Below are 56455 nucleotides of genomic sequence, written 5' to 3' on the forward strand. Positions count from 1 at the left end.
GCCAGCCCCTCCACCATCGACCGCACGAGATAGCGCGCCTGAACCCGCTCCTGGGCGGGGGTGAGGTCGGAGGGCGTCGTCAGGAAGGCTCCGCACTCGGTCATCCACAGGGGCGTGTCACCGGCCCCCTGTCGCCGGGCGAGCGCGTGCTGTTCCTCGGCGGCGCCGGGGAACTCGGGGTCGTCCTGGTCCGCCGGGTCCGGATAGCCGTGGAAGGCCCAGACGTCGGCGTACCGGACGACGTCGTTGGCGAGCATCAGGTCCTGGAACGGGCCCGACTGTGCGATCCCGGGCAGCACGACGAGCGGCGGTTCGGCGCGGGCATCCTTGATGCCGAGCGCGGTCGCCTTCACGAACGCGGCGTGGGCGTCGCCGGTGCTGCGGGTGGTGTCGACGTCGGGCTCGTTGGAGAGCTGGAGCGCCTCGGGGGCGGCCAGGGCGAGGCAGCGGGCGTAGCGGTAGGCGTGCCGCAGGTCCGCGGGCAGGGGCAGCGAGGCGTCGGTCATCGCCCACTCGGGCGCGGGCGAGAGCACGTCGAGGACGGCGAGACCGTGGGCACGCAGCGTGCGGATGACCCGGTCGTGGTGCGCGGTGTCGTACGCACCGGGCGCGGGCTCGGCGGCCGGCCAGGACTGTCCGTCACGGACCCACCCCGCCCCCATGTCCCGCAGGGCGGCGGCGAATTCGTCGAGCCGGGAGGGCGGTACGAGCGAGGACGCCCAGACGTTGACGCCGAAGGGGTTGTCGGCCGCGCCTGTGCGCGTGACGGCGCGGCGGACGGGAAGGCGGGCGAACGTGCTGGTCACGTCGTCGTCGGCGTGGATGCGGTAGTGGCCCGGCGGGAGGTCGGCCGGGAGCGTGACGGTGGTGGTCCTGCGGCCTGCGGGGACGGCCGCGCGGCCGGCGGCAACCCGTTGGCCGTGGTAGTCGGTGACGGCGTAGCGAACGGGGTGCGGGCGCGTGGCAGGGGCGTTGAGGGTCAGACGCAGGCGAGCGGGCTCGCCGGCGCGGTGACGGGGGACGGCGGCCGTGCGCAGAGCGGGGCCGCCGGGCAGGGGACGCAGGACCAGATGATCCAGCGACAGGACATACACGATTCTGTTGTCAAGGACCGTCGGTTCGACGACTCGTAAGCTGAACGCCCCGTCCCCCTCCCGAAGTTCCACCTCCCCCAGATTCATCTCGGAAAGATCGCCCCAAGCGGCCGGCGACCCGTACCAGTCCGGCTGCGAGCGGGCGACCTCGCGGAACGGACCGCCGTCCACCGAGAGCTGGAGGTAGGAGCCGACCGCCTCCGTGTGCGGGGTCTCCACCGGGGCGACGGCGACGGCGGTCAGCGCGTACACGCCCGACCGCGGGACGCGGACGCGGTACGTGGCGTACCAGCCCTTGCCCGACGGTGGCCGCTCCGCCGTCAGCAGGGCGAGGTAGCGGCCGCCGGAGGCACGGAGGTCCCGGGCCACGGGGATGTTCGTGCTGGTGGGCGACTCGCCGGGAATCGTGATCGTCGCGGGGCCGGCGGCGCGGACGGAAGCCGATCCGGCCCCCACCGCCGCGGTCGCCGCCGCGCCGAGTCCCGCCGCCATTGCCGTACGCCTGTTGAAGTCCATGACTCCAGCAGACGCGGCGGGTCTGCGGCCGGGCGTCCTGCGCGAGGGTGGGCGGTCCCGGAGAAAGGGAGACGGGGTCGGCCCTAGGGGGCGACGGCCGCATCCCCGGCCGGCGGCGCGGTGCCACCGGCCTTTCACTGCCCGAACGCGGCTGCGGAGACCTCTCGTTCCAGCTCCGCCCGGTGGAACTCGTACGTGCCGATGTCGGACACCTTGATCAGCAGGCAGAAGCGTTCCAGCGAGGACAGCCGCCCGGCCACGTTCGCGTACTCGCGTCGCAGGAAGTGGACCGCGGCGATGTTGCCCACCGACGTCTGCCCGGACACCAAGAACACGGGGCTGCCGGACTCCGCGGGCTGGAACTTCGCCACGAGGGCGTACTCCTGAGTGCCGCGGTCGCAGCGGAACTTCTCTCCGCCGACCTCTATGGCCATCGAGTCCGGAAGAGTCGCGTCGTAGGCGTGGATGGTGACGCCGGGGAGGTGCGCGGCGAGATGGCCGCCGGTACGGATGTTGGCGCCGCCGCTCGGGCCGCCCACACAGAACTCCGTACGGTCGCCGTTGCTGCCGCGGAAGTCCCCGGACTCCACGGCCACCTTGCAGCCCAACTCCCCCGCGAGCAGCGACAGCTCGACCACCGCACGGACGTCCCGGTAGTGCGCCGTGCCGGGCGCGTTGTACTTGTTGCCGAGCACGATCAGGCAGGTCTGCCCCGGGCGGACGCCGAAGAATGCCGCGCGCCGGTTCACTTCACGCGTGCGTTTGGTGCGGTCCCACAACCAGACGAAGACACCGCCGAGCAGGCTGGTGACCAGCCCGATCCCGATGTTCGCGACCACGGAAAGAATCGCGTCCCCCTCTCCCCGCCGGGCATCTTGTCATGCCGAGCCCTAACGGAGCGCGGTGACGAACTCCGTCCAGGCGGAGGCGGAGAAGACGATCGCCGGGCCGGTGGGGGTCTTGCTGTCGCGGACGGGGACGTGGACGCCGGCCGCGTCGGTGACTTCGAGGCAGTTGCCGCCGCTCTCGTCGCTGTAGCTCGACCTGCGCCAGCCAGTCACTATCGATGCGTCAGGGATGCTGCTCTCGCTGCGCTTCATGCTCGTAATCCTCCGCGACCGACCTGAGCAATGCCAGAGACTTTCGGTGCGACATCGCATCGCCCAGCGCATGATCGTAAACGTCCTCCAGCTCGCGGACTGTGCCCTGAAGTTCCCAGATCCGGCCTGACTTCAGGCCTTCGACGTATGCGACAGGGGGTAGTTCTTCGAACCACATGAGCTTGACCGCACCAGCCAGAAGGGCGTGCGAGCCCACCGCGAACGGGAGCACGTGCACACGGATGCGTCGGCTCTCGCTCAGCGCCAGGATGTGCCGAAGCTGATCGCACATCACCTGTGCGCCGCCGACCGCCTGACGGAGTACCGCTTCGCTGAGCAGCAGTGTCACCTTGGGCGAGTCGAAGTCGTCCAGGAGACGGGCTCGTTCGAGGCGAGTGGCCAGAAGGCTGTCACGCTTCTCGTCGCTCTTCGCCGGGTGCCCCGAGCTGAGCACATCGCGTGCGTACTCCGGAGTCTGGAGGAAGCCGGGCACCAGTGTGCTCGCGTACTCCTTGATGGCGACGGCCTGCCGTTCCAGTTCCGCGGCCTCCGCGAAATGCTCGGCCACCTTCTTGCCGTCCAACGTCGGCAGAAAGTTCTCGAAGAACCCGCCGCCCTCCAACACCTGATCGAGCCGCCGCGCGTCATCCGGATCCGGCCGTCGCCTCCCCGCCTCGATGTGCGCGATGTGCGTGCGCGACATCACCGCACGCTGGCTCAGCTGCTCCTGGGTGAGGCCCGCCGACTCCCGTCGCCGCTTCAGCTCCGCCCCGTACTGCTCCCGCGAACGCGGATTGTCCTCGATGGCCACCCCTGCAACTCCCCTCCGTGCGGACCCCGTTGTCACGCTGAGCCACCTTCCGAGCGTACCCAGAGTGACGTCACTGTGTGCATGCAACAGCACGGAAAGTGAAAGGCGTTGGCGTGGAGCAGGCTGAGCAGGAGAAAGACCCGTTCGACGAAGTGGCCGTACCCTTCCTCACCCTGCGGGTGTCCCGGGACAGCGGGCGGACCTGGGGACCCACAGTGACGTATCAGCCCTCCCGGAAGGACACGCCCTTCGACCTCGCGGGCCGGTTCCCGCCCTGTCAGTGCCCGAGATGCTCGCGCCTGTAGCGGATCCCCGGCCGGCCGCCGACGGTCGTCTCCCCCAAGGTGACGAACCCGTTCCGCTCCAGCACGGTCCGGGACCCCGCGTTGTCGAGCGTGGTCACCGCGACCAAGGACGTCAGCCCGTACGCCGTGGCGGCCATCCGGCACATCTCCGCGACCGCCGCCGTGGCGACGCCCTTGCCCGACGCGAGCTCGCCGACGCGGTAGCCGAGTTCGGCGGAACCGTCCTCGACATCCATCAGGTTGATACGGCCGACCAGGCGCCCCTCGACGTCCAGCACGACGTGGAAGTGGCAGATCCCGGCGTCCTGTTCGGCCAGCAGCGCCTGGTGCCTGGCCGCGAATCCCGCGGGGGTGAAGTACTGGTCCCCGCGGTCCGGCACCGTACGGGCGAAGTACTCACGGTTCTCGTGCTCGAAGGCCAGCAGGGCCTCCGCGTGGTTGGCGCGCAGGCGTTCCAGGGTCGGCATGGGGGACAGCGTAGGTGAGACGGTCAGGGGCCCGTCCGTCCGGGGAACGACCCCGGTACCGCCGTCCGGCACCCCTGGCCTACGACCGCCGGGCGACGCCATGCGAGGGGTTCGCGGCCTAGCGTCCTCGGCATGAACAGATCACCGAACAGCCTGCGCTTATCGGCGCTGGCGGCGTCCGTCGTGCTCGTGCTCGGACCCGCCCTGACCCTGCCGGCCGTCGCCGCGGAGGCGGCCCCCGTCGCCTCCGTGACGTCTGCGGCATCGGCCCAACTGCCCCGCCCCACCGGCCCGCACCCCGTCGGCCGCAGCACCCTCCATCTCGTCGACCGCGACCGGCCAGACCCCTGGGTGCCCTCCGCCGGGCCCCGGCAGCTGATGGTGTCCATGTACTACCCGGCGCGCCCCGGCACCGGCGGGCCGACCGCGCCCTACATGACGACCGAAGAGGCCCGCCACCTCATCGAGTTGCGGGCGCCCGACGTCATCGTCCCGCCGGAGGTGATCAGCGGCGTCCGTACCTGGGCGCACACCGACGCCCGCCCCGCGCGCGGCCGGTTCCCGCTCGTCGTGCTCTCGCCCGGGTTCACCTTCCCGCGCGCCACCCTCACCGGTCTCGCAGAGGACCTCGCCAGTCGCGGGTACGCCGTCGCGCTGGTCGACCATCCCTACGAGAACGCCGGCACGACCCTCCCCGACGGGCGGACCCTGCCCTGCGCGATCTGCGACGACTTCTCCACCATCGGCGGTGACGCCGTCGCCGAGAGCCGGGCCCGCGACGTCTCCTTCGTGCTGGACCGGCTGACCGGGCGCCATCCCGCGTGGCGGTACGCGCGCGTGATCGACGCCAGGCGCATCGGCATGGCCGGGCACTCCATAGGCGGCAACTCGGCCGCCGCGACGATGGCCGGCGACGCGCGCGTGCGGGCTGGCGTCAACATGGACGGCACCTTCTTCTCCAAGGTCCCCGAAGGCGGCCTCGACGGGCGGCCCTTCCTGATGTTCGGCGCCGAGGCCAGGCAGGGCGACGAGTCCTGGCACCGGACCTGGGCCGACCTGGACGGCTGGAAGCGCTGGATGACGGTGGCCGGAACCGACCACGGCTCCTTCACCGACGTACCGCTGCTCGCCGACCTGGTCGGCATCCCGGACACCGCCCAGGTGCCCTACGAGCGTTCACTGGCCCTCACGCGCGCGTACGTCGCCGCGTTCTTCGACCTGCATCTGAAGGGCGCCCCGCAGCCGCTGCTCGACGGGCCGTCGCCGGACAACCCCGAGGTCAGCGTCCGTCTTCCGTGACGGCGCCTTTGACGGCGTCGACGGCGACCTGATCCGGGGCCTCGTCACCGGGCTCCTTCAGGACCGGGAACCGCCTCGGCGCCAGCAGCAACAGCACCAGGAAGGCCAGCGCCGCCGCGCACGACGCCCCCAGGTACACGGCGTGCACCGCGTCGGCGATGGCCCTCCTGGTGGCCTCCGGGGCCGTACCGCCGGAGTCCAGCGCCCGGGTCACCGAGTCCAGGTCGTTCGCCCCGCCGAGCCGCGAGGCCAGTACGCCGTTCGCCACCGCGCCGAACAGCGCCGCGCCCACCGTCTGGCCGGTCTGCCGGCAGAACAGCACCGACGCCGTCGCCGTGCCCCGCTCCGACCAGCCGACCGTCGACTGCACGCCCACGATCAGCGGCAGTTGGAACAGCCCCAGCGCCGCCCCCAGCAGCAGCATCAGCAGCGTCGGCTGCCAGGCCGCCCCCGGATACGGCAGGAACAGGAAGGCCAGAAGGATCAGCGAGGCCGTTCCGATGCCCAGCATCGCCGTGTTGCGGAAGCCGATCCTGCGGTACACGTGCTGGCTCAGCGCCGCGGACACCGGCCAGCTCAACGTCCAGACCGACAGCACGAATCCGGCCGCCACCGGTGCCAGGCCGAGGACCGCCTGGGCGTACGTCGGCAGGAACACCGTCGGCGCCACCATCAGCAGACCCAGCGCGCCCAGCGCCAGGTTCACCGCTGCGATCGTCCGGCGCCGCCACACCCATCCGGGGATGATCGGCTCGGCCGCCCGCCGCTCCACCAGCACCACGACCGCCACGAGCGCGAGCCCCGCGGCGAACAGGGCCAGGGACGGGGCCGACAGCCACGGCCAGGCCACCCCGCCCTGCACCAGCGCCGTCAGCAGCACGCCGCCGCACGCGAACACCGCGAGCGCGCCCGCCCAGTCGACACGCGCGCGCGTGCCCGCCGTCGCGCGCTGCGGCTCGTGCAGATGGCGGACGATCAGCCACAACGCCACCGCCCCGATGGGCAGGTTGATGAGGAAGATCCAGCGCCAGTCCGCATACGCCGCCAGCACTCCGCCCAGACCCGGACCGGCCACCGCCGACAGCGCCCACACAGTGGACAACTTGGCCTGGATCTTCGGGCGTTCCTTGAGCGGGTACAGGTCGGCGGCCAGGGTCTGGACCGTGCCCTGAAGGGCCCCGCCGCCCAGTCCCTGCACGATCCGGAACGCGATCAGCGCCGCCATGTTCCAGGCCGCCGCGCACAGCAGCGACCCCAGCAGGAACACCGCCGCGCCCGCGATCAGCACCGGCTTGCGGCCGAAGGTGTCGGAGAGCTTGCCGTAGACGGGCAGGGTCACCGTCACCGCGAGCAGATAGCCCGAGAACAGCCAGGAGAAGACGGAGAAGCCGCCGAGGTCACCGACGATCTGAGGCACGGCAGTGGAGACGATGGTGGCGTCGAGCGCGGCCAGCGCCATCGCGAGCATCAGGGCCGCGACCACGGCCGCTCTCTTGTCGGTTGCGGCGCGCGGTGCGGTGTCGGGTATCGCGGGTCTCGAACTGCCCACCGGGTTCCTCTCCTGATGCTTTCCCCTTGCACCTATCTGCCGCCGAACAGCTTCCCACTTGACCCTCACGCCGCGGGAGGGTGGAGGCTCGATGAGCCGAAGGGTGGAGACAACCCCGACGCGCACTCCACCGAAGGGTGGACAGCCCCTAGGGGGACCTCCGTACCAGGTCTCGGGGAGGGTTGGTACCGCCGGAGGACGAGACGGTGCGGGTGCCGTCCTTAACCTGGCTTTACGCCGCTGGGGGGCGGCTTACCGAACCACCGGGGGTGGGGTTTTCCCCCGCACAAGAGGGGGCCGGGCACCAGCGCGCCGGACCCTCTCCCGCCACGAGACTGAACGTCGTAGCAGTTCTCGTGATTCACCAGCTGACCGACTTAGGAGACATACCGTGACATCGGCTGTGACCATTCCCAGGCACGGGGGTACTGGAGGGCGTACGGCCGTTGCCGCACGGGCGCGGCAGGTCGTCAAGGCGTACGGGTCGGGGGAGACCCGTGTTGTCGCTCTCGACCACGTCGACGTGGACATCGCGCGGGGCCAGTTCACCGCGATCATGGGTCCCTCCGGATCCGGCAAGTCCACGCTCATGCACTGCCTCGCCGGGCTCGACACCGTCACCAGCGGCCAGATCCACCTCGACGAGACCGAGATCACCGGGCTGAAGGACAAGAAGCTCACGCAGCTGCGCCGGGACCGGATCGGCTTCATCTTCCAGGCGTTCAACCTGCTGCCCACGCTGAACGCCCTGGAGAACATCACGCTGCCCATGGACATAGCGGGCCGCAAGCCCGACCCGGCCTGGCTCGGGCGCGTCGTCGACACCGTGGGGCTCTCCGACCGGCTCAAGCACCGGCCGACCCAGCTCTCCGGCGGTCAGCAGCAGCGCGTCGCCGTAGCCCGTGCGCTGGCCGCCCGCCCGGAGATCATCTTCGGTGACGAGCCGACCGGAAACCTCGACTCCCGCGCCGGCGCGGAGGTCCTCGGCTTCCTGCGCAGGTCCGTCGACGAGCTCGGGCAGACCATCGTGATGGTCACCCACGACCCGGTCGCCGCCTCGTACGCGGACCGCGTGCTGTACCTCGCCGACGGCCGCATCGTCGACGAGATGTACAAGCCCACCGCCGACGCCGTCCTGGACCGCATGAAGGACTTCGACGCCCGGGGGCGTACGTCATGACCGTCCTGAAGACCTCGATGCGCAACTTCTTCGCGCACAAGGGGCGGATGGCCCTGTCGGCCGTGGCCGTGCTGCTGTCCGTGGCGTTCGTCTCGGGGACCCTGGTGTTCACCGACACGATGAACACCACCTTCGACAAGCTCTTCGCCGTCACCTCCTCCGACGTCACCGTCAGCCCCAAGGAGGCGAAGGACGAGGACGACGGCGCCGGTACCGGCAAGCCCGCCTCCTTGCCCGCCTCGGCCGTCGAGCAGGTCGCCGCCGTCGACGGCGTCAAGAAGGCGGAGGGCTCGGTCGGCTCGATGAGCGTGACCGTCGTCAACTCCGAGAACAAGAACATGGGTTCCTCCACCGGCGCGCCCACCATCGCCGGCAACTGGACCGAGAACGACAAGAAGTCCATGGAGATCACCTCGGGGCACGCTCCGCGCGGGCCCACCGAGGTCATGGTCGACGCGGACACCGCCGACAAGCACGACCTGAAGCTCGGCGACGAACTGCGCACCATCGCCGCCACCGGCGACATCCGCGCGCGGATCGTCGGCATCGCCTCCTGGAAGGTGACCAACCCGGGCGCGGCCGTCGTCTACTTCGACACCGAGACCGCCCAGCGCGGCCTGCTCGGCGCCACCGGCCGCTTCACGCAGGTGTCCGTCACCGCGGCGGACGGCGTGAGCGACGCCAAGCTCAAGCAGGACGTCGTGCAGGCCCTGGACGGCTCGTACAAGGTCCAGACGGCCAAGGAGAGCGCGGACGAGAACCGCAAGGACGTCGGCGCGTTCATGGACGTCATCAAGTACGCCATGCTCGGCTTCGCCGGGATCGCGTTCCTGGTCGGCATCTTCCTGATCATCAACACCTTCTCGATGCTGGTCGCCCAGCGCACCCGTGAGATCGGCCTGATGCGGGCGATCGGCTCCTCGCGCCGGCAGGTCAACCGGTCCGTGCTGGTGGAGGCGCTGCTGCTCGGCTTCATCGGCTCCGTCCTGGGCGTGGCCGCCGGTGTCGGCATCGCGGTCGGCCTGATGAAGCTCATGTCGATGGCCGGCATGAACCTCTCCACCGACGACCTCACGGTGAAGGTGACGACCCCGGTCGTCGGCCTGATCCTCGGTGTCGTGGTGACGGTGCTGGCCGCCTACCTGCCGGCCCGCCGCGCGGGCAAGGTCTCCCCGATGGCCGCCCTGCGCGACGCCGGTACGCCGGCCGACGGCAAGGCCGGCTGGGTGCGCGCCCTGATCGGGCTGGTGCTGACCGGCGCGGGCGCCTTCGCCCTGTACGCCGCCGCCACCGCCGACAAGGCGAGCGACGGCGCGCTGATGCTGGGCGGCGGTGTGGTGCTGTCCCTGATCGGCTTCGTCGTCATCGGCCCGCTCCTCGCGGGTGCGGTGGTCCGGGTGATCAGCGCGGTCCTGCTGCGCGCCTTCGGGCCCGTCGGCCGCATGGCCGAGCGCAACGCCCTGCGCAACCCGCGCCGTACCGGTGCCACGGGCGCCGCCCTGATGATCGGCCTCGCGCTGGTGGCCTGCCTCTCGGTCGTCGGCTCCTCGATGGTCGCCTCGGCGACGAGCGAGCTGGACAAGTCGGTGGGCGCGGACTTCATCATCATGAGCCAGCAGCAGCCGATCGTGCCGCAGGCCGAGAAGGCCATGCAGCAGACCCCGGGCCTCGCCCACGTCACCCGCTACAAGGACGTCGACGCCACCGTGACCTCGCCGGACGGCAAGACCGACGACACCGGGATCACTGCCGCCGACCCGACGTACGCCGAGGACCTGCGCCGTACGACCACGCAGGGCACCCTGTCCGCGGCCTACGGCAAGGACGCCATGTCGGTCGGCTCCGACTACGCCAAGAAGCACGGCGTGCGTGTCGGCGACACCATCTCCGTCGCCTTCAAGGGCGGCGAGACGGCGAAGCTGAAGGTCGCGGCCATCACGGACGACGACACCTCCATCGACCAGGGCGCCCGCTACACGAGCATCGAGACCCTGTCGAAGTACCTGCCCGCCGACCGGACGCCGCAGAGCGTGATGATGTTCGGCAAGGCGAAGGAAGGCCAGGAGGAAGCGGCGTACGCCGCCCTGAAGAAGTCCCTCGACTCCTACCCGCAGTACCAGGTCCGCGACCAGACCGACTACAAGGAGGAGCTGAAGGACCAGGTCGGCCAGCTCCTGAACATGGTCTACGGCCTGCTGGCCCTCGCGATCATCGTGGCGGTCCTGGGCGTGGTGAACACCCTGGCCCTGTCGGTGGTCGAGCGGACCAGGGAGATCGGCCTGCTGCGCGCGATCGGCCTCTCCCGCCGCCAGCTGCGCCGCATGATCCGCATGGAGTCGGTGGTCATCGCCCTCTTCGGTGCCCTGCTGGGCCTGGGGCTGGGCATGGGCTGGGGCGCGACGGCGCAGAAGCTGCTGGCTCTGGAGGGCCTGAACGTCCTCGACATCCCATGGCCGACGATCATCGCGGTCTTCATCGGCTCGGCCTTCGTGGGCCTGTTCGCGGCCCTGGTGCCGGCGTTCAGGGCGGGCCGGATGAACGTACTGAACGCGATCGCGACCGAGTAGCCGGCCGACAGGCCACTTAATAGCCACCGCACACGGGGGTTGCGGGGGACGGGCCCGGTCCGGAAGGCACTGCCACCTTCCGGACCGGGCCCGGCTGTATTCGGGGCCGCCTTCGCGGTCAGCCCGCGGTCTGGCGCTCCAGGAGTACGACTCCGAAGGCGGTGCCCGTCACGGCGTACCGGGCGTCGGGGTGCAGGGTGCGGGCGTACGACTCGACGTCGCGGTAGCGCTTGCGGGAGTTGTCGAGGGCGATGAAGTCGGGTTCGACGCCATGGGTGTTGCTGACCCAGAAGACCCGGCAGCGCGAGGTGAGCCGGCTGATCGGCGCGATGTTCGCCTCGACGGAGGCGCCGTCGGGAACCTCGGCCAGGAGGCGCTCTATCGCGCTCACGCGCGCGGGCTTGCGGTAGATCTCGCCCTCCGTCAGATCGGCCAGCGGCAGCGAGGTCGTCAGCGCGAGCGAGGCGGCCGCGACGGCGGCGGGCAGGTGCTGGACGTACGAACGCAGCCACGCGCGCGTGCTGTTCCGGTGGATCACGAGGGCGTCGACGAGCGCGAAGGTGACGACCGGCATGAGGACGGCGCTGTAGTGCCAGTCCGTGCCCCAGTACTGCGGGTAGGCGGAGACGAAGCGCCAGCCGATCGTGGGCAGGGCGGCCAGCAGGATGGGGGATCGCAGGGCGAGCAGCCCGGTGGTCGGTATCAGGAGCCAGGCGAGCGTACGCAGCTTCGTGTCGAGGCCGTCGAAGGGGCCACCGCCGCCCGACTCGTCGACCTTGTTCCAGTAGTCGTAGGTGCCCGCCGAGTTGAAGCTCGGTATGACCACGAGCAGCGTCAGCGCGAGGGCCACCACGCCGAACACGGCGACGCCGAGCCCCCACCGGGCCGCGCGCGGCGACTCCTGCCGGGCCCGCCAGGCCACCACCAGCGCGAGTGCCGTGAGCGTGAGACCCAGGTCCTCCTTCACCAGGACCAGCGGAAGCGCCCAGAGCAGAGCGGCCCGCCACCGCCGAGCGAGGAGCGCTTCGAGGCTGAAGGCGATCAGCGGTACGGCGAAGCAGATCTCGTGGAAGTCGAAGTCGACCGCCTGCTGGAGCCCCCACGACAGCCCGTACGCGACACCGATCGCCAGGCCGCTGCGCCGCCCGAGCAGCCGGGCCGCGGCCCGTGTGACGGGGACCGCGGAGAGCGCGAACAGCGCCGCCTGCGCCACCAGCAGGGTGATCGACGAGGGGAAGATCCGGTACACCGGCGCCAGCAGCACGGTCACCGGGCTGAAGTGATCCCCCAGGATGTTGAACCCCGGTCCCTTCAGGTCGGCGATCGGCGCCTGGAGATGCGCGTAGGACCGTATGACCTGCTCGAATATCCCGAGGTCCCACGACTTCTGCCCAAGATGCCGGTAACGGCCCACGGAGACGATCGCGTACCCGACGAACAGCGCGGCGGCCAGCAGCCACGGGTCACGCCGGCCCGGTTCGGGGCGGCCCGCCCCGGGGTCGTGCGGGGTCCTCGGGGCCGGTATGTGAGGGTCCGGGGACGCGTCAGGGGTGGTGGAGGCGGCGGGGGTGGGCATGGAGGGACCTTACGCGGTGCGGACTTTTCGCCGCCGTTCAGGTGCTTTCGGCCCGTCCCGCGTTCGACTGCTCTCGGCCCGTCCCGCGTTCGACGCGGTCGACGACATGGTGCCGTCGAGGCCGGTCCTCGCGGCAGCGCCGAACACGGGAGAACGGACGTTATCCACAGGCCCCGGCGTCCGCCCGCGCCGCGACGTACGCTGGAACACCCGGCCCGTCTCGCGTGTCGGGCCCTTCGTGTTGCCCACCCCCTCGGACGGAAGCGCCCTCCATGAGTCTGCACGGTCTGCTCGACGCCGTAGTCAAGGACACCGCCCTCGCGGAAGCGATCACGGCGGCCGCAGACGGCAACCGCATGCACGTCGACCTGGTCGGACCCCCCGCGGCGCGCCCGTTCGCGATCGCCGCCCTCGCCCGCGAGACCGACCGTCCGCTGCTCGCGGTGACGGCGACGGGCCGCGAGGCGGAGGACCTGGCCGCGGCCCTGCGCTCCCTCCTCCCGTCGGAGGGCGTGGTGGAGTACCCGTCCTGGGAGACCCTGCCGCACGAGCGCCTCAGCCCCCGCAGCGACACCGTGGGCCGCCGGCTCGCGGTGCTCCGCCGCCTCGCCCACCCCAGCTCCGACGACCCCGAGACCGGCCCGGTCTCCGTCGTCGTCGCCCCCGTGCGCTCCGTCCTCCAGCCCCAGGTCAAGGGCCTCGGCGACCTGGAGCCGGTGGCCCTGCGCACCGGCCGGACCGCCGACCTGAACGCCGTCGTGGACGCCCTCGCGGCCGCCGCGTACGCCCGCGTGGAGCTCGTCGAGAAGCGCGGCGAGTTCGCCGTCCGAGGCGGCATCCTCGACGTCTTCCCGCCCACCGAGGAACACCCCCTGCGCGTCGAGTTCTGGGGCGACGACATCGAGGAGATCCGCTACTTCAAGGTCGCCGACCAGCGCTCCCTCGAAGTCGCCGAGCACGGCCTGTGGGCCCCGCCCTGCCGGGAACTCCTCCTCACCGACGACGTACGCGCACGCGCGCGTGCCCTCGCCGAGGAGCACCCCGAGCTCGGCGAACTGCTCGGCAAGATCGCCGAGGGCATCGCGGTCGAGGGCATGGAGTCCCTCGCCCCCGTCCTCGTCGACGACATGGAGCTGCTGCTCGACGTCCTGCCCAAGGGCGCCATGGCCGTCGTGTGCGATCCCGAGCGGGTACGCACGCGTGCCGCCGACCTCGTGGCGACGAGCCAGGAGTTCCTGCAGGCGTCCTGGGCCGCCACGGCCGGCGGCGGCGAGGCGCCCATCGACGTCGGCGCGGCCTCCCTGTGGTCCATCGCGGACGTCCGCGACCGCGCCCGCGAGCTGGACATGATGTGGTGGTCGGTCTCGCCGTTCGCCGCCGACGACGAACTGGACGCGGACACCCTCAAGCTCGGCATGCACGCCCCCGAGTCGTACCGCGGCGACACCGCGAAGGCTCTCGCCGACACCAAGGGCTGGCTCGCCGACGGCTGGCGCACGGTCTTCGTGACCGAGGCCCACGGCCCGGCCGCCCGCACGGTCGAGGTGCTCGGCGGCGAGGGCGTCGCGGCCCGCCTGGAGGCCGACCTGGGGGAGATCTCCCCCTCCGTCGTCCATGTCGCCTGCGGTTCGATCGACTACGGCTTCGTGGACCCCGCCCTCAGACTGGCCGTCCTCACCGAGACCGACCTGTCCGGGCAGAAGGCGGCCGGCAAGGACGGCGCGCGGATGCCGGCCCGCCGCCGCAAGACCATCGACCCGCTCAGCCTGGAGACGGGCGACTACATCGTCCACGAACAGCACGGCGTCGGCCGCTACATCGAGATGGTGCAGCGCACCGTGCAGGGCGCCACGCGCGAGTACCTCGTCGTCGAGTACGCCCCCGCCAAGCGCGGCCAGCCCGGCGACCGGCTCTACATCCCCACCGACCAGCTGGAGCAGATCACCAAGTACGTCGGCGGCGAGGCACCCACGCTGCACCGTCTGGGCGGCGCCGACTGGACGAAGACCAAGGCGCGGGCCAAGAAGGCCGTCAAGGAGATCGCCGCCGACCTGATCAAGCTCTACAGCGCGCGCATGGCGGCACCCGGGCACGCCTTCGGCTCGGACACCCCCTGGCAGCGCGAGCTGGAGGACGCCTTCCCCTACGCCGAGACCCCGGACCAGCTGACGACCATCGCCGAGGTCAAGGAGGACATGGAGAAGTCGGTCCCGATGGACCGCCTGATCTGCGGCGACGTCGGCTACGGCAAGACGGAGATTGCGGTGCGGGCCGCCTTCAAGGCGGTGCAGGACGGCAAGCAGGTCGCGGTCCTGGTGCCGACGACGCTGCTGGTGCAGCAGCACTTCGGGACGTTCTCCGAGCGCTACTCGCAGTTCCCGGTCAACACCCGGGCGCTGTCCCGCTTCCAGACCGACACCGAGGCGAAGGCTGTCCTGGAGGGCCTAAAGGACGGCGCGGTGGACATCGTCATCGGCACGCACCGGCTGTTCGCGTCGGAGACCAAGTTCAAGGATTTGGGCCTGGTCATCGTCGACGAGGAGCAGCGCTTCGGCGTCGAGCACAAGGAACAGCTGAAGAAGCTGCGCGCCAACGTCGACGTCCTGACGATGTCCGCGACCCCGATCCCCAGAACCCTGGAGATGGCGGTCACCGGCATCCGCGAGATGTCGACGATCACCACCCCGCCGGAGGAGCGGCACCCGGTCCTGACCTTCGTCGGCCCGTACGAGGAGAAGCAGATCGGCGCCGCGATCCGCCGTGAACTGCTGCGCGAGGGCCAGGTCTTCTACATCCACAACCGGGTCGAGTCGATCGACCGCGCGGCCGCCCGGCTGCGCGAGATCGTCCCCGAGGCGCGGATCGCGACGGCGCACGGCCAGATGTCCGAGTCGGCCCTGGAGCAGGTCGTCGTCGACTTCTGGGAGAAGAAGTTCGACGTGCTCGTCTCGACGACGATCGTCGAGTCCGGCATCGACATCTCCAACGCCAACACCCTGATCGTCGAGCGCGGCGACAACTTCGGCCTGTCCCAGCTGCACCAGCTGCGCGGCCGGGTGGGCCGAGGCCGGGAACGCGGTTACGCGTACTTCCTGTACCCGCCGGAGAAGCCGCTGACGGAGACCGCCCACGAGCGTCTCGCCACCATCGCCCAGCACACCGAGATGGGCGCGGGCATGTACGTGGCCATGAAGGACCTGGAGATCCGCGGCGCGGGCAATCTGCTGGGCGGCGAGCAGTCCGGCCACATCGCCGGCGTCGGCTTCGACCTGTACGTCCGTATGGTCGGCGAGGCGGTCGCGGACTACCGCGCGTCCCTGGAGGGTGGTGTCGAGGAGGAGCCGCCGCTGGAGGTCAAGATCGAGCTCCCGGTCGACGCGCACGTCCCGCACGACTACGCCCCCGGGGAGCGGCTCAGGCTGCAGGCGTACCGCGCCATCGCCTCCGCCAACACGGAGGAGGACGTCACCTCCGTGCGGGAGGAACTCGTCGACCGCTACGGCAAGTTGCCCGAGCCCGTCGAGAACTTGCTGCTGGTGGCGGGCCTGCGCATGCTGGCCCGCGCGTGCGGCGTCGGCGAGATCGTCCTCCAGGGCAACAACATCCGCTTCGCGCCGGTGGAGTTGCGGGAGTCCCAGGAGCTGCGGGTCAAGCGGCTGTACCCGGGCACCGTCATCAAGCCTGCCGTGCACCAGCTGCTGGTGCCCCGCCCGAAGACCGCGAAGGTGGGCGGGAAGCCGCTGGTCGGGCGGGAGTTGCTCGGGTGGGTCGGGGAGTTCCTGGCTTCGATTCTGGGGTCGTGACCTCGCGGGCAGGGCGGGTATGGCGCGCGTAGCGGGGAGGGCACGGCAGGCCGGGTTGCGGGCGGCGGTTGGTCAGATGTCGGTGCTTCAGTCGGCGCGGACCTCGGTGTTCTGGCAGGCGTGCAGCAGCCACCTGCCGTCGTCCTGCCTGGTCATGACGTACAGCGGGGCGCCTTCCGTGTCGCCGGCCGGTGAGTGGTAGACCTGCCGGACCTTGACGGCCGCCACGTCCGGCCGCAGGAACTGCGTGTGCACGGTCTCGTACGTGACGTCGCCGTCCCAGGTCGCCGCGGGCAGTACGGCCCGGGTGAACTCGGCGATGGCGTCGAAGCCGATGAGGACCTTGCCGTGGGCGGTGGTCCACAGCGCGTCGGGGTGGAAGAGGGCGAGGAAGCCTTCGGGGTCCTTGGCGCGCTGGGTGCGTTCCACGGTGGCCACGACTTCGGCTATGGCTCGGAGGTCGGCGTCGGCGTCGGCGTCGGCAGCGGCCTTGGCGGAGGCTGTTTCGGTGGTCATGCCGATCACTGTGGGACCTCAAGTGGAGTTGAGGTCAAGCGTCGGTTGCGGGCTTCGCGGTGGGGCGTGTTCAGGTGGCGCCGCGGAACAGCATCGACGCCAGGGTCCGGAAGACCTCCTCGGGGTCCTGGTCGCCGAGCGGGCCGTCGAGGTTGTGGCTGAGGAGCAGCGTGGCGAAGCCGTGCGCCAGGGACCAGGCGGCGACGGAGGCCATGCGGGGCTCGATGCCGAGCTCCTCGGGGCGTACGACGGCGACGGCGCCGCGCAGGGCATCACCGGCGAGGGCGCGGGCCGTGGTCAGTTCCAGGTCGTCGTTGCGCAGCAGATCGGGCGAGAACATCACCTGGAAGTGCGCGGGGTGTTCGCGGGCGAAGCGCACGTAGCGCACGCCCGCGTCCTTCAGGTCCGCCGCCTCGATGAGCGCGGTCGACAGCAGTCCGAACCCTTCGGCGGCGATCGCCGTGAGCAGCCCGGTGCGGTCCCTGAAGTGATGGGCCGGCGCGGCGTGCGAGACACCGGCGCGGCGGGCCAGGTCACGCAGGCTGAGCGCGGACGGACCGTCGGTGGCGATGACGTCGAGCGCGGTCGTGAGGATGGCTCGCCGCAGGTCGCCGTGGTGGTACGGGCGGCGAGAAGAGGTCTGCTGCGTCATGGCAGCAGCGTACGCGCAATCTAGGCGCCGACAAGTTTTTCCCATCTAGGCGTTGACAAGTTCTGAGGAGCCGGGCAATCTTGTCAGTGTCAAGTTGTGGAGAGGGGCTGGGGGCACGCCATGGCGAAGCAGGACAGCGGGATCGATTCGGGTCGGGTACGACAGCTCTGGCATCTGCTGGAGCCGCTGCACGCGGTGCTGTATTACGCGCCGGAGGCCTTCGAGGAGGCCGCCGAGCTCGGGTACGCCACCGAGGAGCGCTGGCCGAGCTACTTCCCTTACCGGGCGGCGCCGTTGGGAGCGGCCGGCGCGGAGAGTGTCGCGTCCGCGTTCTACAGCTTCAGCCCGCGCATCGTGGCCGAACACATCGACCCCGCCTGGAAGATCGCGGGCCCCGAGGCCGTGCTGCGGGCACGGGTGCGCGGGATCGACCGGGCCTACCGCGCGATATTCGGCGACCGGGTGAACAGTGTCGAACTGGCCGAGCTCGCGGCCCTCGTCCGTCGCGCGGCCGAGGCCGCGAACACCGCGGGCCGCCCGCTCGCCGCGGCCAACGCCGCCCTGGACTGGCCGGAGGCCCCGCACCTCCAGCTCTGGCACGCGGCGACGATCCTGCGTGAACATCGCGGCGACGGTCACATAGCCGCCCTGATGGTGGCCGGCCTGGACCCCGTCGAGGCACTGGTGTCCTTCGCCGCGATAGGCGCCGCGTCCGTCGAGCGTTTCGAGAGTCGTGGCTGGAGCGCCGGGGAATGGGAGTCGGCTCGTGACCGCCTGGCCGCCCGAGGTCTGGTCGACGCCGACGGCGCGGCCACGGACGCCGGCCGCGAACTGCGCGGCACCGTGGAGGGATACACCGACCAACTCGCCGCCGCACCATGGCAATCGCTCACCGGGGCGGAGATCGACCGCCTCGTGGAACTGCTCGGTGAGTTCTGGGTTGCGGTGCTGTCCTCCGGGCTACTGCCTTCGGAGACGACGCTGGGGATCGGGAAGGTCTGACGAGGTTCAGTGGCCGCCGAGGCTCACGGCGGTCACGCACGGGAGACGCCGGCCGCGCGAAGCCGTCCGCGTGGAGGTGGGGCTCTCTGCGCGGACGGCCCCTGTGCCCAAGGCGGTTCGTGTCTTTGGGCGTTCCGTGGGCCTCGGGCCCTCAGTTGGGTCCCCGGCCCTCCGCGGCTGCCGGTCCTACGGCTGATCGGGCTTGTCGCGGTCCATGCCGAGTTCGCGCTCCATCCTCTGCTGCGCTTCGTCGACCTGGCCCTCGTACTTGTTGCCCGTCCTCTCGTTGACCTTGCGCTCCGCGGTGTCGGACGCTTGCTTCGCCTTGTCCTGTGCCTGGCGGTTCTTGAACCTGTCGAAGATGCCCATCCAGAGCTCCTTCCCGAGGTGATTCACCACCGACGATACGCCCGAGTTGCGAAGTATGCGCGATTGGGTCGGGCCTCCTGAATGCCGCCGTGCGCCGGGTCGCTACCGTGTGCGCGACGGAGTACCGGGGAAAACCGCCTGTGCGGGGCGGATCGCGCGGCAGGGGAGGGGCGCATCGTGACGCGTCTGAAGGGCGGGGCGGCGAGCGCCGCTGCGATGCTCGGCATGGTGCTGGTCCTGGGGGGATGCGAGAACGTCGATCTACCCGTGGACGACGGGGCCTCCGGCGCGGCCCCGGCCCCCGGGTCCGGCCGCGCGGTGAGCCCGCTGGACAACCCCGACGGCACGAAACCGGGCCTTGCGCCGCTCACCTCGGACGCCGACCGGTCCAAGGCCCGGGAGCTGATCGAGAAGGTGGCGACCAAGGGCCGCGGCCCCAAGACGGGCTACGACCGGGACGAGTTCGGCTACGCGTGGATGGACTCGGCGCCGGGCGGCGTCCCGTTCTCCCGCAACGGCTGCGACACCCGCAACGACCTGCTCAAGCGCGACGGCGAGGACGTCCGCAACCGCTCCGGCTCCGACTGTGTCGTGGCCTCGATGACGCTGCACGACCCGTACACGGGCCGGACGATCGAGTGGACCAAGTCCCGGGCCACGACCGTGCAGATCGACCACGTCATGCCGCTGTCGTACGACTGGCAGATGGGCGCCTCCCGCTGGCCGGAGGGCAAGCGCCAGGACATCGCCAACGACCCCCTCAACCTCATACCGGTCGACGGCCCGACCAACAGCTCCAAGGGCGACTCCGGCCCCGCGTCCTGGCTGCCCCCGAACAAGGGCATCCGCTGCTCCTACGCGGTGCGCTTCGCCCAGGTGTCACTGAAGTACGAACTCCCCGTGACCGGCGCCGACAAGGAAACAATGCTGCGTCAGTGCGGTGGCTGAAAACGGGTTTCCGGCGCGGACACCACGCGCCTACGGTTCCGGCATGGAACTGAAGGTGTGGAGCCTGGCGGAACGGCCCGAGATGCTCCAGCGGGTCCTGGCGATGCCGGACACATGGCCGGAGTTCGTCGTCCAGGACCCCGTGGGCAACGCGCACTACGCCCGGATCCCCCGGGAGTTCCCGGAGTACGCGCTGTTCGCGGAGGACGAGCGGGGAGCGGTGGTCGCCCATGCGTTCAGCGTTCCGTTCGCCCTCGATGCCGAGGGCCGCGGCCGGCTGCCCGCCCGGGGCTGGGACGAGGTGCTGGTGTGGGCCTTCGCGGACCTGCGCGGCGGCGTCCGCCCCGACACCGTCAGCGCCATCTCCGTCGTCATCGCCCCGCACGCGCTCGGCGGGGGCCTGTCCGCGCGGATGCTCGGCGCGATGCGGGCCAATGCCCGCGCCCAGGGCTTCGACGAGGTCGTCGCGCCGGTCCGCCCCAACGCCAAGCACCTCGAACCGCGCACCCCCATCGAGGAGTACGCCCGCCGGGTACGCCCCGACGGCCTGCCCCACGACCCGTGGCTGCGCGTCCACGTCCGCGCCGGAGCCACGATCGACTCCATCGCCCCGGCCTCCATGACCGTCGCCGGATCGCTGGAGCAGTGGCGCCGCTGGACCGGGCTGCCCTTCGACGTCCCGGGCGACGTCGAGGTGCCCGGCGCGCTGGTGCCGGTGCGGTGCGAGCCGGAGCGGGGCTACGCGGTGTACGTCGAGCCCAATGTGTGGATGCGGCACCCACTCTGAGCCGCCCGGGGGCGCGCGGAGCCGGAAGCCGAGGCTCCGCGCGACCTGCGCCGTCGCGGGAAGTGATCAGCACGACAACGGTTCGGTACAACCAGTGACCCCATGTCGGTGTCGACCTATACGCTCGAAGCGACAATCACACGACCGAGGTTGTCCCGTACCGGGCAGGGTCGGTCGACCCCGCGCGCCCACCTCAGGCATCAGGAGCAGTCATGCAAGGCCACGGCTATCCGCAGCCGGTGAACCAGCCGCCGCCCACCGGTTGGCTGGTCTTCCTGCGCGTGGTCTTCGTCGTGATGTCGGTGCTGAGCTTCGGCCTGCTGATGTGGGTGATGATGCTGCGCCTGGCGATCGTGACCCGCAGGGCGCTCGACTGGGTCCTGTTCGCGGCTTCGATCGTGGTGGAGTTCCTCGGCCTGTACCTGATGGGCTCCGAGCCGGGCGACGAGATCCACACCGTCGGCGGCTGGACGGGCCTCGCCCTCGTCCTGGGCGGCATGGTGGCCGCGATCGCCTACTACCTCTCCGCGGACATACGCCACTTCCACCAGCTCCGCTTCTCCGGCTACGCCGGGCAGCGGCAGGCGTCCCCCGCCTACGGCTACCCGCAGGCCCAGTCGCCGTACACCGCCACCACGGTGCCGCAGTCGCCGCCGATACCCCAGCGGCCCCTGCCCGGCACCCCGATGTCGCAGACGCCGATGCCGCGCACGCCCGCGCCGCCGCCCACGCCCCCGCAGCGCCCCGCGCCCGCGCGCATCGACCAGGTGCGCGCCGAGCTCGACGAGCTCAGTGACTACCTGCGCAAGCACGACACCCGCCCGGACGGCGACGAGGGCGGACGGTGACCGTGACGACAGGACGTGTCGTCGCCGGCCGTTACGCCCTGTCCGCGCTCATCGGACAGGGCGGCATGGGCCAGGTCTGGACGGCGTACGACCAACGGCTCGACCGGCGCGTGGCGGTGAAGCTGCTGCGCCCCGACAAGGTGGCCGGGCAGGAGGCGGACGAGCTGCGCCGCCGGTTCGTGCGCGAGTGCCGGGTGACCGCGCAGGTCGACCACCCCGGGCTGGTGACGGTGCACGACGCGGGCAGCGAGGGCGAGGAGCTGTTCCTCGTCATGCAGTACGTCGACGGTGCGGACCTCGCCGCGCATCTCGCCGAGCACGACCCGTACCCCTGGCAGTGGGCGGTCGCGATCGCCGCGCAACTGTGCGCCGTACTGAGTGCCGTGCACGCGGTGCCGATCGTCCACCGCGACCTCAAGCCGCGCAACCTGATGGTGAAGCAGGACGGCACGGTCACCGTCCTCGACCTCGGTGTCGCCTCCGTCATGGACGCCGACACCACCCGCCTCACCCACACCGGCACCCCCATCGGCTCGCCGGCCTACATGGCCCCCGAGCAGGCGATGGGGGGCGCGGTCGGCCCCTACACCGACCTGTACGCACTCGGTGTGGTCCTGCACGAACTCCTCAGCGGAGACGTGCCGTTCTCCGGCTCGACGGCGCTCGGCGTACTGCACCGGCACCTGTACGAGCCGCCGCAGCCCGTGCGCCGGACCCGCCCCGAGGTCCCCGAGGCACTCGAAGCCCTGGTCCTGCGCCTGCTCGCGAAGGACCCGCAGCACCGCCCCGCCTCCGCGCAGGAGGTGTACGAGGACCTGGCGCCGCTGCTGCCCGCGCGCGGCGTCCACACCGGAGCGCCGCTCGACCCCACCCGCCCCTTCCTGCGCCCGCACGCCCCCTGGCCGGACCGTGCCAGGACCCCCGCGCCCCAGCCCGCGCCGGCCACCCCCGTCACACCCGCCGACGGGAAGCCGGATGTCGCGCGTGCCGTCGACGAGGTCAAGCGCCTGCTCGGCGAGGGCAGCATCACCCAGGCCGTCGACATCCTCGGCGCGATCCTGCCCACCGCGGCCGAACAGCACGGCGAGCACTCCCCGGTCGTGCGCACCCTGCGCAAGCAGTACGCGGCCACCCTCATGGACGACGGCCAGTACCGGCGCGCGCTGCCCGAACTGCGCCGCCTCGCCGACGAGCGCGCCGCCGAGGCCGGCCAGGCCGACCCGCAGGCCCTGCGCTTCCGCTACGACGTCGCCCAGTGCCTGGAACAGCTCGGCCAGCCGGCCGCCGCGCTCACCGAGTACCGGGCGCTGCTGCCGTACTACGAGAACCAGTACGTCTCCGGCGACCCCGAGCTCGCCCACGACGTCCGCCGCCGCATCGGCCACCTCCTGCTAGCCGTGGGCGACCGCCCCGCCGCCCACGACACCCTGGCCCGCCTGCTGATGGACGTGGAGCGCCTGCACGGACCCGGCCACCCGGTCGCGACGGAGGTACGGCGCACCTTGCAGTGGCTGGGGCAGGTGCGCGGCTAGTCCGGCACCGTATGGCCGGGTCCTCGCACGGGCCGATGCCCGCTCGGCGCGGTGCGGCGGTGCCCGAAGTCCTGGTGAATCGTTGGTCCAATGGGTTGGCCAGAGCTTGCCCACTGCCTACCATCGATCACCGCAAGACTTTGTGCACCGTCGCACAAGCTCTCCTCGGGAGGTCTCCTTGCACCGCCGCCGTCGCACCGCGCTTCTCCTCTCCGCCGCGATCGTCGCGGCACCTCTGCTCACCGCCTGCGGTAACGACGCGCACCCCGGTGCGGCGGCCGTGGTCGGCGGCCAGCGGATCACCGTGTCGCAGCTGGAGAACAGGGTGAGCGAGGTCCGCACGGCGCAGCGTGACGCCGTACCGGACGAGGCCGCCTACGCGCAGGTCATCGCCAAGTCGGGCACCCTCCCGCGCGACGTCCTGCACAACATGGTTCTCGACGAGGTGCTGCACAAGGCCGCCGAGGACGCCGACGTGAGCGTCACCCGCAAGGAGATCCAGCAGATGCGCGCCGACCTGGAGGGCCAGGCCGGCGGCGCCAAGGCGCTGGAGACCGCCTGGCTCCAGCAGTACGGCATCCCGCCGCAGCGCCTCGACGAGAACCTCCGCCTCCAGCTGGAGGCCCAGAAGCTCGCCACCGTCCTCGGCACCGACACCGGCAAGCCGGCCTTCTGGAACGCCCTGGCCGCGGCTTCCAAGGACCTCGACATCGACGTGAACCCGCGCTACGGCACCTGGGACGTCCAGAAGAGCAGCCGCGCGGACGCGAAGACACCGTGGGTGCGCGAGGTGACGGCGGCGGGGGCTCAGCCCGCGATGTGACGACGGCCGCGGCGGCCACCGGAGGGGCGGGGCGTCTCGGCTCCGCCCCCTGTGGACAACTCCGGAACCGTCGCCCGGCCTGTGGATAACCCGGGGTCTTGTGGGTCCCTTGGGTTACGTTCGGATCGTGAACGCAACCAGTCCCGAAACCGCCGCCGCCGGCCGCATCGTCCTGCTCACCACCAGCCACCGCGTCGCCCCCGGCCTGCTGTCCTGGCCCGCGTGGCAGGCGCTGCGCTCCGCCGACCGCGTGCTGTGCGCGGACGGCGCCCATCCGCAGCTGCCGTATCTGCGCGAGGCCGGGATACCGGTCGACGAGGCCGCCCCGACCGCCCAGGAACTGATCGACACGTGCGCCGGCGGCCGCAGCGTCGTGGTCGTGGCGACCGGCGAGGGCGAGCCCGCGCTCACCGACGGCCTCGCCCGCCTGGCCGGCACGGGCCGCGTGACGATGCCGGAACTGGAACTGCTCCCCGCCTCCTACGACCTCCCCGGTGCCCGCCTCCTCGACCTCGTCCAGGTCATGGACCGCATCCGCGTCGAGTGCCCGTGGTCCTCCCAGCAGACCCACAAGGGCCTGGCGAAGTACGGCATTGAGGAGGCCTACGAGCTGGTCGAGGCGATCGAGGACGGCGACCGCGACGAACTCCGCGAGGAACTGGGCGACGTCCTCCTCCAGGTCGTCTTCCACTCCCGGATCGCCGAGGAGGACCCGGAGGCCCCCTTCTCCATCGACGACGTCGCCGGCGGCATCGTCACCAAGCTCATCCACCGCCACCCCCATGTCTTCGGCGACGAGACGGCGACGACCCCCGAGGAGGTCAAGGAGCACTGGCTGCGCACGAAGGCCGAGGAGAAGCGCCGGGAGTCGGTGACGGAGGGCATCCCCCTCGGCCAGCCGGGCCTCGCCCTCGCCGCGAAGCTGGCGTCCAGAGTCCGCACGGCCGGCCTGGACGTACCGCTGCCGACCGGTGACGGCATCGGCTACGAGCTGCTCGCGATGGCCGTCCGCGCGGAGGCGGCCGGAGTGGACCCGGAAGCGGCCCTGCGGGTCGCGGCCCGCGCGTACCGGGACGCGGTACGGGCGGCGGAGGGGGCGCCCTCGTAGCACCGCCGGTGACGTCAGGGCCGAAGCCGACTGCCGCGGGCCGCACCCGTCCCCGCCACCACCCGGCCGCCCCCCTCTCCCCTCCGGATACCGTCAAGGAGTGACCAACCAGCCCCACCCCCGACCCCCCACCCCGAGGCCCCCGAACTCTTCACCTGGGAGTTCGCGACGGACCCCTACCCCGCCTACGCCTGGCTCCGGGAGAACGCCCCCGTGCACCGGACGCGGCTCCCCAGCGGGGTGGAGGCCTGGCTGGTCACCCGGTACGCCGACGCCAAGCAGACGCTCGCCGACAACCGGCTCTCCAAGAACCCGGCCCACCACGACGAGCCCGCGCACGCCAAGGGCAAGACGGGTATCCCGGGGGAGCGCAAGGCCGACCTGATGACGCATCTGCTCAACATCGATCCGCCGGACCACACCAGGCTCCGGCGGCTCGTCTCCAAGGCGTTCACGCCGCGCAGGGTCGCCGAGTTCGAGCCACGGGTGCAGGAGCTCACCGATCAGCTCATCGACCGGTTCGCGGACCGGGGGAGTGCCGACCTCATCCACGACTTCGCCTTCCCCCTCCCCATCTACGCGATCTGCGACCTGCTGGGCGTCCCGCGCGAGGACCAGGACGACTTCCGGGACTGGGCGGGCATGATGATCCGGCACCAGGGCGGCCCGAGGGGCGGGGTCGCGCGGTCCGTGAAGAAGATGCGCGGCTATCTGGCCGATCTGATCCACCGCAAGCGCGAGGCACTTCCGGCCACCCCCGACCCCGGCGAGGACCTCATCTCCGGTCTCATCCGCGCCTCCGACCACGGTGAGCACCTCACCGAGAACGAGGCCGCGGCCATGGCCTTCATCCTGCTGTTCGCCGGCTTCGAGACGACCGTCAACCTCATCGGCAACGGCACCTTCGCCCTGCTCACCCACCCCGAGCAGCGCGCCCGCCTCCAGACCTCCCTGGCCGCCCACGAGACCGCCCTCCTGGAGACCGGCGTCGAGGAACTCCTGCGCTACGACGGCCCGGTCGAGCTCGCCACCTGGCGCTTCGCCACCGAGCCGCTCACCATCGGCGGGCAGGACATCGCGGCCGGCGACCCCGTGCTGGTCGTGCTGGCCGCCGCCGACCGGGACCCGGAGCGGTTCGCCGACCCCGACGTCCTGGACCTCGGCCGCCGCGACAACCAGCACCTCGGCTACGGCCACGGCATCCACTACTGCCTCGGTGCCCCGCTCGCCCGTCTGGAGGGCCAGACCGCGCTCGCCACGCTCCTCACCCGCCTCCCGGATCTCCGACTCGCCGTGGATCCCGAGGAGTTGAGGTGGCGGGGCGGACTCATCATGCGCGGACTGCGTATGCTTCCGGTGGAGTTCACCCCCGTTGGGTGAGTACGTCCCCCTCGGCAAACGTGACACGCACTCATGTCTGTGATCTTCACGTGATCTACGCGGCATTAACTTGTGACAAGTGATCGTCTGCCTATACGTTCACGGATCAACAAGGCGTCCAGGTTTTACGCGCCGTGTTCAGTGCTGCCTCGCGAAAGGTCCCCGCATGCTCTCCGGGAACGGTCGTCACCGTCGCCCCCGTCAGGCTCCGGCTCTCCTCGTCGCGGCCGGAGTCACCGGATCCGCGATCGCCATCCCGCTCCTCGGCGCCACCGGCGCGAGCGCGGCCGACGGAACCGTCTGGGACAAGGTGGCCGAGTGCGAGAGCGGCGGCTCGTGGAGCGCCGACGAAGGCAACGGGCAGTACGGCGGTCTCCAGTTGACCCAGGACGACTGGGAGGCGTACGGCGGCCTCGACTACGCCACCAGCCCCGACCTGGCCAGCCGCTCGCAGCAGATCGCCGTGGCGCAGAAGATCCTCGCGGACCAGGGGACCAAGCCGTGGGGCACGTGCGCGGTGCTCAACGGGCTCACCAAGAAGTCCGGATCGGTCGACCTCGACACCGGGGTGGAGGGCGACTCGCCCTCCGAGGTGTCCGGATCCTCCGGATTGCTCGATTCGTCCAACTCGTCCGGCTCGTCGAATTCATCTGATTCGTCAGAGGGTTCCGACTCCGACGGTTCCTCGGAGGCGTCCACGCCGTCCGGTGATCCCTCGCAGTCGGCGAGCGGCACTCCGGATGATTCGTCCGAATCGCCCGGGAAGTCCTCTTCTTCTCCGTCTTCATCGTCGAAGTCCGACAAGTCCTCGAAGTCCGATGCGTCGCCCGAGGCGACGGCGTCTCAGTCGCCGGAGGGCTCGCCCGCCGAGGCGCCTGAGGCGGACAATCAGGACAACTGGTCACAGGATGCCGGTTCCTGGAGCCTCGTCGACACCGGTTCGGTCGACGGCGAGGCCAAGGGTGCGGTCGAAGAGGTGACGAGCGGCACCGGAAAGCACCGCGGCCCCAGCGCCGAAGAGAGCGGCGCCGGCGAGGCGAGCACCAAGTCCGCCGGGCGCCACGCCTCGTACAAGGTCCGCGAGGGCGACACGCTCGCCTCCATCGCCGACTCCCTTGACCTCGACGGCGGATGGCGCGCGCTGTACCGGGCGAACGAGCAGGCCATCGGTGCCGAAGCTGACCACATCGCTCCCGGTCAGACGCTGGACGTCCCCGTCGAATAACGGGCGAACAGGGCGAAAAACAACGGCAGTTCACGTCACGTTTCGCGTTGAATGTCCGTTTTGAAAGTAGTGAGAGATAGATCTCAGAAGCCCTGATCGTCTTTGTAATTCCGCGAATCGCGTGTCTACGGTCGTGACCGCTCGCCACCAGAGCGGGCCCCTACAGCCGTCACGCCGAATCCTGCCGGCGGCCGTACGGGAACAGTCGTCGCGTCAAGCGCCGTAGGCAGGAGCGGGGGACCCAAGGTTTGCGCCGGGTCCGGCAGTTGAGGTCCTTCGGGGCCGCGCCGCCGGAACCGGCTCGGGGTGAAGTCGCGCAGCGGGAGCCGAAAGGTGCACCTGCGCGGCCGGGCAACTCAACCGGCCCGAACCCGACAGCTCACCTCGTAGGCGTCGGTGAGGGGATCCAACCATGCTGTTTTCCAGCAAGGGCAAGCACCGTCGTCCGTCCAAGGCCGCTCGCGCCATCGCCGTCGTCGGCGTCACCGGTGCCGCCGCCGTCGCCGCCCCGCTGATGGCCGCGGGCAGCGCCTCCGCCGCCACCGCCTCCGAGTGGGACGCCGTCGCCCAGTGCGAGGCCGGCGGCAACTGGTCGATCAACACCGGCAACGGCTACTACGGCGGTCTGCAGTTCTCCGCCTCCACCTGGGCCGCGTACGGCGGCACCCAGTACGCCGCCACCGCCGACCAGGCCACCAAGGCCCAGCAGATCGCGATAGGCGAGAAGGTCCTCGCGGGCCAGGGCAAGGGTGCCTGGCCGAACTGCGGCACCGGCCTGTCGAGCGCCGCGTACAACGGCTCCTCCGCCGGCTCCTCGCAGAGCACCGAGTCCACCACGCGCTCCTCCGAGCAGCAGTCGGCCTCCCGCTCCGCCGACCGCCCGGCCGCCAAGAAGAGCACCAAGACCGTCACCACCCCGACCGGCAAGAAGGTCAAGAAGGGCGACGGCGAGTACAAGGTCGCCAAGGGTGACACCCTCAGCTCGATCGCGGCCGAGCACGACGTCAAGGGCGGCTGGGAGAAGCTCTTCAAGCTGAACAAGGACATCGTCGAGGACGCCAACCTGATCTACCCCGGTCAGCAGCTGCACCTGAAGTAACAGACGGGCGACAGCTGAACCACGGCGCCTTCACATACGTGGACCTCATAGTGAGGGCGTCGTGAGGGTCACCCCCGTCCCCATGCTCCCCGCCTCGGTGCGTCTTCCCCCGTACGCACCGGGGCGGGGTTTTTTGTACCGTGTCTTTGTTCCGTTCGGAAACAATTTACTCTCGGTTCTGTCCACGGGGCGGTCGACCGCTGGTCTGATGCCCGGAGCCGGTTAGGCTCGTCTCGCAGTACCCACCGCGGACTGCGTACCCGCGTCACATCCCATGAAGGAGATGCTCGTGCCGTCCATCGACGTCGTCGTAGCCCGGGAAATCCTGGACTCCCGAGGCAATCCCACGGTCGAGGTCGAGGTCGGCCTCGACGACGGCAGCACGGGTCGTGCCGCCGTTCCGTCCGGCGCCTCGACGGGTGCCTTCGAAGCCATCGAGCTCCGCGACGGTGACCCGAACCGCTACCAGGGCAAGGGTGTCGAGAAGGCCGTCCTCGCCGTCATCGAGCAGATCGGCCCGGAGCTGGTCGGCTACGACGCCACCGAGCAGCGCCTGATCGACCAGGCCATGTTCGACCTGGACGCCACCGACAACAAGGGCTCCCTCGGCGCCAACGCCATCCTCGGCGTCTCCCTCGCCGTGGCCCACGCCGCCTCCGAGGCGTCCGACCTGCCGCTGTTCCGCTACCTCGGTGGCCCGAACGCGCACCTGCTGCCCGTCCCGATGATGAACATCCTCAACGGTGGATCCCACGCGGACTCCAACGTCGACATCCAGGAGTTCATGATCGCCCCGATCGGCGCGGAGTCCTTCTCCGAGGCCCTGCGCTGGGGCACCGAGGTCTACCACACCCTCAAGAAGGTGCTGAAGGGCCGCGGCCTGTCCACCGGCCTCGGCGACGAGGGCGGCTTCGCCCCGAACCTCGGCTCCAACCGCGAGGCCCTCGACCTCATCCTCGAGGCCATCAAGGAAGCCGGCTACGCCCCCGGCGAGCAGATCGCCCTCGCGCTCGACGTCGCCGCCTCCGAGTTCTACAAGGACGGCAAGTACCTCTTCGAGGGCAAGGAGCGCTCCGCCGCCGAGATGACGGAGTACTACGAGGAGCTCGTGGCGGCCTACCCGCTCGTCTCCATCGAGGACCCGCTGTTCGAGGACGACTGGGCGGGCTGGAAGGTCCTCACCGACAAGCTCGGCGACAAGGTCCAGATCGTCGGCGACGACCTGTTCGTCACCAACCCGGAGCGCCTGGCCCGCGGCATCGAGGACGGCGCCGCCAACGCGCTGCTCGTGAAGGTCAACCAGATCGGCTCGCTCACCGAGACCCTGGACGCCGTCGAGCTGGCCCAGCGCAGCGGCTTCAAGTGCATGATGTCGCACCGCTCCGGCGAGACCGAGGACGTCACCATCGCCGACCTGGCCGTCGCCACCAACTGCGGCCAGATCAAGACCGGCGCCCCGGCCCGCTCCGAGCGCGTCGCCAAGTACAACCAGCTGCTGCGCATCGAGGAGATCCTCGACGACGCCGCGGTGTACGCCGGCCGCAGCGCCTTCCCGCGCTTCAAGGGCTGACCCCACCTGGGTAAGGCTTAGCCAGTCGTACGTACGTCCCCGTACTCGGTCCCGTACCGTGTGCGGGGACGTATGCACGTGAAAGGGGAGGCGAGAGCCGATGGCCGTCAAGGACCGGGACCGTTTCTCCACCGCGACCAGGATCCGGTTGCTCGGCGAGCAGACGGCGGCCCGCGTCTACCGCTCCCAGACAAAGCGGCAGGCCCGGCGTTCCCGGCTCACCGGACGGGCCGCGCTGCTCGCGCTGGTGGTCTGCTCCCTGGTCGTGGCGCTGGCCTACCCCATAAGGCAGTACGTCTCCCAGCGTGCCGAGATCGCCGACCTCCAGCGCGAGAAGGAGGAGGCCGCACAGCGCGTCGAGGACCTGCGTGACATCAAGGCACGCTGGCAGGACGACGCGTACGCCGAGCAGCAGATCCGGCAGCGGCTGCACTATGTGATGCCCGGGGAGACCGGCTACATCGTGGTCGACCCGGACGCGGCCAGGAAGTCGCGGACCGACCAGAGCGCGGCCGACCGACCCTGGTACGCGAACATCTGGGACGGTGTCGACAAGGCCGACGCCGCCCGGTGAGATCCGAACCGATAGAAAGACAGGCATGGAAACGCCCCCGCCGCCCACCCCGCGCACCGAGCCCACCGACGCGGATGTCGAGGCCTTCAAGCAGCAGCTCGGCCGTCCTCCGCGCGGGCTGCGCGCGATCGCGCACCGGTGCCCGTGCGGCCAGCCGGACGTGGTCGAGACGGCCCCTCGCCTGCCCGACGGCACGCCCTTCCCGACGCTGTACTACCTGACGTGCCCGAAGGCCTCCTCGGCGATCGGCACGCTGGAGGCGAACGGGGTGATGAAGGAGATGTCGGCGCGGCTGGAGAGCGATCCGGAGCTGGCCGCCGCGTATCGCTCCGCGCACGAGGACTACATCCGGCGGCGGGACGAGATCGAGGAGCTGACCGGGTTCCCGAGCGCGGGCGGGATGCCGGACCGGGTGAAGTGCCTGCACGTGCTGGTCGCGCACTCGCTGGCGGCCGGCCCGGGCGTGAACCCGCTCGGCGACGAGGCGATCGCGATGCTGCCGGAGTGGTGGATGAAGGGACCGTGCGTGGTCGCGGCGGAGTGATCTCGCCCCCCGCCGCCCCTGCCCGTCCCGTCCCGGGGGCTGCGCCCCCGGACCCCCGCATCGGCCTGAACGGCCTCGACCTCAAACGCCGGACAGGCTGAAAGAGCCTCCGTACCTGAAAGGTCCCCTATGACCCGCGTCGCCGCCATCGACTGCGGTACGAACTCCATCCGGCTCCTTGTCGCCGACGTCGATCCGGCCACCGGTGAACTCGTCGATCTGGACCGCCGGATGACCATCGTGCGCCTCGGCCAGGGGGTCGACCGTACGGGGCGGCTGGCGCCGGAGGCGCTGGAGCGCACCTTCGCCGCCTGCCGCGACTACGCGGCGATCATCAAGGAGCACGGCGCCGAGCGGCTGCGCTTCGTCGCCACGTCCGCCTCGCGGGACGCCGAGAACCGGGACGAGTTCGTGCGCGGCGTCATGGACATCCTGGGCGTCGAGCCCGAGGTCGTCACCGGGGACCAGGAGGCGGAGTTCTCCTTCACCGGCGCGACCAGGGAGCTGACCGGGCGGACGGATCTGCACCGGCCCTATCTGGTCGTCGACATCGGCGGCGGCTCGACCGAGTTCGTCGTCGGCGAGGAACACGTCCGCGCGGCGCGCTCCGTGGACGTCGGCTGTGTGCGGATGACCGAGCGGCACCTGGTGCGCGACGGCGCGGTCTCCGACCCGCCCTCCGCCGAACAGGTCGCCGCGATACGGGCCGACATCGAGGCTGCCCTCGACCTCGCCGAGGAGACGGTGCCGCTGCGCGAGGCGAAGACGCTGGTGGGACTGGCCGGTTCGGTCACCACGGTGTCGGCGATCGCGCAGGACCTGCCCGAGTACGACTCCGCGCGCATCCACCACTCCCGGGTCACCCTCGACCGGGTCCGTGAGATCACCGACCGGCTGGTGCGCTCCACCCACGCCGAGCGCGCGGCCGTGCCCTCCATGCACCCGGGCCGGGTCGACGTCATCGCGGCCGGCGCGCTGGTGCTGCTGGCGATCATGGAGCGGACCGGCGCCGAGGAGGTCGTCGTCAGCGAGCACGACATCCTCGACGGCATCGCCTTCAAGGTCGCGGAAGAGGCCGCCGGCAACGGCCACTGATCCGCGCCGCGACACCGAACGGCCCCGGTGCCCTTCCTGCGGGAGGGAACCGGGGCCGTCGTGCGAGCCCGAGCGGGCCGACGTCAGTTGCAGAGGATGACGATGAGGCCGCTGCACCCGTCGTCGTCTCCGCCGTAACCGTGACTCGCCTGTGCGAGGGTGGCCTTGGAGGAATGGACGGGCGTCATGGCCGAGGCGGACGCCGCCGTGAGGGCGCCCGTCGCCATGGCGATGCCGAGGGCAACGCCGACCGAGACTATTCGCTTGCCGGCCCGCTTGGGGGCCTTCCGTGAAGTGATCATGGCTGCACGCTATGTGCCCTTCTGATCATTTTCGCGCGGAGAGTGGCTGGACGGGTGACGGTGCCTCAGATCGCAGGTACGGGGTGGTTCGTGTCTCGTTTTGCTACCTGCCGGTAGCCATCGAGTGAGCGGTACGGCTAGCGTGTGAGCGCTTTCGAGGGGGCTTCCGAGCCCCTTGGAGCCCTCCCGGAGCGGCCCGCCCGAGAATGTTCGTGAAGTTCTTCACAAGGAATTCGGCCCTGTCGGAGCATGTCCAGGTGCCGGTTGACCCTTCCGAGGGGTGAACAGGCCCTTGAACATGTTCAGATGCCTCGTGTAAGGAGGCTTCGGGGGTCCTTCGGCGGAGGCTGCCAGGTGCCCCTCACAGAGGGCCCGTTGCGACAGAGAGGCAGCTCACGCGGCATTGACAACGGGTCGTACCGCACGCCGGTTCCCGCAAGTGACCATGACCTGTGTCACGCGGGCCGGGGATAGTAGCACAGGGTGTGGAAGAGCTTGTGAAGGGGCGCACGAGCGACCCCCCTGAGGCGGGTGGATACTCGATGGCATGAGCACCACGGAGCGTCCCAGGATCCTCGTAGTAGGCGGTGGGTACGTAGGCCTGTACGCAGCTCGGCGCATCCTCAAGAAGATGCGCTACGGAGAGGCGACCGTCACGGTCGTCGACCCCCGGTCGTACATGACCTACCAGCCCTTCCTCCCCGAAACCGCCGCCGGCAGCATCTCCCCGCGCCACGTCGTCGTCCCGCTGCGACGCGTGCTGCCCAAGGCGGAGGTCCTCACCGGCCGGGTCACCACCATCGATCAGGACCGCAAGGTCGCCACGATCGCCCCGCTGGTCGGCGAGGCGTACGAGCTGCCCTTCGACTACCTGGTCATCGCGATGGGCGCGGTCTCCCGCACCTTCCCGATCCCCGGCCTCGCCGAGCAGGGCATCGGCATGAAGGGCATCGAGGAGGCCATCGGCCTGCGCAACCACGTCCTCGAGCAGCTGGACAAGGCCGACTCCACCACCGACGAGGAGATCCGCCGCAAGGCGCTCACCTTCGTCTTCATCGGCGGCGGCTTCGCCGGCGCCGAGACCATCGGTGAGGTCGAGGACATGGCCCGCGACGCGGCCAAGTACTACACCAGCGTCTCCCGCGAGGACATGCGGTTCGTCCTCGTCGACGCCGCCGACAAGATCCTTCCCGAGGTCGGTCCCAAGCTCGGCCAGTACGGCAAGGAGCACCTGGAGGCCCGTGGCGTCGAGGTCTACCTCTCGACCTCCATGGACTCCTGCGTCGACGGCCACGTCGTGCTGAAGAACGGCCTCGAGGTCGACTCCAACACCATCGTGTGGACGGCCGGCGTCAAGCCGAACCCGGCGCTCTCCCGCTTCGGCCTGCCCCTCGGCCCGCGCGGTCACGTCGACTGCGAGCCGACCCTCCAGGTCGCGGGCACCGACTACATCTGGGCCGCCGGCGACAACGCCCAGGTCCCGGACCTCGTCGGCCGCAAGGCCGGCAACCCCAACGCCTGGTGCCCGCCGAACGCCCAGCACGCGCTGCGTCAGGCCAAGGTCCTCGGCGACAACGTGATCTCCGGCATGCGGGGCTTCCCGCAGAAGGACTACTCGCACGCCAACAAGGGCGCGGTGGCGGGCCTCGGCCTCCACAAGGGCGTGGCGATGATCGTCATGGGCAAGATGAAGATCAAGCTCAAGGGCCGTCTCGCCTGGTACATGCACCGTGGCTACCACGGCATGGCGATGCCGACCTTCAACCGCAAGATCCGCGTCTTCGCCGACTGGACCCTCGGCATGTTCCTCAAGCGCGAGGTCGTCGCCCTCGGTGCCCTGGAGACTCCCCGCGAGGAGTTCTACGAGGCCGCCAAGCCGGCGCCGGTCGCCGCCGCGAGCGCTGCCGACAAGGGCGAGAAGGCCAAGGCCTCCTGAACCCCTCCGGCTGACCTCCCGAGGTGGCCGAACCGACCGAAGGACCTCCCGCCATCCGTGGTGCGGGAGGTCCTTCGGCGTTCCCGGGCACGACCGCCGCGCGGGCCGACCGGGTGGCTCCTGCACCTGTTTTGCCCAGCCGTAACGCGCGTGGGGGACTGTCAACGGGCCCCTCAGGTGTTTACGTGGTGTCGGGTATTCCGGGATCCGTTATCACGGAGGTGTGTGCCATGGCAGACGCCGCGGTGCGGCTGAAGAGTCTTCTCGAACAGTTGCTGGGGGTTCCGCTCCCGGTGCGCATCCGCGCCTGGGACGGTTCGCAGGCGGGTCCGCCGGGCGCGCCGACCCTCGTCGTACGCAACCGCCGTGCCGTGCGGCGGCTGTTGTTCAAGCCGGGTGAGCTGGGGCTCGCCCGGGCCTGGGTCGCCGGGGACCTGGAGATCGAGGGGGATCTGTACGCCGCCCTCGACCTGCTCGCGGGGCTCGTGTGGGAGCGGGGCGAGGACGCCCGGAGCCTGGCTCAGGCGCTTCGGGACCCCGAGGTGCGCGCCGCGGTCCGCGGGCTCGTCCGGCTCGGCGGAGTACCGCTGCCGCCCGCGCCGCCGCCCGAGGAGGTGCGCCGGCCGGGCCATCTGCACACCAAGCGCACCGACAAGCGCGCCATCAGCCACCACTACGACGTCGGCAACGACTTCTACGAGATCGTCCTCGGCCCGTCCATGGTGTACTCCTGCGCCTACTGGCCCGCCCCGGACAGCACCCTGGAGACAGCCCAGCGCGACAAGCTCGACCTCGTCTGCCGCAAGCTCGGCCTGAAGCCCGGCATGCGGCTGCTCGACGTCGGCTGCGGCTGGGGCTCCATGGCGATGCACGCCGCCCGCGAGTACGGCGTGAGCGTCGTCGGCATCACCCTCTCCCAGGAGCAGGCCGCCTACGCCCGCAAGCGCGTCGCCGACGAGGGGCTCACCGACCGGGTGGAGATCCGCGTCCAGGACTACCGGGAGGTCGGCGACGGGCCCTACGACGCCATCTCCTCCATCGGCATGGCCGAGCACGTCGGCGCCGAGCGGTACCTGGAGTACGCCGATGTGCTGCACCGGCTGCTCAAGCCCGGCGGGCGGCTGCTCAACCACCAGATCGCCCGGCGCCCGCAGCGCGACGAATCGTCGTACGAGGTCGACGATTTCATCGACGCCTATGTGTTCCCCGACGGCGAGCTCCAGCCCGTCGGAGTCACCGTCGCCCAGTTGGAGCGCGCCGGTTTCGAGGTGCGCGACGTCGAGTCGATCCGGGAGCACTACGCCCTGACGCTGCGCCGCTGGGTGGCCAACCTGGAGGCCGACTGGGCGCGCGCGGTCAGGCTCAGCGGCTTCGGGCGCGCCCGCGTGTGGCGGCTGTACATGGCCGCCTCGGCGCTGGCCTTCGAGCGCAACCGCATCGGCGTCAACCAGGTGCTGGCGGTGCGAACCCCCGAATCCGGCGACTCCGGGATGGCGCTGCGCGCCCGCGAGTGGGGCGAATCCGAGGGCCGTTGAGCCGGACGCAAGCCGAAGGGCCGGGCCCCCGTGGGGAAGCCCGGCCCTTCGGTGCGTCGAGGCGCTACTCGGCCTTGATCGCGTTCAGCATGTTGAGCTTCGCGGCGTTGCGGGCCGGCCACATCGCGGCCAGGACGCCCACCAGACCGGCCAGCACCAGGAAGATCCCGATCCGGTCCCAGGGCAGGACCAGCGCGTAGCCCGGGATCTGGTCGGCGAAGGTCTCGCCGATCGCCCAGCCGAGGAACGAGCCGAGACCGATGCCGACCACCGCGCCGAACACCGAGATGACCACGGCCTCCAGCCGGACCATCCGCTTCACCCGGCGCCGGTCGAGACCGATCGCCCGCAGCATGCCGATCTCCTGCTGCCGCTCGAACACCGACATCGCGAGGGTGTTGACGACACCCAGCACCGCGATGATCAGGGCCATCGCCAGCAGGCCGTACATGATGTTCAGCAGGGTGTTGATGGCCCCGCCGAACTCGTTGCGGATGTCCTGCCGGTCCATGACGGTGATCGCGGGGTTGTCGCCCAGCGCGTCGATGAGGACCTTCTCGTTCGCCGAGGACTGGCCGCCGTCGACCTTCACGAAGATCTGCCGGATGTACGGCTTCGCCTCGTGCTCGTTCACCACCTCGGTGTCGATGAGGACGGGCGAGAGGAACTCGCTGTCCTTGTAGACCGCGCCGACCGTCAGCGTGGCCTTCTTCTCGTCGGCGAAGGTGAAGGAGACGCTGTCGCCGGGCTTCCAGCCCTTGCTCTTCGCCGTCTTCTCGGCGACCGCGATCTGCCCCTTCGCGAGCGAGTCGACGTTGCCGCTGACGACGTCGACGTTCAGGACCCGCTGGATGTCGCCCGGGGTGACCGCGGAGGCGGACACGTAGTCGTCGCCGGCCTGGAGGTAGGCGTCCTGCTGCGGGGAGACCGCGGAGACGCCCTTGGCCTTCTCCAGCGCCGTAAGGGCGGACTGGTCGAGGTCCCCGCCGTTCGCCATCGAGACCATGTAGTCGGCCTTGATGTTGTCCGTGGTCATCTTGTCGATGGCCGTGCCGACCGTGATGCCGAGCACCGACAGACCGGTCACCAGCGTCAGTCCGATCGCCAGCGCCGAGGCGGTGGCTCCGGTACGGCGCGGGTTGCGGACCGCGTTCTGGCCGGCCAGCTTGCCGGCCACTCCGAAGGGGCCGACGAGCAGCGGGCGGACGAGCGCGATCACGGGCCGCGACAGCAGCGGGATCAGGATGATCACGCCGATCAGCGAGAAGAACGCCCCCGCCCCGATGTACATCCGGCCGTCGTCGCCGCCGGTCGAGGCGCCCAGCACGATCCCGGCCGCGCCGAGGGCGGTGATGGCCGCGCCGATGGAGTTGCGCAGCACCAGCGACTTGGTGGTGGCCACCGCGTGCAGGCTGTTCATGGCGGCGACCGGCGGGATCTTCGCGGCCCGGCGGCCGGGCAGCCAGGCGGCGAACATCGTGATCAGCACGCCGACCGCGATCGCGGCGATCACCGGCGTGGCGGACAGGACCAGCGGGCCGTCCGGGATCTTCATCTCGAACGCGGCCATGCCGGAGCGCAGACCGACCGCGAGGCCGATGCCGAGGACGAAGCCGATCACCGAGGCGACCAGGCCGACCACCGCGGCCTCGGCGAGCACCGAGCGGGTGATCTGCTTGCGCGACGCACCGACGGCGCGCATCAGGGCGATCTCCTTCGTGCGCTGGGCGACCAGCATCGTGAAGGTGTTGGAGATCAGGAAGACGCCGACGAACAGCGCGATGCCGGCGAATCCGAGCAGGACCTGCTTGAGGTTGCCCATGCCCTGTTCGATCTGCTCGGCCTGCTCGTCCGCGAGCGCCTTGCCGGTCTGGGCATCGGCGGTGTCGGGCAGCAGCGGCTTGACCGCGGCCAGGATCTTCGCGTCGTCGGCGCCGGGGGCGGCGGTGACGGTGACGCTCTCGAAGTAGCCCGGCTTGAGGTACTGCTTCTGGGCGACCGCGGTGTCGAAGAGGACGAGGCTGCCGCCGGCGTTCACGGCGCCGTCCTCGGTGGTGAAGACACCGCTGAGGGTGTACTCCTTCACCGGGCCGTTGGTGGCGACGCGCACCCGGTCGCCGACCTGGTACTCGCCCTTGGTCGCGGAGTCCTTGTCCAGGGCGATCTGATCGTCCTTCACCGGGCCGGAGCCGTCGGTGAAGGTGTAGGCGCTGTCCTTGCCGTCCTTGCCGGGGGCGAAGTTGGAGCCCTTGTTGGACCAGCCGACGCCGATCAGCTTCCCGTCGGGGTCGGCGACCCCGGCGAAGCCCTCGACGCGGCCGTACGCGCCGGCGACGCCGTCGACGGCGGTGATCTTGTCGAGGGTCCTGCCGGAGAGGCCGGGCTCTTCCTTGGGGTTGTCCGGGTCGGCGTGCGAGGTGACGGAGACGGCGACGTCGTCGTAGCTCTTCGCCGACTGGTTGCGGAAGGCGTTGGAGAGGGTGTCGGCGAAGACCAGGGTGCCGGAGACGAACGCGACGCCGAGCATCACGGCGAGCACGGTCATCAGGAGCCGGGCCTTGTGCGCGAGAACGTTGCGCAGGGCGGTGCGGAACATCAGCTGGTGCGGCCCTTCGCGTCGAACTGCTTCATGAAGTCGAGCACGTTGTCCGCGGTCGGCCGGTACATCTCGTCGACGATGCGTCCGTCGGCCAGGAACACCACGCGGTCCGCGTACGCGGCGGCCACCGGGTCATGGGTCACCATCACGACCGTCTGCCCCAACTCGCGTACAGAGTTGCGAAGGAAGCCCAGCACCTCGGCGCCGGAGCGCGAGTCGAGGTTTCCGGTCGGCTCGTCGCCGAAGATGATCTCGGGGCGGGAGGCGAGGGCGCGGGCCACCGCGACGCGCTGCTGCTGGCCGCCGGAGAGCTGGGCGGGGCGGTGCTTGAGCCGGTCGGAGAGACCGATCATCCGGATCACCGAGTCCACCCACTGCTGGTCCGGCTTGCGGCCCGCGATGTCCATCGGGAGGGTGATGTTCTCCAGCGCGGTCAGCGTCGGCAGCAGGTTGAACGCCTGGAAGATGAAACCGATCTTGTCCCGGCGCAACTTGGTGAGCTGCTTGTCCTTCAGGGTGCCGAGTTCGGTGTCGCCGATGCGCACGGAACCGGAGGAGAAGGTGTCCAGACCGGCGACGCAGTGCATCAGCGTGGACTTGCCGGAGCCGGACGGGCCCATGATCGCGGTGAACTCGGCCTGCCGGAAGTCGACGGAGACCCGGTCCAGGGCGACCACCTGGGTCTCGCCCTGTCCGTAGATCTTCGACAGATCCGTGGCCCGCGCGGCCACGGTCGTGGCCCGGTCGGCGATGGGTGCGGTGGTCACGAGAAGGACGCTCCTATGGGGACGGCGGTGTGTTCGACGTACGTATCCATCGTCCCGGCCGTCCGGCGCCGTGTAGTCCGTCCCTGTTCCGGTTCCGAAGGCAGACTGCGGATGGACCGGAGGCGGCCGCGTCATACCTGAGGATGACGGCGACCCCTGACACCTGTTCGCATCGGGAACAGGTGGAGCGTCCTTGTTCGGGCGGTGAAATTCCGTCATTCCGCATGCGCCGCCGGCGGCCGCACGGAAGGCTATTGGCAAGTGCGGATGGCGTGTTCCGCGGGCTGATGCACCCTCAGACGTCAATAAAATAAGACAACATCGGTCCGCCCGTCCGCTGTTCGGGGGATGTATCCCGATAGGCTCGGGACCTCGATGCGGAGCCCATGGCCTGCCCAGATGGTGGAATGCAGACACGGCGAGCTTAAACCTCGCTGCCCCTTCGCGGGCGTGCCGGTTCAAGTCCGGCTCTGGGCACTTCCGACACCCCTCCCTTCCTTCAAGAGTTGACCCCGGTTCAACAGTTCCCGCACAACCGTTGACAGCGGATGCGCCCGGACGGAGACTCGCACGAAGATGGTGAATAAAACTTCACCATACGAACAGTGTGAAGGGAAGCGACCGATGCGCACCACCGTCGGCATCATCGGAGCGGGCCCCGCCGGCCTCCTCCTCGCGCGCCTGCTCCACAACGCCGGCATCGACTCGGTCGTCCTGGAGAGCCGCGACCGGGCCTACGTCGAGCACCGCCAGCGCGCCGGAATCCTGGAGCAGGGCACGGTGGACGTGCTGCGCGCGGCCGGCGCCGGGGAGCGGATGGACCGCGAGGGCCTGCCGCACGACGGCATAGAGCTGCGCTACGACCGCAAGCGCCACCGCGTCGACTTCACCGCCCTCACCGGCGGCCGCTCGGTGATGGTGTACGCCCAGACCGAGGTCTGCAAGGACCTCATCGCCCTCCAGTCGAAGGAGGGCGGCCCGCTGCTGTTCGAGGCGGAGGCGCTGGCCGTCGAGGGCGCGGACACCGCCGCCCCGCGCGTGCGCTTCCGGCGGGACGGCGTCGAGGACGTCCTCGAATGCGACTACGTCGTCGGCTGCGACGGCTTCTGGGGCGTGGCCCGCAGGGCGATCCCCGAGGAGCTGGTCCGGGTCTTCGAGCGGACGTACCCCTTCGGCTGGCTCGGCATCCTCGCCGACGTCGCCCCCTCCCACGACGAGCTGGTCTACGCCCGCCACGACCGCGGCTTCGCCCTGCTGTCCATGCGCTCCCCGTCGGTCTCCCGCCTCTACCTCCAGGTGCCCGAGGGCACGGAGGCGGACTCGTGGAGCGACGACGAGATCTGGGCCGAGCTGGAGCGCCGCTTCGAGACCGCGGACGACTGGCGCCTCGAACGCGGCCCCATCACCCAGAAGTCCGTCACGCCCATGCGCTCCTACGTCCACGAACCCATGCGGCACGGCCGGCTCTTCCTGGCCGGTGACGCGGCCCACATCGTGCCGCCCACGGGCGCCAAGGGACTGAATCTCGCCATCGGCGATGTCGTCACCTTCGCGCGGGCGCTGACGCACGAGAGGCGGACGGGCTCGCCCGCACTCCTCGACGCCTACTCGGCGACCTGTCTGCGCCGCGTCTGGCAGGCCGAGCGGTTCTCCTACGACATGACGACACTGCTGCACCGTGCCCCGGGCGCCACGCCGTTCGAGGACCGGCTCCAGCTCGCGCGCCTGGAGCGGATCGCGGCGTCGAGGGCGGCGGAGACGGATCTCGCCGAGGCGTACACCGGGTTTCCGTTCGGGTGACGAGGGGTGAAGGCCGGGGGAGTGATCTCCGACAGGTTCCGGCCACGTCGCAGGTTGGTCATGAATGGGCCCGGCCGTGGCTGGGAATCACCCGGCCGCGTAGCGTGTTGGCCAGCACGACGAGGGAAAGATCCTCCCCAAGCACTAGGGTCAATCCTTTGCCTACCTATTACTCTTGAGCCAAGGCCGCGCACGGCGGCCATGGAGGAGTGAAATGAGGAGCAGCAACCCGGTCTTCTCGCGACGGGGGTTCAGCCGCGACAACGGCTACGCGGGCTTCAACACCGCGCCGCAGGCCGGGGGCGCCGCTGTCGGCACGCAGGGCAACCCTTACGCCCAGCCGCAGGCCGGCAACCCGTACGCGCAGAACCCGTACGCCCAGCAGGCCCCGTACGGCGCACCGCCGCAGGCCCCGGCCACCACCGGTCGCATGACGATGGACGACGTCCTCATGCGCACCGGCACCACGCTCGGCATCCTGATCGTCACCGCCGCGCTCGCCTGGGCGCTGCTGCCGGTCGACGACGCCAACATCAGCCGGTCCTACGGCATCGCGATCGTCGCCGGTCTGGTCGGCATGGTCCTGGCGCTCGTCCAGTCCTTCAAGCGCAAGGCGTCGCCCGCGCTGATCCTGTCGTACGCCGCGCTCGAGGGTGTGTTCCTCGGTGTGGTCTCCAGCGTCGTCGACAACCGCATCGCCAGCGGTGCGGCCATGCAGGCCGTGCTCGGCACGCTCGCGGTCTTCGCCGCGGTGCTGGTGGCCTACAAGGCGGGCTGGATCCGCGTCAACCGACGGTTCGTCGGCTTCGTGATGGCGGCCGCGCTCGGCTTCATCGCCCTGATGGCGATCAACCTGCTGTTCGCGGTCTTCGGCGGCGGTGACGGCCTCGGCTTCCGCAGCGGCCCGCTCGGCATCCTGTTCGGCGTCATCGGCATCCTGCTCGGCGCCTGCTTCCTCGCCCTGGACTTCAAGCAGGTCGAGGACGGCATCGCCTACGGCGCGCCGCGCGAAGAGGCCTGGATGGCGGCCTTCGGCCTCACCATGACGCTGGTGTGGATCTACATGGAGTTCCTGAGGCTCATCTCGATCCTCAACAGCAGCGACTGACACTCCTTCGGGCACGGCACCGCCGTGAGCGAGACATGACCAAGGGCCCCGGGTTCTCCCGGGGCCCTTCGTCGTCCCGGTGCGCGCTCAGAGCAGTTTGCGCGCGGCCCTCCTCAGGTCGTACTCGTGGATGAGCGCCTTCGCGTGGCCGTACGCGAGGTTGTGCTCGTGGCGGAGCCAGCTGACCTTCTCCTCGAAGTTGAAGAGAGCGGGGCCTTCTTCGACTGCGCGCAACCAGTCGGCGACTTCACGACCGGTGCAGTGGGGGATGCGGGCGAGCATGTTGCGGTGGGTCTCCTCGGAGAGGACGTGGGACATCGGCGCCTCCGGACGCAAAGGGGATGTAAGCCGGTCCTTCAGGTCACCGTGCCTGAGCGTTCGCCCGTTGGCAACAGTCGCGTACGCTCACGGCGTGGTTGATACGACGCGTCTGACCCGAGCCGTAGATCACTTCGCCGACCGGTTGCGGGCGGCACCGCAGAGCCGGCTGCAGAGAAGCGCCGCCGCGGAGGCGCTGGCGCTGGCCAGGGAGTTCGCCCGGCGGGCGCAGCTTCTGGAGGCACCGGGGTCGGAGCCCCGGGAGATGCCCGACGCCGGGATGTTCGCGGCGGCGGACCAAGTCATCGTCGCCGTCCACGACTTGGCCCTCGTACTCACGGACGAGGGAGAGGTCGAGGAGGCGGTGCGGCTGGTGGAGGAGGCGCAGAAACGGGCCGGGGTGTGAGCCCTAGAGGGACGCTATGACCCGGTCGGCCAGGATGTAGACGTTCTCCTCGCCGCACGCGAACGTCAGCGTGTACGCGCCCGAGATGCCCGAACCGCCCAGCAGCACCGGCGTCTCGCCCGCGCGCAGCGCCGTCGCCAGTCGCTCCGCCGTCTCGCGGTGGCCCGGCGTCATGCACAGCGTGGTGCCGTCGGCGAAGACGTAGACGTCGAGGGTGCCCAGGGGGCCGGGGCGGACGTCGGTCAGCTCGGTGGCGGAGGCGGCCAGGTCCTCGAGGGTGGCCACGGTGCGCTCATGGTCGTTCACCACCGGCGACGGGGCCGGGACGAAGTCCGGGTGGGAGGGGTGACGGCGGCGGGCCGCGGCCAGTTCGGGGGACTCCCCGGCGAACTCGTCGGGCTCGGCGGTCGGCTCGGTCACCGGCTCCAGGTGCTCCAGACCCGCGAAGTCGGCCTGTCGGGGCAGGAAGAGCTCGCTGTCGGACAGGCCCAGCAGCGTGGGCGCGTCGGAGGCGTCACGGGCCTCCTGGGCGGCCCAGAAGGCGCGTGCCTCGGCCAGTTCCCGCTCGCGTTCCTCGGCGAGCGCCTCGGCCACCGCCGCGCGTATCTCATCGGTGTCGGCGGAGACACGGGCCTGCGGGACGAGGCCACGGGCCGTGGCGGCGTTGTTCTGTGCCAGCTCGGTGTGCAGGGCCGCGACCTGTCGGCGCAGCCCCATGAGGGTGCGCAGGACGGCGACGCCCACGGCGCCGGTGGCGGCCGTGGTGAGCAGCAAAGCGATCGGCATGGCGCTCACTGACGTACTCCCGGTTCAAAGTCGACCCCCGACTTCCTACATCAGCTTGAAGGGCGGACTATCCAGCTGTCAGTGCGTAAGGTCACGAAACGGACAGGGATTTGGGTCTGGGGTTTGGTGCTGAAACTGTTCTGACCTGCGTAAATCCCTCCGCGAAGGGAGATAGGTCACATCCTGGGGGAGATTGGATCACAAAACGGCCCAGAACCTTGGAGTTTCTCGGGTTCTGGGCCGAAGGCTCACGCTGGGTCGTGCGGCGACTACGCAAACAGTCGCTCTCGGGGGGTCAGCTCAGGCGCTCGATGACCATCGCCATGCCCTGGCCGCCGCCGACGCACATCGTCTCCAGACCGAACTGCTTGTCGTGGAACTGGAGGGAGTTGATGAGCGTGCCGGTGATGCGGGCGCCGGTCATGCCGAAGGGGTGGCCGACGGCGATGGCGCCGCCGTTGACGTTCAGCTTGTCCAGGTCGATGCCCAGGTCGCGGTAGGAGGGGATCACCTGGGCGGCGAACGCCTCGTTGATCTCGACCAGGTCGATGTCGTCGATGGTCAGGCCGGCGCGGCGCAGCGCCTGGTTGCTCGCCTCGACCGGGCCGAGACCCATGATCTCGGGGGACAGGCCGGAGACGCCGGTGGAGACGATGCGGGCGAGCGGGGTGAGGCCGAGCTCGCGGGCCTTGGTGTCGGACATGATCACGACCGCGGCGGCGCCGTCGTTGAGGGGGCAGCAGTTGGCGGCGGTGACGAGACCGTCGGGGCGGAAGACCGGCTTCAGGCCCTGGACGCCCTCCATGGTGACGCCGGCGCGCGGGCCGTCGTCCTTGGCGACGACGGTGCCGTCGGGGAGGGTCACCGGGGTGATCTCGCGCTCCCAGAAGCCGTTCTTGATGGCTTCCTCGGCGAGGTTCTGCGAGCGGACGCCGAACTCGTCCATGTCCTGACGGGTGACGCCCTTGGACCGGGCCAGGTTCTCGGCGGTCTGGCCCATCGCGATGTAGGCGTCCGGCACGAGGCCGTCCTCGCGCGGGTCGTGCCAGGTGGTGCCCTCCTGCTGGGCGACCTCGGCGGTGCGGGCCTCGGCCTCGGCGAAGAACGGGTTGTGGGTGTCCGGGAGGCTGTCGGAGTTGCCCTTGGCGAAGCTGGAGACCATCTCGACGCCCGCCGAGATGAAGACGTCGCCCTCGCCGGCCTTGATGGCGTGCAGGGCCATGCGGGAGGTCTGCAGCGACGAGGAGCAGTAGCGCGTGACGGTGCAGCCAGGGAGGTGGTCCATGCCCATCTGCACGGCGACGATACGGCCGAGGTTGTTGCCCTGCTCGCCACCGGGGAGACCGCAGCCGAGGTGCAGGTCGTCGATGTCGCGCGGGTCCAACTCGGGGACCTTGGCGAGCGCGGCCTGGATGATCGTGGCGGTGAGGTCGTCCGGGCGCAGGTCCTTCAGGGAGCCCTTGAAGGCGCGGCCGATGGGGGAGCGGGCGGTCGAGACGATCACGGCTTCGGGCATCACGGCTCCATGGGCATACCGGGGGGTCGGGCAGGACTGTGAGGGAAGTTACCCGCACGTATGGACAAGGTCACGGGCATGGCGGTGTGACCCTTGCCGCAATTTAATAAGCGCTTGCTTTCCTCGCTGGGCCGCGCGCTACGACGACGGTGTCACCGGGGCCCGGTCCGGCTCCGGGACGCGCCGACGGCGGCGGCGCTTGAGCAGGGCCCAGGGGCCCTTGGGGCCCGTCTGCATGGCGGCCGTGACCTCCGTGCCAGCCTCCGAGGCCGCCTCGGCCGCTGCCCGGGCCACCGGCAGGAAGCCCTCGCGGCGGGTGACGTCGGGGCGCTCCTCCTCCGCCGGCCACAGGCCCAGCGTGGCGCAGACCGTCGGCAGCACCGCCATCGCCGCGGTGGCGTAGCCCTCCGCCGAGGGGTGGTAGTTGTCCGGGCCGAAGAGCTCGCGCGGGTTCGCCTCGAACTCCGGGCCGAGCAGATCGCCCAGCGACACCGTACGGCCGCCCTGCTCGACGGCGCCGATCGTCTGGGCCGCCGCCAGCTGACGGGAGGCGCGCCGGGCCAGCCAGCGCAAGGGCTGCTGCACCGGCTCGATGGTGCCCAGGTCGGGACAGGTGCCGACCACCACCTCCGCACCGGCCGTGCGCAGCCGCCGTACCGCCGAGGAGAGGTGGCGCACCGAGCGCGTCGCGGGCATCCGGTTGGTGACGTCGTTCGCGCCGATCATGATCACGCAGACGTCCGGGGTCAGGGCCGGGTCGGCCAGGATCAGGGCCACCTGCCGGTCCAGGTCGTCCGAGCGGGCGCCCGGCAGGGCCACATTGCGCAGGACCACCGGGCGCTCCGCCACCGCCGCCAGCCCCGACGCCAGCAGCGCGCCCGGGGTCTGGCCCGCGCGGTGCACGCCCTGGCCCGCCGCCGTCGAGTCACCCAGCATCGTCAGCCGCAGCGGCTGTTCCCCGGGGGTCGCGTAGAGGTGGCCGTAGCGGCCGTCGGCGTTCGGCACGTGGTTGCTCGTGCCGTTGCCCACGTGACGCCGGGCCATCCGCACCTCGGCGAGCAGCAGGCCCACGGCCGCCGCGCCGGCCAGACCGATGCCGCCTCCGCCGTACGCGGCGCCCGCCGCGATCCGCCGGGCCACCCTCGCCCTAGACATGCTCGTCATGCGTCGCCGCCACCTCCTCATAGCCGTACATCAACTGCTTGCCCCGCACGGACCGTCGCCCAATCCCAACCGCGAGTGAACGACCTTCACCGGACCCGCGCCGGCCGCAGGGCCTAGGCTGGCGTAACCACTACGACCACCCTTTTTGCAGCATCCGGAGACAACGGTGCATTTCCACGACTCGATGATCAGTCTCGTCGGCAACACCCCGCTGGTGAGGCTCAACAACGTGACCAAGGGCATCCAGGCCACCGTCCTGGCCAAGGTCGAGTACTTCAACCCGGGCGGATCCGTGAAGGACCGCATCGCCCTGCGCATGATCGAGGCCGCCGAGGAGAGCGGTGCGCTCAAGCCCGGCGGCACCATCGTCGAGCCGACCAGCGGCAACACCGGCGTCGGCCTCGCGATCGTGGCTCAGCAGAAGGGGTACAAGTGCATCTTCGTGTGTCCCGACAAGGTCAGCACCGACAAGATCAACGTGCTGCGGGCCTACGGGGCCGAGGTCGTGGTCTGCCCGACCGCCGTGGACCCCGAGCACCCGGACTCGTACTACAACGTCTCCGACCGCCTGGTCCGTGAGACGCCGGGCGCCTGGAAGCCGGACCAGTACTCCAACCCCAACAACCCGCTCTCCCACTACCACTCCACCGGCCCCGAGCTGTGGGAGCAGACGGAGGGGAAGATCACCCACTTCGTGGCGGGCGTGGGCACCGGCGGCACCATCTCCGGCACCGGCCGCTATCTGAAGGACGCCAGCGACGGCAAGGTGCAGGTCGTCGGCGCCGACCCCGAGGGCTCGGTGTACTCCGGCGGTTCCGGGCGGCCGTACCTCGTCGAGGGCGTCGGTGAGGACTTCTGGCCGACCGCCTACGACCGGACCGTGGCCGACGAGATCGTCGCCGTGTCCGACAAGGACTCCTTCCAGATGACCCGGCGCCTGGCCAAGGAGGAGGGCCTGCTGGTCGGCGGCTCCTGCGGCATGGCCGTCGTGGCCGCCCTGGAGGTCGCCGAGCGGCTCGGCCCGGACGACGTCGTGGTCGTGCTGCTGCCCGACAGCGGCCGCGGCTACCTCAGCAAGATCTTCAACGACGAGTGGATGGCCGACTACGGCTTCCTGGAGGACGAGGGCCCGAACGCGCGCGTCGCCGACGTCCTCAACGACAAGGAGCACGGCGCCATCCCCTCCCTCGTCCACATGCACCCGGACGAGACGGTCGGTCAGGCCATCGAGGTGCTGCGCGAGTACGGCGTCTCGCAGATGCCGATCGTGAAGCCGGGCGCCGGTCACCCGGACGTCATGGCGGCCGAGGTCGTCGGGTCGGTCGTCGAACGGGAGCTGCTGGACGCCCTGTTCACCAAGCGGGCCTCCCTCGACGACCCGCTGGAGAAGCACATGTCGGCGCCGCTGCCGCAGGTCGGCTCCGGCGAGCCGGTCGGCGACCTGATGTCGGTGCTGGGCGGCGCGGACGCGGCGATCGTGCTGGTCGAGGGCAAGCCGACCGGTGTGGTCAGCCGGCAGGACCTGCTGGCGTTCCTGGCCAAGGGCGGGAAGTAGCGGCGAACCTGCGGTGAACGGGCCGTGTCCGCGGCGAACTTGCGGTGACCGGGGCCGCTCGGGCCGTCGCGGAACTGGTACGAGCGCGACACGTTCACGCAGCACCCGCTTAACACGGGTCCGGCACATTAGTGGGTGTCGGCAGGGCGGGAGCGGCTCCCCGCCCGAGCCGGCGCCGAACGTCCAAGGACCTCCGGAGCGGCTCCCGGACCTCCATGGACGCCACGGACGCGCAAGCCCGGCCCTGACCCGGCCCGCGTCCTTCGCGGGGACCGCCGTCGTCCCGCCCCCCGGCAACGGGGGTGCGGCGGTCCCCGCGCACACCCCTTCCGGCGAGGGGAACTACACCCCTGCGGTGGCCCAACTCCCCAGCAGCGCAAGCCTCTCGGCCGTGTCCGAGCCTCGCTGCGGTGTGTACACCACCACCGTCTGCTCCGGTTCCGTCGGGACGGTCAGTGTCTCGAAGTCGAGGGACAACAGGCCCGCGAGCGGATGGTCGATGCTCTTGCTGCCGGCCAGGCAGGCCTGGACCTCGTGGTCCGCCCACATGCGGCGGAAGTCCTCGCTCCTGCCGCACAGTTCGCCGACGAGGGTGTTCAGTTCGGGGTCGTCGGGGCGGCGGCCGGCGTTCAGTCGCAGATGCGCGACCGCCTGGGCCGCGATGCCCGGCCAGTCTGGGTAGAGGTCGTGGGCGGCCGGGTCGAGGAAGACGTGCCGGGGGATGTTGCGGTCCTCAGGGGCGGTGTCGCCGTAGCCGTTCACCGTGCCGGCGAGGGAGTTCCACGCGAGGACGTCCATACGCGGGCCCATCACGAAGGCCGGTGTGCGCTCCATGCTGTCCAGCAGCGCCTGGATGCCGGGGCGGACCCGTGTCGCCTCCGGCCGGCGTGGGCCGCGGCGGCGGGGCCGGGCCACCGTGTACAGATAGGCGTGCTCCGTCTCGTCCAGCCGCAGAACCCGCGCGATGGCGTCCAGAACGGCATCCGAGACGCTCGGCCCCCGGCCCTGTTCCAGACGGACGTAGTAGTCGACGCTCACCCCCGCCAGCTGCGCCACCTCCTCGCGGCGCAGTCCCGGAACGCGGCGCCGCCCGTACGACGGCAGCCCCAGCTCCTCCGGGCTGATCCGGCCACGGCGCGAGCGCAGGAAGTCTCCCAGGTTCCCGTCCATGGGTTCGAGCCTAGACCGGCGGCGGGTCGTGAGCCTGGTACTGCCAGACACAGGAACAACGCATCCCTGGGTAGGGCGGGCGGGGCGGCCGAGGGTGGTGGCGACAGACGCACCACGGAAGTCACGGAGGACTCCCATGTCGTACGAGAACCTGACCGGCCGTACCGCCGTCGTGACCGGAGCGGCGAGCGGGATCGGCGAGGCCGTCGCCGTGCTGCTCGCGGAGCGGGGCGCACGGGTGGCGCTGCTGGCCCGGCGCGAGCAGCGGCTGGGCGAGGTCGCCGCGAAGATCACCGCGGGCGGCGGCAGCGCGCTGGCCGTCGTCGCGGACGTCACCGACGACGCGTCCGTGGCCGCCGCCGTGGCACGGATCCACGAGGCGTACGGGCCTGTCGACCTCGTCGTCAACAACGCCGGCGTCATGCTGGGCAACCCCGTGGAGGCGGGGCGGCTCGACGAGTGGCAGCGGATGATCGACACCAATGTGACCGGGGTGCTGCGCGTCATCCGGGCGTTCACCGGCGATCTGGTGGCGGCGGCCGGCGAGGGCCGCACGGCCGACCTGGTCGACATCTCGTCCGTCGGCGCGCATCTCGCGTTCCCCAACTACGCGGTGTACGGGGCGACGAAGGCCGCCGTCACGCATCTCTCCCAGTGCCTGCGCACCGAGTTCGGGCCGCGTGACGTGCGGGTGACCAATGTGGAGCCGGGGTTCGTGGAGAGCGAGCTGCGGCTGCACACCGACAACGCCGAGGTGTCGGGGCAGGTCGACGGCATGCTCGAAGCCGTGGGCACGCTGGCCGCCGAGGAACTCGCCGATGTGGTGGCGTACGCGGTGAGCCGGCCGCGGCATGTGAACCTGCGGCAGATCATGGCGATGCCCACCCGCCAGGCGTGAGCCCGCCGGTCCGCCGCCGGGCTCAGTCCTCCCAGCGGTCCTCGTCCTTGGCCCTGTGGCGCCAGCCCCGGAACAGACCGGGGTTGGTGCGGGCCGCCTGGACGACGTTGACGCCGACGATGCCGACCCAGCTGACCAGCAGGCCGGGCAGATGGGCGGTGCCGGCGCCGATCGCGGACAGCGGGATCGCCAGGACCAGCGAGACGATGCCGAAGCCGAAGCGCTCGCCGAAGGTGTCCGTGGACTTCGGCGACCGCGCGCCCCGCGCCGCGACCATCTGCTGCTCGGCCAGCTGGCGCCGCAGCCGGCGCTCGACGGCCCCGTCGATGCGCTGGTCGACCTTCTCCATGAACGAGTCGACCAGCGCGGACTCGTAGTCGTCGCCCAGTTCCCTGCGTGCCTGCAAGGTGGCGTTCAGTTCCTTCTTGAGCTCGGTGTCCCGCGCGTCCATTCCGGTCATACCCCCAAGGTAGGCAGCGGGGGACACGACCGCACTGGGGTTAGCCCCCCTGTTGGTCGGGGGGTGCGCCGTCACTTCACCAGGCCGTGTTCCTCGGCGTAGGCGTTCGCCACGTCCTCCGGGTCCTTCTTGTCCTTGTCGACCAGCCGGTTCAGCTCGGTGAGCTGCTCGGTGGTCAGGGTGTTGCCGAGTTCGGCGAGGGCCTTGCGGACCGTGGAGTCGGCCTTGCGGTCGGCGATGAGGGGGACGATGTGCTGGCCGGGGATGAGGTTCTTGGGGTCGCTCAGCACCACCCAGTCGTTGGCCTGGATGTCGGTGTCCGTGGTGAAGAGGTTCGCCACGTCCACGTCGCCCTTCTTCAGAGCGCCCTTGACCAGCGGCCCGGAGGAGTCCAGCGACTTGAACTCCTTGAACTCCACGCCGTAGACGTCCTTCAGGCCGACCGCGCCGACCTCCCGCTTCTTCACCTCGGGCGCCGCGCCGATGACCAGCCTGCCGTTCTGCTTCTTCAGGTCGGCGAGGGAGGTCAGGCCGTACTTCTCGGCCGTCTCACGGGTGACGACGAAGGCGTCCGAGTCCTCGGCCATGCCGTACGGCAGCACCTGGAGGCCGCTGGGGAGGGCGACGGTGAGGGCGTTCTGCATCTCGCCCTCCTCGGTCGCCGTCGCCTTGGGGGCGACGTAGTGCAGCAGGGCGCCCTGGTACTCGGGGAGCAGGTCGATGTCGCCGCCCTTGAGGGCCGGGATGAGGATCTCTCGGGTGCCGAGGTTGGGGCGGACGCTGACCTTGACGCCGGCCGCCTCCAGGACGGCGGCGTACAGGTACCCGAGCACCTGGTTCTCGGTGAAGTTGGCGGTGCCGATGGTGATGCCGCCCTTGCTGGAGCCGCCGCCGGAGCCGGCGGAGCCCTGGCCGTCGAGGGAGGTGATGCCGCCGGAGCAGGCGGCGAGGGCGGGGACGGAGGCGGCTGCGAAGAGGCCGCCGAGGAGCGTGCGTCGGTTCATCGAGAGTCCCTAGGCAGTGCGGTGGCGGAAGAGGAAGCGCTGGAGGCCCGAGAGGGCGAGGTCGAGGGCGACGGCGACCACGGCGACCAGCACCGCGCCGCCGAGCACCTGCACGAGGTCGCGCTGGGCGAGGCCGTCGAAGACGTAGCGGCCGAGGCCCCCGAAGGAGACGTACGCGGCGATGGTGGCCGTGGCCACGACCTGGATCAGCGCCAGGCGCAGGCCCGTCATGATCAGCGGCAGGGCGAGCGGCAGTTCCACCTGGATCAGGACCTGGTGGCCGCGCATGCCCTGGCCGCGCGCCGCGTCCTTCACGTCCGGGTCGACGGCCGTCATCCCCGCGTAGGTGTTGGTGACGATCGCCGGGACCGCGAGGGCGACCAGCGCCACGTAGACCGGGAGCATGGACAGTCCGCCGGCCAGGAAGACCAGCACGACCAGGCCGACGGTCGGCAGGGCGCGGCCGAAGGACGCGAGGTTGATCGCGAGGAAGGCGCCCTTGCCGGTGTGGCCGATCAGGAGGCCGATGGGGAGGCCGATCGCCGCCGCGATGAGCGTGGCGAGCAGGGAGTACTGGAGGTGTTCGGCCAGGCGGTGCGCGATGCCGTCGGAGCCGGACCACTGCTCGCCGGCGACCAGCCACGCGCCGAGGTTCTTGAAGAGTTCGTACATGTCAGGCTCGCCGCCTCCGCCACGGGGTCAGGACGTACTGAAGGCCCACCAGCAGCGCGTCGGCGACCACCGCGAGGAGCAGGGTGAGGACCACTCCGACGATCACCGGGGTGGGGAAGTTGCGCTGGAAGCCGTCGGTGAAGAGCTGGCCGAGGCCGCCGTCGCCGATGTAGGTGGCGACCGAGACCAGGGAGATGGACATGACGGTCGCGATCCGGACGCCGGCCATGATCACGGGCAGCGCGAGCGGGAACTCGACGGTCAGGAGCGTGCGCAGGGGGCGCGTGCCCATCGCCTTCGAGGCCTCCTTCACCTTGACCGGGACCGAGTCCAGGCCCTCGACGGTGTTCCGCAGCAGGACGACCAGGGTGTAGACCGTCAGGCCGATCACGGTGGTGGTGCGGGTCAGGCCCGACACCGGGAGCAGCAGCACGAAGATCGCGATCGAGGGGATCGTGAACAGGACGTTCGACAGGCCCAGCAGGAAGCCGCGCAGGGGGCGGATCCGGTGGGCGATCACCGCGAGGGGCAGCGAGATCAGGACGCCGAGGAAGACGGCGCCGAGCGCGGCCTGGAGGTGGGAGATCGTCAGGGTGGTGAGGTCGTCGGTGTGGTCGCCTATCCACGACCAGTCGACGGTCATGCCGACACCCTGGCTTCCGTGTGCGCCTGGCCCGCGTGCCGGTGGATGTCGTCGCGGGAGGAGACGCCGGTGAGCCGGCCGTCCGCGTCGATGCGGGCTATCAGGCCGTTGGGGGAGGCGATGGACTCGTTGAGGGCCGCCAGCAGCGAGTCGCCGTCCCTGAGCGGCCGTACGGGGATCTCGGTGTCCTTCGAGGCCCAGTGCAGGGGCTTGTCCGCCGCGTCGAGCACCAGGCTCCAGGTGCCGCCCTCCGGTGCCGGGCCCTGCGGGACGTCGGCGAGGGTGCGCAGCGACAGCAGCTTCAGGCCGCGCTCGGCGCCGAGGAAGTCGGCCACGAAGTCGTCGGCGGGGCGGGCGAGCAGCTCGGCGGGGGAGGCGCACTGGACCAGGTGGCCGCCGGTGCGGAAGATCGCGATCTGGTCGCCGAGCCGGACGGCCTCGTCGACGTCGTGCGTGACGAAGACGATGGTCTTGCTCAACTCCTTCTGGAGCCGGAGCAGTTCGTCCTGGAGCTGGGTGCGCACCACGGGGTCGACCGCGCCGAACGGCTCGTCCATCAGCAGCACGGGCGGGTCGGCAGCGAGTGCGCGGGCGACGCCGACGCGCTGCTGCTGGCCGCCGGAGAGCTGGTGCGGGTAACGCTTGCCGGCGTCGGCCGCGAGGCCGACGGTCTCCAGCAGCTCCGCCGCCCGGGCGCGGGCCCTGCCGCGGCTCCAGCCGAGGAGCAGCGGCACGGTGGCGATGTTGTCGAGCACCGTGCGGTGCGGGAACAGGCCCGCCTGCTGGATGACGTACCCGATGGAGCGGCGCAGCTCGGCGGCGTCCTGCCGGGTGACGTCCTTGCCGCCGACCTGGATGGTGCCCGAGGTCGGCTCCACCATCCGGTTGATCATCCGCAGCGTGGTCGTCTTGCCGCAACCGGAGGATCCGACCAGGACGGTCACGCCGCCCTCCGGCATCTCCAGGGAGAGATCGTGGACTGCTGTCGTGCCGTTGGGGAAGCGCTTGTGGACCGCGTCGAACTGGATCATGAGATGTCCCTTGCCCGGCTGTATAACGTCATGCAGAGTTCTTGGTAGCTGAATAGGTTGTCAACGGGTTGGTGTAAATCCGGAGTAACGGATGACCGAAGAGCAAGACGGGATGTCCGGATTGAGGGGAGATTGGGCTTGATGTCGTCTCGGATCGTGGACACGCCGGAGGTCGTGTCTCCTGGGCACACCGGCCTCGTAGTCCTCGACGGGATCGGGCTCGGCGTCGAGGACGTCGCACGCCTCGCCGCCGGGGCCGCCCGGCCGGTCCCCGCGAGCGACGCGATGAAGCGGGCCGAGGAGTCCTGGGACGCGGCCCGTCTCATCGCCGCGACCGGCCGCGTGTACGGGCGCTCCACCGGCGTGGGCGCGAACCGGAACGAGGACGTGCCCACCGAGGCCGCCGCCGAGCACGGCCTGCGACTGCTGCGCAGCCACGCCGGCGCCATCGGCGAGGAACTGCCCGCCCGGCAGGTGCGGGCCATGCTCGCCGTACGCGCCAACCAGCTCCTGGCCGGCGGCGCGGGCCTGCGCCCCACCGTCATCACCGCCATGTGCGAGGCACTTCAGAGCGGCGCCCACCCGGTCGTGAACGAGTTCGGCTCCGTCGGCACCGGCGACCTCGCGGCGCTCGCGCAGACCGGCCTCGCACTGGCCGGCGAGCATCCCTGGCGCGGCTCCGGAGCGCCGCAGCCGCAGCCGCTGGACAACAACGACGCCCTCGCGTTCATCAGCAGCAACGCCCTGACCCTCGGCCAGGCCGCCCTCGCCCTGCACGAACTGCGCGGCCTCATCGCCGCCACCCAGGTCGTCGCCGCCCTGTCACTGCTCGCCGTCGACGGCTCCCACGAGGCGTACGCCGCCCCCGTGCACACCGCCCGGCCGCACCGTGGCAGCACCGAGGTCGCCCGCCGGATGCGGGAGCTGATCGGCGCCGAGGACCGGCCCACCCCGCCGCTGGGCCGCATCCAGGACCCGTACGGCTTCCGCTGCCTGCCCCAGATACACGGCCCCGCGCACGACGCCGCCGATGCCCTGGAACAGGTGCTGGAGGTGGAGATCAACGCTGCCGCCGAGAACCCCCTCATCTCCCCGGAGGACATGGCCGCCTACCACCACGGCGGCTTCTACCAGGCCCAACTCGCCCTCGCCCTGGACCACTTCCGGCTGGCGCTGACCCAGGTGGCCCGGCTGTCGACGTCCCGGCTCTCCACCCTGAACGAGCCCGCCTACACCCGCCTCAAGCCCTTCCTCGCCGACCAGGAACCCGCCTCGTCCGGCGTGATGATCCTGGAGTACGCCGCCGCTGCCGCCCTCGGCGACCTGCGGGCCTTCTCCGCCCCCGCCTCGCTCGGCCACGCTGTACTCTCCCGGGGCGTGGAGGAGCAGGCCAGCTTCGCCTCGCTCGCCGCACGGCAGACACTGCGCGCGTGCGGTGCGTACCGTCTCGTCGTCGGCTGCGAACTCGTCGCCGCGGTACGGGCGTTGCGCCAGCGCGGCCTCAGGCCCGAGGCTGAGCTTCCGGTCGGCCGGGCGATGGAGCTGGCCGACTCGGTGCTCGACGACGACCTGGCCGACCGTCCGCTCACGGGCGACGTGACGGCGGCGGCCGCACTGCTTGACCGGTTCACGGAGATCTTCAGGGGGAGCGCGGCATGAGCGCGGACAGGAACACGAACGGGACGGACAGCCCCGCCGCGCGACTTCAGGCGCTCTTCGAGGGGCACCGGCTCACGCCGACCCAGCGGCGCATCGCGCACAGCATGGTGCGGCGGGCCGCCGACGTGCCGTTCCTGTCCAGCGTGGAGCTGGCGGAACTCGCCGGGGTCAGCCAGCCGTCCGTGACCCGCTTCGCCGTCGCCCTCGGCTTCGACGGCTACCCGGCGCTGCGCAGGCACCTGCGCGAGGTCGCGCCCGTGGAGCAGGCCCCGGACGCCGGCTCGTACAACGAGTACCAGCAGGCAGTCGAGGCCGAGATCGAGAACCTGCGGCATCTGGCGGAGGTGCTCGCCGACCCGCGCCCGGTGCAGAAGGCAGGACGCCTGCTCTCGGCTTCGCGCCCCCTGCCGGTGCTCGGCCTGCGGGCGGCCGCCTCCCAGGCGTACGGCTTCGCGTACTTCGCCGCCAAGGTCCATCCGGACGTTCGGCTGCTGCACGAGGGCGGCACGATGATCCACGACCGGATCGACGCCGCCGTACGGGCCGGGGCGACGGCCCTGCTCTGCTTCGCGCTGCCCCGGCATCCGCGCGAGGTCGTGGACACCCTCGCCTACGCCAAGGAGGCGGGGCTGACCGTGGTGACGGTCGCGGACTCCGCGTTCGCGCCGGTCGCCAAGGTGTCCGACCTGCTGCTGCCCGCCGCCGTCGGCACGGGCCTCGCCTTCGACACGGCCTGCGCGCCGATGCTGCTGGGCCGGGTCCTGCTGGAGGCCATGTGCGACGACCT

Annotated in this window: 50 protein-coding genes, 1 tRNA gene and 1 riboswitch (2 of these 52 running past the window's edge); of the genes, 28 read left to right on the forward strand and 23 right to left on the reverse strand. The window is 70.7% G+C overall.

The genetic code is table 11. The features are described 5' to 3' along the window. From CP983_RS25590 to CP983_RS25615, 5 genes are all read right to left on the reverse strand, one after another. A protein-coding gene (locus CP983_RS25590; protein WP_150502061.1) for a hypothetical protein crosses the window boundary here: on the reverse strand, positions 1 to 1610 show its 5' portion. The gene continues 808 nt to the left of window position 1, outside the view; 1610 of the gene's 2418 nt are visible here — the first part of the coding sequence; it begins with the start codon at positions 1608 to 1610; the stop codon falls past the left edge of the window. A 134-nt stretch (positions 1611 to 1744) separates the two neighbouring features. Beyond that, positions 1745 to 2449: a hypothetical protein gene (locus CP983_RS25595; protein ID WP_125527996.1), complete on the reverse strand. Its 705-nt coding sequence runs from the start codon at positions 2447 to 2449 to the stop codon at positions 1745 to 1747. 51 nt (positions 2450 to 2500) lie between these two features. Next, on the reverse strand, positions 2501 to 2710 hold the full coding sequence (locus CP983_RS25600) for a DUF397 domain-containing protein (protein ID WP_150502063.1): 210 nt from the start codon (positions 2708 to 2710) through the stop codon (positions 2501 to 2503). After that, the gene (locus tag CP983_RS25605; protein WP_150502065.1) at positions 2682 to 3521 is read right to left on the reverse strand and encodes a helix-turn-helix domain-containing protein; all 840 of its coding nucleotides are present in this window, start codon (positions 3519 to 3521) and stop codon (positions 2682 to 2684) included. Before CP983_RS25605 ends, CP983_RS25600 begins: the two co-directional genes overlap by 29 nt. A 277-nt stretch (positions 3522 to 3798) precedes the next feature. Then, complete coding sequence (locus CP983_RS25615) at positions 3799 to 4293, reverse strand: GNAT family N-acetyltransferase (RefSeq protein WP_150502069.1); 495 nt, start codon at positions 4291 to 4293, stop codon at positions 3799 to 3801. Positions 4294 to 4425: 132 nt separating this feature from the next. On the opposite strand from CP983_RS25615, the gene CP983_RS25620 reads away from it, so the two are divergent. Next, positions 4426 to 5592 (forward strand): alpha/beta hydrolase family protein, encoded by a 1167-nt coding sequence (locus CP983_RS25620; RefSeq protein WP_150502071.1) that lies wholly within the window; start codon positions 4426 to 4428, stop codon positions 5590 to 5592. On the opposite strand, the gene CP983_RS25625 is transcribed toward CP983_RS25620, so the two are convergent. Continuing rightward, positions 5573 to 7141 (reverse strand): MFS transporter, encoded by a 1569-nt coding sequence (locus CP983_RS25625; RefSeq protein WP_150502073.1) that lies wholly within the window; start codon positions 7139 to 7141, stop codon positions 5573 to 5575. The genes CP983_RS25620 and CP983_RS25625 overlap by 20 nt on opposite strands. A 391-nt stretch (positions 7142 to 7532) precedes the next feature. On the opposite strand from CP983_RS25625, the gene CP983_RS25630 reads away from it, so the two are divergent. Next, positions 7533 to 8321 carry an ABC transporter ATP-binding protein gene (locus CP983_RS25630; protein WP_150502075.1) on the forward strand — a complete coding sequence of 263 codons (789 nt, stop codon included), beginning with the start codon at positions 7533 to 7535 and terminating at the stop codon, positions 8319 to 8321. Continuing rightward, positions 8318 to 10888, forward strand: coding sequence for an ABC transporter permease (locus CP983_RS25635; protein ID WP_150502077.1), 2571 nt, complete (start codon positions 8318 to 8320; stop codon positions 10886 to 10888). Before CP983_RS25630 ends, CP983_RS25635 begins: the two co-directional genes overlap by 4 nt. 118 nt (positions 10889 to 11006) lie before the next feature. Here the strand turns inward: CP983_RS25635 and CP983_RS25640 are convergent, their stop codons facing one another. Next, positions 11007 to 12464: a DUF2079 domain-containing protein gene (locus CP983_RS25640; RefSeq protein ID WP_150502079.1), complete on the reverse strand. Its 1458-nt coding sequence runs from the start codon at positions 12462 to 12464 to the stop codon at positions 11007 to 11009. Positions 12465 to 12736: 272 nt separating this feature from the next. Between CP983_RS25640 and mfd the strand changes: the two genes are divergently transcribed. Next, positions 12737 to 16267 (forward strand): transcription-repair coupling factor, encoded by a 3531-nt coding sequence (gene mfd, locus CP983_RS25645; protein WP_150502080.1) that lies wholly within the window; start codon positions 12737 to 12739, stop codon positions 16265 to 16267. An 87-nt stretch (positions 16268 to 16354) separates the two neighbouring features. Here mfd and CP983_RS25650 read toward each other — a convergent pair whose 3' ends face one another. Continuing rightward, the gene (locus CP983_RS25650) at positions 16355 to 16783 is read right to left on the reverse strand and encodes an SgcJ/EcaC family oxidoreductase (protein ID WP_150502082.1); all 429 of its coding nucleotides are present in this window, start codon (positions 16781 to 16783) and stop codon (positions 16355 to 16357) included. A gap of 70 nt (positions 16784 to 16853) precedes the next feature. Then, positions 16854 to 17435, reverse strand: coding sequence for a TetR/AcrR family transcriptional regulator (locus tag CP983_RS25655; protein WP_150502084.1), 582 nt, complete (start codon positions 17433 to 17435; stop codon positions 16854 to 16856). A 120-nt stretch (positions 17436 to 17555) separates the two neighbouring features. Here CP983_RS25655 and CP983_RS25660 point away from each other — a divergent pair, with 120 nt between their 5' ends. Beyond that, complete coding sequence (locus CP983_RS25660) at positions 17556 to 18437, forward strand: SCO6745 family protein (protein WP_150502086.1); 882 nt, start codon at positions 17556 to 17558, stop codon at positions 18435 to 18437. 186 nt (positions 18438 to 18623) lie between these two features. Here CP983_RS25660 and CP983_RS25665 read toward each other — a convergent pair whose 3' ends face one another. Then, the gene (locus tag CP983_RS25665; RefSeq protein ID WP_107905802.1) at positions 18624 to 18806 is read right to left on the reverse strand and encodes an antitoxin; all 183 of its coding nucleotides are present in this window, start codon (positions 18804 to 18806) and stop codon (positions 18624 to 18626) included. Between the two features lie 177 nt (positions 18807 to 18983). Here CP983_RS25665 and CP983_RS25670 point away from each other — a divergent pair, with 177 nt between their 5' ends. The 13 genes from CP983_RS25670 to CP983_RS25730 all read left to right on the forward strand — a co-directional run bounded on the left by CP983_RS25670 (position 18984) and on the right by CP983_RS25730 (position 32339). Continuing rightward, positions 18984 to 19754, forward strand: coding sequence for an HNH endonuclease family protein (locus tag CP983_RS25670; protein ID WP_229914765.1), 771 nt, complete (start codon positions 18984 to 18986; stop codon positions 19752 to 19754). A gap of 43 nt (positions 19755 to 19797) precedes the next feature. Beyond that, complete coding sequence (locus CP983_RS25675; RefSeq protein WP_150502088.1) at positions 19798 to 20541, forward strand: N-acetyltransferase; 744 nt, start codon at positions 19798 to 19800, stop codon at positions 20539 to 20541. Between the two features lie 212 nt (positions 20542 to 20753). After that, the gene (locus CP983_RS25680) at positions 20754 to 21389 is read left to right on the forward strand and encodes a hypothetical protein (protein ID WP_107905801.1); all 636 of its coding nucleotides are present in this window, start codon (positions 20754 to 20756) and stop codon (positions 21387 to 21389) included. 38 nt (positions 21390 to 21427) lie between these two features. Further along, entirely contained in the window at positions 21428 to 22921 is a 1494-nt protein-coding gene (locus CP983_RS25685) for a serine/threonine-protein kinase (protein WP_284677519.1), read from the forward strand. 178 nt (positions 22922 to 23099) lie between these two features. After that, positions 23100 to 23744: a SurA N-terminal domain-containing protein gene (locus CP983_RS25690; RefSeq protein WP_125530032.1), complete on the forward strand. Its 645-nt coding sequence runs from the start codon at positions 23100 to 23102 to the stop codon at positions 23742 to 23744. Between the two features lie 127 nt (positions 23745 to 23871). Next, the gene (locus tag CP983_RS25695; RefSeq protein ID WP_150502092.1) at positions 23872 to 24852 is read left to right on the forward strand and encodes a nucleoside triphosphate pyrophosphohydrolase; all 981 of its coding nucleotides are present in this window, start codon (positions 23872 to 23874) and stop codon (positions 24850 to 24852) included. 87 nt (positions 24853 to 24939) lie between these two features. Beyond that, the gene (locus CP983_RS25700) at positions 24940 to 26232 is read left to right on the forward strand and encodes a cytochrome P450 family protein (protein WP_150502094.1); all 1293 of its coding nucleotides are present in this window, start codon (positions 24940 to 24942) and stop codon (positions 26230 to 26232) included. A 166-nt stretch (positions 26233 to 26398) separates the two neighbouring features. Then, positions 26399 to 27457: a transglycosylase family protein gene (locus tag CP983_RS25705; protein ID WP_150502096.1), complete on the forward strand. Its 1059-nt coding sequence runs from the start codon at positions 26399 to 26401 to the stop codon at positions 27455 to 27457. 208 nt (positions 27458 to 27665) lie between these two features. Beyond that, a riboswitch (cyclic di-AMP (ydaO/yuaA leader) is annotated at positions 27666 to 27865 on the forward strand. A 4-nt stretch (positions 27866 to 27869) separates the two neighbouring features. Beyond that, positions 27870 to 28556 (forward strand): transglycosylase family protein, encoded by a 687-nt coding sequence (locus CP983_RS25710; RefSeq protein ID WP_030949760.1) that lies wholly within the window; start codon positions 27870 to 27872, stop codon positions 28554 to 28556. Between the two features lie 283 nt (positions 28557 to 28839). Beyond that, entirely contained in the window at positions 28840 to 30126 is a 1287-nt protein-coding gene (gene eno / locus CP983_RS25715; RefSeq protein ID WP_030949762.1) for a phosphopyruvate hydratase, read from the forward strand. A gap of 100 nt (positions 30127 to 30226) precedes the next feature. Further along, on the forward strand, positions 30227 to 30700 hold the full coding sequence (locus CP983_RS25720) for an FtsB family cell division protein (protein WP_107905795.1): 474 nt from the start codon (positions 30227 to 30229) through the stop codon (positions 30698 to 30700). Positions 30701 to 30725: 25 nt separating this feature from the next. After that, positions 30726 to 31244: a DUF501 domain-containing protein gene (locus CP983_RS25725; protein ID WP_107905794.1), complete on the forward strand. Its 519-nt coding sequence runs from the start codon at positions 30726 to 30728 to the stop codon at positions 31242 to 31244. Positions 31245 to 31373: 129 nt separating this feature from the next. Further along, positions 31374 to 32339, forward strand: a complete 966-nt coding sequence (locus CP983_RS25730) for a Ppx/GppA phosphatase family protein (RefSeq protein ID WP_150502098.1) — start codon at positions 31374 to 31376, stop codon at positions 32337 to 32339. An 83-nt stretch (positions 32340 to 32422) separates the two neighbouring features. On the opposite strand, the gene CP983_RS25735 is transcribed toward CP983_RS25730, so the two are convergent. Then, positions 32423 to 32641, reverse strand: a complete 219-nt coding sequence (locus CP983_RS25735; RefSeq protein ID WP_107905792.1) for a hypothetical protein — start codon at positions 32639 to 32641, stop codon at positions 32423 to 32425. A 547-nt stretch (positions 32642 to 33188) separates the two neighbouring features. Between CP983_RS25735 and CP983_RS25740 the strand changes: the two genes are divergently transcribed. Together CP983_RS25740 and CP983_RS25745 are read left to right on the forward strand one after the other, a co-directional pair. Then, positions 33189 to 34577 (forward strand): NAD(P)/FAD-dependent oxidoreductase, encoded by a 1389-nt coding sequence (locus CP983_RS25740; protein WP_125528599.1) that lies wholly within the window; start codon positions 33189 to 33191, stop codon positions 34575 to 34577. 230 nt (positions 34578 to 34807) lie between these two features. Beyond that, positions 34808 to 36112 carry an SAM-dependent methyltransferase gene (locus tag CP983_RS25745; protein WP_125528600.1) on the forward strand — a complete coding sequence of 435 codons (1305 nt, stop codon included), beginning with the start codon at positions 34808 to 34810 and terminating at the stop codon, positions 36110 to 36112. A 64-nt stretch (positions 36113 to 36176) separates the two neighbouring features. Here the strand turns inward: CP983_RS25745 and CP983_RS25750 are convergent, their stop codons facing one another. Both CP983_RS25750 and CP983_RS25755 read right to left on the reverse strand, forming a co-directional pair. Further along, positions 36177 to 38708, reverse strand: coding sequence for an ABC transporter permease (locus tag CP983_RS25750; RefSeq protein ID WP_107905789.1), 2532 nt, complete (start codon positions 38706 to 38708; stop codon positions 36177 to 36179). Next, the gene (locus tag CP983_RS25755) at positions 38708 to 39478 is read right to left on the reverse strand and encodes an ABC transporter ATP-binding protein (RefSeq protein ID WP_030950468.1); all 771 of its coding nucleotides are present in this window, start codon (positions 39476 to 39478) and stop codon (positions 38708 to 38710) included. Before CP983_RS25755 ends, CP983_RS25750 begins: the two co-directional genes overlap by 1 nt. Positions 39479 to 39871: 393 nt before the next feature. Here CP983_RS25755 and CP983_RS25765 point away from each other — a divergent pair. The 3 genes from CP983_RS25765 (at position 39872) to CP983_RS25775 (ending at position 42386) form a co-directional block, all read left to right on the forward strand. Further along, positions 39872 to 39955: transfer RNA gene (locus CP983_RS25765), tRNA-Leu, on the forward strand. A gap of 147 nt (positions 39956 to 40102) precedes the next feature. Continuing rightward, entirely contained in the window at positions 40103 to 41278 is a 1176-nt protein-coding gene (locus CP983_RS25770; RefSeq protein ID WP_150502100.1) for a 4-hydroxybenzoate 3-monooxygenase, read from the forward strand. 214 nt (positions 41279 to 41492) lie between these two features. Beyond that, positions 41493 to 42386, forward strand: coding sequence for a Bax inhibitor-1/YccA family protein (locus CP983_RS25775; protein WP_107905787.1), 894 nt, complete (start codon positions 41493 to 41495; stop codon positions 42384 to 42386). An 87-nt stretch (positions 42387 to 42473) separates the two neighbouring features. On the opposite strand, the gene CP983_RS25780 is transcribed toward CP983_RS25775, so the two are convergent. After that, positions 42474 to 42704, reverse strand: a complete 231-nt coding sequence (locus CP983_RS25780) for a DUF4287 domain-containing protein (protein ID WP_030950471.1) — start codon at positions 42702 to 42704, stop codon at positions 42474 to 42476. A 94-nt stretch (positions 42705 to 42798) separates the two neighbouring features. Here CP983_RS25780 and CP983_RS25785 point away from each other — a divergent pair, with 94 nt between their 5' ends. Beyond that, positions 42799 to 43110, forward strand: coding sequence for a hypothetical protein (locus CP983_RS25785; protein WP_163016927.1), 312 nt, complete (start codon positions 42799 to 42801; stop codon positions 43108 to 43110). A 3-nt stretch (positions 43111 to 43113) separates the two neighbouring features. Here CP983_RS25785 and CP983_RS25790 read toward each other — a convergent pair whose 3' ends face one another. From CP983_RS25790 to CP983_RS25800, 3 genes are all read right to left on the reverse strand, one after another. Next, positions 43114 to 43905: a hypothetical protein gene (locus CP983_RS25790; protein WP_037863950.1), complete on the reverse strand. Its 792-nt coding sequence runs from the start codon at positions 43903 to 43905 to the stop codon at positions 43114 to 43116. Positions 43906 to 44191: 286 nt separating this feature from the next. Beyond that, positions 44192 to 45412 (reverse strand): acetyl-CoA C-acetyltransferase, encoded by a 1221-nt coding sequence (locus CP983_RS25795; protein ID WP_150502102.1) that lies wholly within the window; start codon positions 45410 to 45412, stop codon positions 44192 to 44194. Between the two features lie 138 nt (positions 45413 to 45550). Then, positions 45551 to 46576 (reverse strand): SGNH/GDSL hydrolase family protein, encoded by a 1026-nt coding sequence (locus CP983_RS25800; RefSeq protein WP_107905785.1) that lies wholly within the window; start codon positions 46574 to 46576, stop codon positions 45551 to 45553. A gap of 166 nt (positions 46577 to 46742) precedes the next feature. Between CP983_RS25800 and CP983_RS25805 the strand changes: the two genes are divergently transcribed. After that, on the forward strand, positions 46743 to 48131 hold the full coding sequence (locus CP983_RS25805) for a cystathionine beta-synthase (protein ID WP_030959229.1): 1389 nt from the start codon (positions 46743 to 46745) through the stop codon (positions 48129 to 48131). Positions 48132 to 48473: 342 nt separating this feature from the next. Here CP983_RS25805 and CP983_RS25810 read toward each other — a convergent pair whose 3' ends face one another. After that, complete coding sequence (locus CP983_RS25810; RefSeq protein WP_150502104.1) at positions 48474 to 49301, reverse strand: helix-turn-helix transcriptional regulator; 828 nt, start codon at positions 49299 to 49301, stop codon at positions 48474 to 48476. Positions 49302 to 49437: 136 nt separating this feature from the next. Here CP983_RS25810 and CP983_RS25815 point away from each other — a divergent pair, with 136 nt between their 5' ends. Further along, entirely contained in the window at positions 49438 to 50199 is a 762-nt protein-coding gene (locus CP983_RS25815; RefSeq protein WP_125528272.1) for an SDR family oxidoreductase, read from the forward strand. 22 nt (positions 50200 to 50221) lie between these two features. Here the strand turns inward: CP983_RS25815 and CP983_RS25820 are convergent, their stop codons facing one another. From CP983_RS25820 to CP983_RS25840, 5 genes are all read right to left on the reverse strand, one after another. Beyond that, positions 50222 to 50659 carry a hypothetical protein gene (locus CP983_RS25820; RefSeq protein ID WP_107905782.1) on the reverse strand — a complete coding sequence of 146 codons (438 nt, stop codon included), beginning with the start codon at positions 50657 to 50659 and terminating at the stop codon, positions 50222 to 50224. A 71-nt stretch (positions 50660 to 50730) separates the two neighbouring features. Continuing rightward, positions 50731 to 51663: an ABC transporter substrate-binding protein gene (locus tag CP983_RS25825; RefSeq protein WP_150502106.1), complete on the reverse strand. Its 933-nt coding sequence runs from the start codon at positions 51661 to 51663 to the stop codon at positions 50731 to 50733. Positions 51664 to 51672: 9 nt separating this feature from the next. Beyond that, positions 51673 to 52335 (reverse strand): ABC transporter permease, encoded by a 663-nt coding sequence (locus CP983_RS25830; protein WP_150502108.1) that lies wholly within the window; start codon positions 52333 to 52335, stop codon positions 51673 to 51675. 1 nt (position 52336) lies between these two features. Continuing rightward, the gene (locus tag CP983_RS25835) at positions 52337 to 52978 is read right to left on the reverse strand and encodes an ABC transporter permease (protein ID WP_107905780.1); all 642 of its coding nucleotides are present in this window, start codon (positions 52976 to 52978) and stop codon (positions 52337 to 52339) included. Further along, positions 52975 to 54009: an ABC transporter ATP-binding protein gene (locus CP983_RS25840; RefSeq protein WP_150502110.1), complete on the reverse strand. Its 1035-nt coding sequence runs from the start codon at positions 54007 to 54009 to the stop codon at positions 52975 to 52977. Before CP983_RS25840 ends, CP983_RS25835 begins: the two co-directional genes overlap by 4 nt. A 141-nt stretch (positions 54010 to 54150) precedes the next feature. Here CP983_RS25840 and CP983_RS25845 point away from each other — a divergent pair, with 141 nt between their 5' ends. Together CP983_RS25845 and CP983_RS25850 are read left to right on the forward strand one after the other, a co-directional pair. After that, on the forward strand, positions 54151 to 55668 hold the full coding sequence (locus tag CP983_RS25845; protein ID WP_107905778.1) for an aromatic amino acid ammonia-lyase: 1518 nt from the start codon (positions 54151 to 54153) through the stop codon (positions 55666 to 55668). Then, positions 55665 to 56455 carry the 5' portion of a MurR/RpiR family transcriptional regulator gene (locus CP983_RS25850; RefSeq protein WP_030952500.1) on the forward strand. It continues 70 nt past the right edge of the window, so 791 of the gene's 861 nt are visible here — the first part of the coding sequence; the start codon lies at positions 55665 to 55667; its stop codon lies beyond the right edge, outside the window. Before CP983_RS25845 ends, CP983_RS25850 begins: the two co-directional genes overlap by 4 nt.

The organism is Streptomyces chartreusis (assembly GCF_008704715.1).
Classification (GTDB): domain Bacteria; phylum Actinomycetota; class Actinomycetes; order Streptomycetales; family Streptomycetaceae; genus Streptomyces; species Streptomyces chartreusis.

Coding starts and splice junctions, on each gene's coding strand:
- CP983_RS25600 (WP_150502063.1), bottom strand. CDS start 2,710: ATGAAGCGCAGCGAGAGCAGCATCCCTGACGCATCGATAGTGACTGGC.
- CP983_RS25615 (WP_150502069.1), bottom strand. CDS start 4,293: ATGCCGACCCTGGAACGCCTGCGCGCCAACCACGCGGAGGCCCTGCTG.
- CP983_RS25620 (WP_150502071.1), top strand. CDS start 4,426: ATGAACAGATCACCGAACAGCCTGCGCTTATCGGCGCTGGCGGCGTCC.
- CP983_RS25635 (WP_150502077.1), top strand. CDS start 8,318: ATGACCGTCCTGAAGACCTCGATGCGCAACTTCTTCGCGCACAAGGGG.
- CP983_RS25640 (WP_150502079.1), bottom strand. CDS start 12,464: ATGCCCACCCCCGCCGCCTCCACCACCCCTGACGCGTCCCCGGACCCT.
- mfd (WP_150502080.1), top strand. CDS start 12,737: ATGAGTCTGCACGGTCTGCTCGACGCCGTAGTCAAGGACACCGCCCTC.
- CP983_RS25650 (WP_150502082.1), bottom strand. CDS start 16,783: ATGACCACCGAAACAGCCTCCGCCAAGGCCGCTGCCGACGCCGACGCC.
- CP983_RS25655 (WP_150502084.1), bottom strand. CDS start 17,435: ATGACGCAGCAGACCTCTTCTCGCCGCCCGTACCACCACGGCGACCTG.
- CP983_RS25660 (WP_150502086.1), top strand. CDS start 17,556: ATGGCGAAGCAGGACAGCGGGATCGATTCGGGTCGGGTACGACAGCTC.
- CP983_RS25665 (WP_107905802.1), bottom strand. CDS start 18,806: ATGGGCATCTTCGACAGGTTCAAGAACCGCCAGGCACAGGACAAGGCG.
- CP983_RS25675 (WP_150502088.1), top strand. CDS start 19,798: ATGGAACTGAAGGTGTGGAGCCTGGCGGAACGGCCCGAGATGCTCCAG.
- CP983_RS25680 (WP_107905801.1), top strand. CDS start 20,754: ATGCAAGGCCACGGCTATCCGCAGCCGGTGAACCAGCCGCCGCCCACC.
- CP983_RS25705 (WP_150502096.1), top strand. CDS start 26,399: ATGCTCTCCGGGAACGGTCGTCACCGTCGCCCCCGTCAGGCTCCGGCT.
- CP983_RS25710 (WP_030949760.1), top strand. CDS start 27,870: ATGCTGTTTTCCAGCAAGGGCAAGCACCGTCGTCCGTCCAAGGCCGCT.
- eno (WP_030949762.1), top strand. CDS start 28,840: ATGCTCGTGCCGTCCATCGACGTCGTCGTAGCCCGGGAAATCCTGGAC.
- CP983_RS25720 (WP_107905795.1), top strand. CDS start 30,227: ATGGCCGTCAAGGACCGGGACCGTTTCTCCACCGCGACCAGGATCCGG.
- CP983_RS25725 (WP_107905794.1), top strand. CDS start 30,726: ATGGAAACGCCCCCGCCGCCCACCCCGCGCACCGAGCCCACCGACGCG.
- CP983_RS25730 (WP_150502098.1), top strand. CDS start 31,374: ATGACCCGCGTCGCCGCCATCGACTGCGGTACGAACTCCATCCGGCTC.
- CP983_RS25735 (WP_107905792.1), bottom strand. CDS start 32,641: ATGATCACTTCACGGAAGGCCCCCAAGCGGGCCGGCAAGCGAATAGTC.
- CP983_RS25740 (WP_125528599.1), top strand. CDS start 33,189: ATGAGCACCACGGAGCGTCCCAGGATCCTCGTAGTAGGCGGTGGGTAC.
- CP983_RS25745 (WP_125528600.1), top strand. CDS start 34,808: ATGGCAGACGCCGCGGTGCGGCTGAAGAGTCTTCTCGAACAGTTGCTG.
- CP983_RS25750 (WP_107905789.1), bottom strand. CDS start 38,708: ATGTTCCGCACCGCCCTGCGCAACGTTCTCGCGCACAAGGCCCGGCTC.
- CP983_RS25770 (WP_150502100.1), top strand. CDS start 40,103: ATGCGCACCACCGTCGGCATCATCGGAGCGGGCCCCGCCGGCCTCCTC.
- CP983_RS25775 (WP_107905787.1), top strand. CDS start 41,493: ATGAGGAGCAGCAACCCGGTCTTCTCGCGACGGGGGTTCAGCCGCGAC.
- CP983_RS25780 (WP_030950471.1), bottom strand. CDS start 42,704: ATGTCCCACGTCCTCTCCGAGGAGACCCACCGCAACATGCTCGCCCGC.
- CP983_RS25795 (WP_150502102.1), bottom strand. CDS start 45,412: ATGCCCGAAGCCGTGATCGTCTCGACCGCCCGCTCCCCCATCGGCCGC.
- CP983_RS25800 (WP_107905785.1), bottom strand. CDS start 46,576: ATGACGAGCATGTCTAGGGCGAGGGTGGCCCGGCGGATCGCGGCGGGC.
- CP983_RS25810 (WP_150502104.1), bottom strand. CDS start 49,301: ATGGACGGGAACCTGGGAGACTTCCTGCGCTCGCGCCGTGGCCGGATC.
- CP983_RS25815 (WP_125528272.1), top strand. CDS start 49,438: ATGTCGTACGAGAACCTGACCGGCCGTACCGCCGTCGTGACCGGAGCG.
- CP983_RS25820 (WP_107905782.1), bottom strand. CDS start 50,659: ATGACCGGAATGGACGCGCGGGACACCGAGCTCAAGAAGGAACTGAAC.
- CP983_RS25825 (WP_150502106.1), bottom strand. CDS start 51,663: ATGAACCGACGCACGCTCCTCGGCGGCCTCTTCGCAGCCGCCTCCGTC.
- CP983_RS25830 (WP_150502108.1), bottom strand. CDS start 52,335: ATGTACGAACTCTTCAAGAACCTCGGCGCGTGGCTGGTCGCCGGCGAG.
- CP983_RS25835 (WP_107905780.1), bottom strand. CDS start 52,978: ATGACCGTCGACTGGTCGTGGATAGGCGACCACACCGACGACCTCACC.
- CP983_RS25840 (WP_150502110.1), bottom strand. CDS start 54,009: ATGATCCAGTTCGACGCGGTCCACAAGCGCTTCCCCAACGGCACGACA.
- CP983_RS25845 (WP_107905778.1), top strand. CDS start 54,151: ATGTCGTCTCGGATCGTGGACACGCCGGAGGTCGTGTCTCCTGGGCAC.